This is a genomic window from Peribacillus sp. NPDC056705, from assembly GCF_043656335.1.
The window spans coordinates 206,845-256,814 of record NZ_JBHTYI010000006.1 but is presented as its reverse complement, the minus strand read 5'-3'; the positions used below and the strand labels follow the sequence as shown (position 1 = coordinate 256,814).

The 49,970-nt window shown below is 41.8% G+C and carries 52 protein-coding genes, 1 rRNA gene and 1 riboswitch (1 of these 54 running past the window's edge); of the genes, 40 read left to right on the top strand and 13 right to left on the bottom strand.

Features of this window, described 5'->3' with window-relative positions; genetic code table 11:
• The 14 genes from rrf to purD form a co-directional block, all read left to right on the top strand.
• Window positions 1–104: ribosomal RNA gene (rrf, locus tag ACFRAK_RS11155) — 5S ribosomal RNA — on the top strand; the annotation flags it as partial.
• Window positions 105–638: 534 nt separating this feature from the next.
• On the top strand, window positions 639–839 hold the full coding sequence (locus ACFRAK_RS11150) for an NETI motif-containing protein (RefSeq protein WP_260288214.1): 201 nt from the start codon (window positions 639–641) through the stop codon (window positions 837–839).
• A gap of 74 nt (window positions 840–913) precedes the next feature.
• A riboswitch (purine riboswitch) is annotated at window positions 914–1,015 on the top strand.
• A gap of 168 nt (window positions 1,016–1,183) precedes the next feature.
• Window positions 1,184–1,672 (top strand): 5-(carboxyamino)imidazole ribonucleotide mutase, encoded by a 489-nt coding sequence (gene purE / locus ACFRAK_RS11145; protein ID WP_098370632.1) that lies wholly within the window; start codon window positions 1,184–1,186, stop codon window positions 1,670–1,672.
• On the top strand, window positions 1,656–2,816 hold the full coding sequence (purK, locus tag ACFRAK_RS11140) for a 5-(carboxyamino)imidazole ribonucleotide synthase (protein ID WP_387601606.1): 1,161 nt from the start codon (window positions 1,656–1,658) through the stop codon (window positions 2,814–2,816). Before purE ends, purK begins: the two co-directional genes overlap by 17 nt.
• Window positions 2,813–4,105, top strand: coding sequence for an adenylosuccinate lyase (gene purB / locus ACFRAK_RS11135; RefSeq protein WP_076372692.1), 1,293 nt, complete (start codon window positions 2,813–2,815; stop codon window positions 4,103–4,105). The genes purK and purB overlap by 4 nt, the downstream gene beginning before the upstream one ends.
• A 104-nt stretch (window positions 4,106–4,209) precedes the next feature.
• On the top strand, window positions 4,210–4,929 hold the full coding sequence (gene purC / locus ACFRAK_RS11130) for a phosphoribosylaminoimidazolesuccinocarboxamide synthase (RefSeq protein WP_394571742.1): 720 nt from the start codon (window positions 4,210–4,212) through the stop codon (window positions 4,927–4,929).
• Window positions 4,922–5,176 carry a phosphoribosylformylglycinamidine synthase subunit PurS gene (gene purS, locus ACFRAK_RS11125; RefSeq protein WP_034306118.1) on the top strand — a complete coding sequence of 85 codons (255 nt, stop codon included), beginning with the start codon at window positions 4,922–4,924 and terminating at the stop codon, window positions 5,174–5,176. Before purC ends, purS begins: the two co-directional genes overlap by 8 nt.
• Window positions 5,173–5,859: a phosphoribosylformylglycinamidine synthase subunit PurQ gene (gene purQ / locus ACFRAK_RS11120; protein WP_289323477.1), complete on the top strand. Its 687-nt coding sequence runs from the start codon at window positions 5,173–5,175 to the stop codon at window positions 5,857–5,859. Before purS ends, purQ begins: the two co-directional genes overlap by 4 nt.
• Window positions 5,843–8,065: a phosphoribosylformylglycinamidine synthase subunit PurL gene (purL, locus tag ACFRAK_RS11115; protein WP_387704875.1), complete on the top strand. Its 2,223-nt coding sequence runs from the start codon at window positions 5,843–5,845 to the stop codon at window positions 8,063–8,065. Before purQ ends, purL begins: the two co-directional genes overlap by 17 nt.
• Window positions 8,050–9,465: an amidophosphoribosyltransferase gene (gene purF, locus ACFRAK_RS11110; protein ID WP_192207627.1), complete on the top strand. Its 1,416-nt coding sequence runs from the start codon at window positions 8,050–8,052 to the stop codon at window positions 9,463–9,465. The genes purL and purF overlap by 16 nt, the downstream gene beginning before the upstream one ends.
• 42 nt (window positions 9,466–9,507) lie before the next feature.
• Window positions 9,508–10,533 (top strand): phosphoribosylformylglycinamidine cyclo-ligase, encoded by a 1,026-nt coding sequence (gene purM, locus ACFRAK_RS11105; protein ID WP_394571741.1) that lies wholly within the window; start codon window positions 9,508–9,510, stop codon window positions 10,531–10,533.
• Complete coding sequence (gene purN, locus ACFRAK_RS11100) at window positions 10,533–11,108, top strand: phosphoribosylglycinamide formyltransferase (protein WP_387601619.1); 576 nt, start codon at window positions 10,533–10,535, stop codon at window positions 11,106–11,108. Before purM ends, purN begins: the two co-directional genes overlap by 1 nt.
• A gap of 18 nt (window positions 11,109–11,126) precedes the next feature.
• On the top strand, window positions 11,127–12,662 hold the full coding sequence (purH, locus tag ACFRAK_RS11095; RefSeq protein WP_387601622.1) for a bifunctional phosphoribosylaminoimidazolecarboxamide formyltransferase/IMP cyclohydrolase: 1,536 nt from the start codon (window positions 11,127–11,129) through the stop codon (window positions 12,660–12,662).
• Window positions 12,663–12,681: 19 nt separating this feature from the next.
• A complete protein-coding gene (gene purD / locus ACFRAK_RS11090) occupies window positions 12,682–13,956 on the top strand; it encodes a phosphoribosylamine--glycine ligase (RefSeq protein WP_394571740.1) in 1,275 nt (424 codons plus the stop codon).
• A 49-nt stretch (window positions 13,957–14,005) separates the two neighbouring features.
• Here purD and ACFRAK_RS11085 read toward each other — a convergent pair whose 3' ends face one another.
• Window positions 14,006–14,272, bottom strand: coding sequence for a YgaP-like transmembrane domain (locus tag ACFRAK_RS11085; protein WP_260288220.1), 267 nt, complete (start codon window positions 14,270–14,272; stop codon window positions 14,006–14,008).
• Window positions 14,273–14,419: 147 nt separating this feature from the next.
• Here ACFRAK_RS11085 and ACFRAK_RS11080 point away from each other — a divergent pair, with 147 nt between their 5' ends.
• From ACFRAK_RS11080 to ACFRAK_RS11005, 16 genes are all read left to right on the top strand, one after another.
• On the top strand, window positions 14,420–16,165 hold the full coding sequence (locus ACFRAK_RS11080) for an adenine deaminase C-terminal domain-containing protein (RefSeq protein WP_394571739.1): 1,746 nt from the start codon (window positions 14,420–14,422) through the stop codon (window positions 16,163–16,165).
• Between the two features lie 43 nt (window positions 16,166–16,208).
• The gene (locus tag ACFRAK_RS11075; RefSeq protein WP_394571738.1) at window positions 16,209–17,246 is read left to right on the top strand and encodes a DUF3048 domain-containing protein; all 1,038 of its coding nucleotides are present in this window, start codon (window positions 16,209–16,211) and stop codon (window positions 17,244–17,246) included.
• A 26-nt stretch (window positions 17,247–17,272) separates the two neighbouring features.
• Entirely contained in the window at window positions 17,273–17,587 is a 315-nt protein-coding gene (locus ACFRAK_RS11070) for a YerC/YecD family TrpR-related protein (RefSeq protein WP_034306094.1), read from the top strand.
• 219 nt (window positions 17,588–17,806) lie between these two features.
• The gene (pcrB, locus tag ACFRAK_RS11065; protein ID WP_394571737.1) at window positions 17,807–18,490 is read left to right on the top strand and encodes a heptaprenylglyceryl phosphate synthase; all 684 of its coding nucleotides are present in this window, start codon (window positions 17,807–17,809) and stop codon (window positions 18,488–18,490) included.
• Between the two features lie 61 nt (window positions 18,491–18,551).
• The gene (gene pcrA, locus ACFRAK_RS11060; RefSeq protein ID WP_387704873.1) at window positions 18,552–20,798 is read left to right on the top strand and encodes a DNA helicase PcrA; all 2,247 of its coding nucleotides are present in this window, start codon (window positions 18,552–18,554) and stop codon (window positions 20,796–20,798) included.
• Window positions 20,799–20,901: 103 nt separating this feature from the next.
• Window positions 20,902–22,908: an NAD-dependent DNA ligase LigA gene (gene ligA / locus ACFRAK_RS11055; RefSeq protein WP_394571736.1), complete on the top strand. Its 2,007-nt coding sequence runs from the start codon at window positions 20,902–20,904 to the stop codon at window positions 22,906–22,908.
• 11 nt (window positions 22,909–22,919) lie between these two features.
• Window positions 22,920–24,089 carry a CamS family sex pheromone protein gene (locus ACFRAK_RS11050; protein WP_387601640.1) on the top strand — a complete coding sequence of 390 codons (1,170 nt, stop codon included), beginning with the start codon at window positions 22,920–22,922 and terminating at the stop codon, window positions 24,087–24,089.
• A 375-nt stretch (window positions 24,090–24,464) separates the two neighbouring features.
• A complete protein-coding gene (gene gatC / locus ACFRAK_RS11045) occupies window positions 24,465–24,755 on the top strand; it encodes an Asp-tRNA(Asn)/Glu-tRNA(Gln) amidotransferase subunit GatC (protein WP_076372748.1) in 291 nt (96 codons plus the stop codon).
• Window positions 24,756–24,767: 12 nt separating this feature from the next.
• Complete coding sequence (gene gatA / locus ACFRAK_RS11040; RefSeq protein ID WP_230301323.1) at window positions 24,768–26,228, top strand: Asp-tRNA(Asn)/Glu-tRNA(Gln) amidotransferase subunit GatA; 1,461 nt, start codon at window positions 24,768–24,770, stop codon at window positions 26,226–26,228.
• A gap of 12 nt (window positions 26,229–26,240) precedes the next feature.
• The gene (gatB, locus tag ACFRAK_RS11035) at window positions 26,241–27,668 is read left to right on the top strand and encodes an Asp-tRNA(Asn)/Glu-tRNA(Gln) amidotransferase subunit GatB (RefSeq protein WP_076372752.1); all 1,428 of its coding nucleotides are present in this window, start codon (window positions 26,241–26,243) and stop codon (window positions 27,666–27,668) included.
• Between the two features lie 166 nt (window positions 27,669–27,834).
• On the top strand, window positions 27,835–28,377 hold the full coding sequence (locus ACFRAK_RS11030) for an RNA polymerase sigma factor (protein ID WP_387601645.1): 543 nt from the start codon (window positions 27,835–27,837) through the stop codon (window positions 28,375–28,377).
• Window positions 28,374–28,847, top strand: coding sequence for a hypothetical protein (locus tag ACFRAK_RS11025; RefSeq protein WP_387601647.1), 474 nt, complete (start codon window positions 28,374–28,376; stop codon window positions 28,845–28,847). Before ACFRAK_RS11030 ends, ACFRAK_RS11025 begins: the two co-directional genes overlap by 4 nt.
• Window positions 28,840–29,910 carry a hypothetical protein gene (locus tag ACFRAK_RS11020; protein WP_387704869.1) on the top strand — a complete coding sequence of 357 codons (1,071 nt, stop codon included), beginning with the start codon at window positions 28,840–28,842 and terminating at the stop codon, window positions 29,908–29,910. The genes ACFRAK_RS11025 and ACFRAK_RS11020 overlap by 8 nt, the downstream gene beginning before the upstream one ends.
• Window positions 29,907–30,830 (top strand): hypothetical protein, encoded by a 924-nt coding sequence (locus ACFRAK_RS11015; RefSeq protein WP_387704867.1) that lies wholly within the window; start codon window positions 29,907–29,909, stop codon window positions 30,828–30,830. The genes ACFRAK_RS11020 and ACFRAK_RS11015 overlap by 4 nt, the downstream gene beginning before the upstream one ends.
• Before the next feature lie 175 nt (window positions 30,831–31,005).
• On the top strand, window positions 31,006–31,920 hold the full coding sequence (locus ACFRAK_RS11010) for a diacylglycerol kinase (protein WP_260288233.1): 915 nt from the start codon (window positions 31,006–31,008) through the stop codon (window positions 31,918–31,920).
• A gap of 62 nt (window positions 31,921–31,982) precedes the next feature.
• Window positions 31,983–32,558 (top strand): GNAT family N-acetyltransferase, encoded by a 576-nt coding sequence (locus ACFRAK_RS11005; RefSeq protein WP_387601655.1) that lies wholly within the window; start codon window positions 31,983–31,985, stop codon window positions 32,556–32,558.
• 44 nt (window positions 32,559–32,602) lie between these two features.
• On the opposite strand, the gene ACFRAK_RS11000 is transcribed toward ACFRAK_RS11005, so the two are convergent.
• The gene (locus ACFRAK_RS11000) at window positions 32,603–32,821 is read right to left on the bottom strand and encodes a hypothetical protein (protein WP_076372766.1); all 219 of its coding nucleotides are present in this window, start codon (window positions 32,819–32,821) and stop codon (window positions 32,603–32,605) included.
• A gap of 189 nt (window positions 32,822–33,010) precedes the next feature.
• On the opposite strand from ACFRAK_RS11000, the gene rlmD reads away from it, so the two are divergent.
• Together rlmD and ACFRAK_RS10990 are read left to right on the top strand one after the other, a co-directional pair.
• On the top strand, window positions 33,011–34,381 hold the full coding sequence (gene rlmD / locus ACFRAK_RS10995; protein WP_387601658.1) for a 23S rRNA (uracil(1939)-C(5))-methyltransferase RlmD: 1,371 nt from the start codon (window positions 33,011–33,013) through the stop codon (window positions 34,379–34,381).
• A 399-nt stretch (window positions 34,382–34,780) separates the two neighbouring features.
• Window positions 34,781–35,356: a YitT family protein gene (locus ACFRAK_RS10990; protein ID WP_387704883.1), complete on the top strand. Its 576-nt coding sequence runs from the start codon at window positions 34,781–34,783 to the stop codon at window positions 35,354–35,356.
• Here ACFRAK_RS10990 and ACFRAK_RS10985 read toward each other — a convergent pair whose 3' ends face one another.
• From ACFRAK_RS10985 to ACFRAK_RS10955, 7 genes are all read right to left on the bottom strand, one after another.
• Window positions 35,357–36,217 (bottom strand): DUF421 domain-containing protein, encoded by an 861-nt coding sequence (locus tag ACFRAK_RS10985; RefSeq protein WP_387601661.1) that lies wholly within the window; start codon window positions 36,215–36,217, stop codon window positions 35,357–35,359.
• A gap of 29 nt (window positions 36,218–36,246) precedes the next feature.
• Window positions 36,247–36,453 carry a DUF1657 domain-containing protein gene (locus ACFRAK_RS10980; RefSeq protein ID WP_260288238.1) on the bottom strand — a complete coding sequence of 69 codons (207 nt, stop codon included), beginning with the start codon at window positions 36,451–36,453 and terminating at the stop codon, window positions 36,247–36,249.
• A gap of 12 nt (window positions 36,454–36,465) precedes the next feature.
• Complete coding sequence (spoVAE, locus tag ACFRAK_RS10975; protein ID WP_260288239.1) at window positions 36,466–36,816, bottom strand: stage V sporulation protein AE; 351 nt, start codon at window positions 36,814–36,816, stop codon at window positions 36,466–36,468.
• Window positions 36,813–37,832, bottom strand: coding sequence for a stage V sporulation protein AD (gene spoVAD, locus ACFRAK_RS10970; protein WP_387704865.1), 1,020 nt, complete (start codon window positions 37,830–37,832; stop codon window positions 36,813–36,815). The genes spoVAE and spoVAD overlap by 4 nt, the downstream gene beginning before the upstream one ends.
• On the bottom strand, window positions 37,832–38,311 hold the full coding sequence (spoVAC, locus tag ACFRAK_RS10965) for a stage V sporulation protein AC (protein WP_260288241.1): 480 nt from the start codon (window positions 38,309–38,311) through the stop codon (window positions 37,832–37,834). Before spoVAC ends, spoVAD begins: the two co-directional genes overlap by 1 nt.
• A gap of 23 nt (window positions 38,312–38,334) precedes the next feature.
• Window positions 38,335–38,799, bottom strand: coding sequence for a YhcN/YlaJ family sporulation lipoprotein (locus ACFRAK_RS10960; RefSeq protein ID WP_387704881.1), 465 nt, complete (start codon window positions 38,797–38,799; stop codon window positions 38,335–38,337).
• Between the two features lie 84 nt (window positions 38,800–38,883).
• Window positions 38,884–39,087, bottom strand: a complete 204-nt coding sequence (locus ACFRAK_RS10955; protein WP_053344237.1) for a DUF1657 domain-containing protein — start codon at window positions 39,085–39,087, stop codon at window positions 38,884–38,886.
• Window positions 39,088–39,206: 119 nt separating this feature from the next.
• On the opposite strand from ACFRAK_RS10955, the gene ACFRAK_RS10950 reads away from it, so the two are divergent.
• Complete coding sequence (locus ACFRAK_RS10950; RefSeq protein WP_387704863.1) at window positions 39,207–39,335, top strand: hypothetical protein; 129 nt, start codon at window positions 39,207–39,209, stop codon at window positions 39,333–39,335.
• A gap of 40 nt (window positions 39,336–39,375) precedes the next feature.
• Complete coding sequence (locus ACFRAK_RS10945; protein WP_394571735.1) at window positions 39,376–39,489, top strand: hypothetical protein; 114 nt, start codon at window positions 39,376–39,378, stop codon at window positions 39,487–39,489.
• Between the two features lie 127 nt (window positions 39,490–39,616).
• Here ACFRAK_RS10945 and ACFRAK_RS10940 read toward each other — a convergent pair whose 3' ends face one another.
• Entirely contained in the window at window positions 39,617–39,949 is a 333-nt protein-coding gene (locus tag ACFRAK_RS10940; RefSeq protein WP_387602104.1) for a hypothetical protein, read from the bottom strand.
• Between the two features lie 354 nt (window positions 39,950–40,303).
• Between ACFRAK_RS10940 and ACFRAK_RS10935 the strand changes: the two genes are divergently transcribed.
• The 5 genes from ACFRAK_RS10935 to ACFRAK_RS10915 all read left to right on the top strand — a co-directional run bounded on the left by ACFRAK_RS10935 (window position 40,304) and on the right by ACFRAK_RS10915 (window position 44,726).
• Window positions 40,304–40,960 (top strand): 5-bromo-4-chloroindolyl phosphate hydrolysis family protein, encoded by a 657-nt coding sequence (locus ACFRAK_RS10935; protein ID WP_387704861.1) that lies wholly within the window; start codon window positions 40,304–40,306, stop codon window positions 40,958–40,960.
• The gene (locus tag ACFRAK_RS10930; RefSeq protein WP_260288244.1) at window positions 40,957–42,129 is read left to right on the top strand and encodes a toxic anion resistance protein; all 1,173 of its coding nucleotides are present in this window, start codon (window positions 40,957–40,959) and stop codon (window positions 42,127–42,129) included. Before ACFRAK_RS10935 ends, ACFRAK_RS10930 begins: the two co-directional genes overlap by 4 nt.
• Window positions 42,130–42,140: 11 nt before the next feature.
• The gene (locus ACFRAK_RS10925; protein WP_394571734.1) at window positions 42,141–42,710 is read left to right on the top strand and encodes a nitroreductase family protein; all 570 of its coding nucleotides are present in this window, start codon (window positions 42,141–42,143) and stop codon (window positions 42,708–42,710) included.
• Between the two features lie 193 nt (window positions 42,711–42,903).
• Window positions 42,904–43,410: an SEC-C metal-binding domain-containing protein gene (locus ACFRAK_RS10920; RefSeq protein ID WP_387704857.1), complete on the top strand. Its 507-nt coding sequence runs from the start codon at window positions 42,904–42,906 to the stop codon at window positions 43,408–43,410.
• A gap of 320 nt (window positions 43,411–43,730) precedes the next feature.
• Window positions 43,731–44,726: a S8 family peptidase gene (locus tag ACFRAK_RS10915; protein ID WP_387601678.1), complete on the top strand. Its 996-nt coding sequence runs from the start codon at window positions 43,731–43,733 to the stop codon at window positions 44,724–44,726.
• A 51-nt stretch (window positions 44,727–44,777) separates the two neighbouring features.
• On the opposite strand, the gene ACFRAK_RS10910 is transcribed toward ACFRAK_RS10915, so the two are convergent.
• Window positions 44,778–45,440 carry a YcnI family copper-binding membrane protein gene (locus ACFRAK_RS10910; protein ID WP_387601681.1) on the bottom strand — a complete coding sequence of 221 codons (663 nt, stop codon included), beginning with the start codon at window positions 45,438–45,440 and terminating at the stop codon, window positions 44,778–44,780.
• Between the two features lie 16 nt (window positions 45,441–45,456).
• On the bottom strand, window positions 45,457–47,091 hold the full coding sequence (locus ACFRAK_RS10905; RefSeq protein ID WP_394571733.1) for a copper resistance protein CopC: 1,635 nt from the start codon (window positions 47,089–47,091) through the stop codon (window positions 45,457–45,459).
• 300 nt (window positions 47,092–47,391) lie between these two features.
• Here ACFRAK_RS10905 and ACFRAK_RS10900 point away from each other — a divergent pair, with 300 nt between their 5' ends.
• Window positions 47,392–48,705 (top strand): cadherin-like beta sandwich domain-containing protein, encoded by a 1,314-nt coding sequence (locus tag ACFRAK_RS10900; protein WP_387601686.1) that lies wholly within the window; start codon window positions 47,392–47,394, stop codon window positions 48,703–48,705.
• A 181-nt stretch (window positions 48,706–48,886) separates the two neighbouring features.
• Here ACFRAK_RS10900 and ACFRAK_RS10895 read toward each other — a convergent pair whose 3' ends face one another.
• Window positions 48,887–49,970, bottom strand: partial view of a PAS domain S-box protein gene (locus ACFRAK_RS10895; RefSeq protein WP_387601688.1) — the 3' portion only. Its footprint extends 548 nt past the window's final position; 1,084 of the gene's 1,632 nt are visible here — the last part of the coding sequence; its start codon lies off the right edge, out of view; the stop codon is at window positions 48,887–48,889.

Genomic DNA, 49,970 nt, shown 5'->3' with positions numbered 1-49,970 from the left:
AGCGAAGAGGTCACACCCGTTCCCATTCCGAACACGGCAGTTAAGCTCTTCAGCGCCGATGGTAGTTGGGGGTTTCCCCCTGTGAGAGTAGGACGCCGCCAAGCCATTTAAAAGATCAGCCATCCGGCTGGTCTTTTTTTGTATAGATATACTTTCAGCTATCAGGGAGAAGTGAGGTGGTTTAACATCTAGTCAGACGTGTAGAGTAATCTAGAGGGCCTGAAACGAGATATCGTTAAACCCGCAGACTATTAATTTCGACCTATCGTTAACACTTGAATTGAAATAATTCATGAGAGCAAGTTACGAATATGTACCGATCATGGAGCAATGGTTAATTTCATGAATCAGGCTATAGTAATTCAGAGGGAGAGAAGGGTAGGATAAATAAAGGGGATGCATAATTTATAAGCGAAGGGCTTTAACGGAAGACAGGGATATCATAATCCGAGGCAATAGTGAATTTCTATTATGATGAAATCGGTTTTATTGAGATGCATTCTTGTCTTTACTTGTTCCTTTCATTATACTAGGAAGAATTTGTTGTTGATGAAGAACTTACTTAATATTGATAATAATGCAAGTTGATTGCTAAGGAAGAAGACAGACAAAATAGAATTATGGAAGGGGTCGGTATTGTGAGTAAAAAGAGTAAGGAAAGGTTTGAAGTCATCGAGGGCGAGTCGATCGATGCATGTTTAGATCGGATTAAAGCGGCAGGATACTTTCCTGTAAGGCGAACCGAGGAGCCTATCTTTGCCGAAAGAATTGAGAATGGCAAAGTCCAATATGTGCCAGTTGATCGGAAAATTGTATTCGAAGCAAAATTAATTGAGTAAAACACGAACGTTTAATTAATATGATGTGAAAATATTCGATTTTAACTTGACATTAAAATGGCCGGAAGGTAATATGAAGTTACATTAATACATCTCATATAATCATGGGGATATGGCCCAAAAGTTTCTACCTGATGACCGTAAATCATCGGACTATGAGAAAAGCATCTGACTATTTCGGAAACTAGCCAAGTCTTTTTGCACTTTTTCAAAAAGGCTTTCTTTTCCGGACAGGTTGCTTTCTCGATGAGGAAGCAACCTGTCCGGTTTTTTTATTAGATAATGATAAGCGTCCGTCTACATACTCGGGACGCCATAATATGAGTGTTGGAGGGAAAGATGATATGAAACCGCAAGTTGGGGTTATTATGGGAAGTGTCTCGGATTGGGAAACGATGAAATACGCTTGTGAATCATTGGAACAGCTTGAGATTCCCTATGAAAAAAGAGTCGTTTCCGCCCACCGGACGCCGGATTTACTATTTGAATATGCAGAGAGTGCAAAAGAGAGAGATATTAAAGTGATTATTGCCGGAGCAGGCGGGGCTGCACATCTTCCAGGTATGACCGCAGCTAAAACGATTGTCCCTGTGATAGGCGTTCCAATACAGTCGAAGGCATTAAATGGGATGGATTCGTTATTATCGATTGTTCAAATGCCTGGTGGCGTACCGGTTGCAACGGTCGCGATCGGAAAAGCGGGCGCAGTCAATGCCGGTTTGTTTGCGGCTCAAATATTAGCAGCTTTTGATTCTGACATTGCTGATAGGTTAGAGGCTTTACGAAACGAAACCAGAGAAAAGGTGTTACAGAGCAGTGAACAACTTAAATAATACAGTCATTTTACCGGGACAGACCATAGGAATAATCGGCGGTGGGCAATTGGGCAGGATGATGGCCTTATCGGCTAAGGCATCTGGCTTTAAAATTGCGGTCCTTGAGCCGACTGCAGAAGGTCCATGTGCTCAAGTGGCGGATATAGAAATCACTGGTGCTTATGATGATATCGAAGCATTGAAAAGATTAGCTGAGGTCAGTGATGTCATAACTTACGAGTTTGAAAATATCAGTTCAGCAGCCTTGGATTGGTTAAAGCAACATGCATATCTTCCACAGGGCTCAGAATTATTGAAGCTGACACAGGATAGATTGACAGAAAAAAAAGCCATATCTGATGCAGGTGCCTCCGTTGCTCCATATCAGGAAATACAGGATATTTCAGAAATTTACCTTCATATAGAGAAAATAGGGTACCCTAGTGTGTTAAAAACGACGCGGGGCGGTTATGATGGAAAAGGGCAGTTGGTCATTAAGGAAGAAGCCGATATCAAAAAGGCTGAATCCCTGCTCAAAACAGGTAAATGTGTGCTGGAAGCCTGGATTCCTTTCGTAAAAGAAATCTCCATTATCGTGACGCGCAAGGCAAATGGCGGGGTAAGTCATTTTCCGATTGCGGAAAACATTCATATTGAAAACATTCTTCATAAAAGTATTGTTCCCGCCCGTATTAGTCAACAAGCTGAACGGAAAGCTATTAATGAAGCTTTGCAGCTTGCAGAGAAACTTGATTTGGTGGGGACATTGGCAGTCGAGATGTTTTTAACCGCTCAGGATGAGATCATCATTAATGAATTAGCGCCAAGACCTCATAACTCAGGCCATTATACAATGGAAGCATGTGAGACTTCACAGTTCGAACAGCATATTAGGGCTGTCTGCAATTGGCCGCTCGGAAATACGGCGTTATTGAAGCCTGTGGTAATGATAAACATCCTTGGTGAGCATATCGGACCCTTAATGGATGAAATTCCGACGCTTTCAGATTGGAAGGTCCATCTATACGGTAAGAAAGAAGCCAAGCTTAAGCGGAAAATGGGTCATGTGAATATTTTACGTCCAACGATCGAGGAAGCTCTTTTGGAAAGTGATCGAAGCAAAATATGGAATCAACAGGTTGAAACGGAGGAAGTAAAATGATTGAACGTTATACCCGCCCAGAGATGGGAAACATTTGGACAGAAAAGAACCGCTTTAATGCGTGGTTGGAAGTTGAAATCTTAGCTTGTGAAGCATGGTCTGAGCTAGGTGTCATTCCAAAAGAAGATGTGAAGCTTCTTCGTGAAAAGGCCACATTCGATGTGGACCGTATCAATGAAATCGAAAAAGATACACGCCATGATGTTGTTGCTTTTACACGTGCGGTTTCTGAAACGTTGGGTGAAGAACGGAAATGGGTCCATTACGGACTGACTTCCACTGATGTGGTGGATACAGCTCTTTCATATGTGATTAAGCAAGCGAATGAGATCCTTGCCAAGGATTTAAATAACTTCGTGGAGATCCTGAAAAATAAAGCGAAAGAACATAAATACACGGTTCAAATGGGACGTACACATGGAGTTCATGCTGAGCCGACCACTTTTGGGTTGAAACTGGCTCTTTGGTATCAAGAAATGAAACGCAATGTCGAACGTTTTGAAGAAGCAAGAAAGAACATAGAAGTTGGGAAAATCTCTGGAGCTGTCGGAACTTACGCAAACATCGACCCGTTCGTTGAAAAATTTGTTTGTGAAAAGCTTGGTCTTGAAGCAGCGCCAATTTCAACACAAACATTGCAGCGCGATCGCCACGCACATTATATGAGCACATTGGCTTTAATAGCGACATCAATTGAAAAGTTCGCAGTGGAAATTCGCGGCCTGCAAAAAAGTGAAACACGCGAAGTGGAAGAATTCTTTGCAAAAGGACAAAAAGGTTCTTCGGCAATGCCTCATAAACGGAATCCAATCGGTTCTGAAAATATGACGGGCATGGCTCGTGTAATCCGCGGTTACATGATGACAGCATATGAGAATGTGCCATTATGGCATGAACGTGACATTTCACATTCTTCTGCTGAGCGCATCATCTTGCCGGATGCAACGATCGCATTAAACTACATGCTGAACCGATTCAGCAACATAGTGAAGAACTTGACTGTATATCCAGAAAATATGAAACGCAATATGGACCGTACGCTTGGATTGATTTTCTCACAACGTGTACTGCTTTCCCTTATCGATAAAGGACTTGTCCGCGAAGAAGCCTATGATACGGTTCAGCCGAAAGCGATGGAGGCATGGGAGCTTCAAGTTCCATTCCGAAGCCTGATCGAAAAGGATGATAAAATCACAAGCTTGCTTACGAAAGAAGAACTTGATGATTGTTTCGATCCTACACATCACCTGAAAAATGTTGATGTAATCTTTGATCGTTTAGGTTTATAAAAAGTGAAGGCGGCAAACATGGCACCTCTAAACGGTGATATGTTTGCCAAGCCTGAACAATGGCAGGAAAATTCATAATATTCACAATGTGGGGGTCTGGACAGATGGAAAAACGAGAATTGTTGTATGAAGGAAAAGCGAAACAGATTTTTGCAACGGACAACAGTGAAATAGTATGGGTGGAATACAAGGATTCGGCAACAGCGTTCAATGGTGAGAAGAAGTCAGAGATTGCCGGAAAAGGTAAGTTGAATAATCAAATTACTAGCTTACTATTTTCAAAGCTTGCCCAAGAAAATATCCCGTCCCATTTTATTGAAATGCTTTCCGACCGGGAGCAGCTAGTAAAGAGGGTATCCATCATTCCGCTTGAAGTCGTTGTCAGAAATACGGCTGCCGGCAGTTTTTCTAAAAGGACTGGCATTGAAGAAGGCCAGCCGCTAAAGAAAACGCTGATTGAGTTTTACTATAAAGACGATGAACTCGGCGATCCTCTGTTAACGGAAGACCATATTGAAGAATTGGAACTTGCAAGCGAGGAAGATGTAGCGATTTTAAAAGAAAAAGCACAAGAAATCAGTATTGTCTTAACTTCCTTCTTTAAAGAGTTGGACATTAAATTGATTGATTTTAAATTAGAGTTCGGTAAAACCCAGAATGGAGACATTTTGCTGGCAGACGAAATTTCACCTGATACTTGCCGATTATGGGATATTAACACGAACGAAAAGTTAGACAAAGATGTATTCCGCCGTGATTTAGGAAGTTTAACAGATGCTTACGAAAAAATACTAGCAAAGTTGGAGGGCACTCAACATGTATAAGGTTAAGGTATATATCACACTACGCGAAAGTGTACTAGATCCACAGGGAGCAGCAGTGCAACAATCACTTCATAGTTTAACGTATAACGAAGTTAGCGATGTTCGTGTGGGGAAATACATTGAACTTACAATTAAAGATACGGATCGTGATTTAGATCAACTTGTGAAGGAAATGTGTGAAAAACTTTTGGCCAATACGGTAATTGAAGCTTACCGTTATGATGTTGAGGAGGTTATCACCCAATGAAATTTGCTGTCATAGTTTTCCCTGGTTCCAATTGTGATGTCGATATGTACCATGCGATAAAGGATGCACTGGGGGAAGAAGTGGAGTATGTTTGGCACTCTACAGACAATCTAGATCAGTATGATGGGATTCTCCTTCCAGGAGGTTTCTCTTATGGAGACTATTTACGCTCTGGAGCAATTGCACGATTTTCGAATGTAATGGCCGAAGTCGTAAAAGCGGCACAAGCAGGAAAGCCTGTCTTGGGTGTCTGCAATGGATTTCAGATTTTACTTGAAGCAGGGCTTTTACCTGGAGCGATGCGCCGTAATGAAGGCTTGAAATTCATTTGCCGCAATGTAGGACTGAAGGTTGAAAATAATCAATCGATGTTCACGACAGGATATGAAGTAAATGAAACGATTACGATCCCGGTTGCCCATGGTGAAGGGAATTACTACTGCGATAATGAGACATTGGCTGAATTAAAACGAAATAACCGCATCCTGTTCACGTATGATGGTGAAAATCCAAACGGAAGCTTGGAACAGATAGCGGGAATTACAAATGAACAAGGAAATGTCCTCGGAATGATGCCTCATCCCGAACGTGCTGTTGATTCGCTGCTTGGCAGTAAAGACGGCTTAAAGATTTTTCAATCCATCGTGAAAAACTGGAGGGAATCACATGTTATTACAGCTTGAACCAAGTCCGGAAAAAATTAAATCGGATCGTTTGTACGCAACTATGGGACTATCCGATGATGAATTTGCAATGGTGGAGAAAATCTTAGGCAGACTGCCGAATTATACGGAAACTGGATTGTTTTCAGTAATGTGGTCAGAGCATTGTTCCTACAAAAATTCGAAACCCATCTTAAGGAAGTTCCCGATTACAGGGGAGAAAGTGCTGCAAGGTCCTGGTGAAGGAGCAGGTATCGTTGATATCGGTGACGATCAGGCTGTCGTTTTTAAAATTGAAAGTCATAACCACCCTTCGGCAATAGAACCTTATCAAGGTGCTGCTACTGGTGTCGGCGGAATTATCCGTGATGTCTTCTCCATGGGTGCCCGTCCAATTGCGATGCTGAACTCGCTTCGCTTTGGTGAGTTAGATAATGATCGCGTGAAATATTTATTTAAAGAAGTGGTTGCCGGGATTGCAGGATACGGGAATTGTATCGGAATTCCGACTGTCGGAGGAGAAATTCAATTTGATCCATCGTATGAAGGGAATCCTCTAGTCAATGCCATGTGTGTAGGTTTGATCGATCATAAGGACATTAAAAAGGGCCAAGCGCATGGAGTGGGCAACACAGTGATGTATGTGGGTGCCAAAACTGGACGTGATGGAATCCATGGAGCAACATTTGCATCTGAAGAGCTTTCAGAGTCTTCAGAAGAAAAACGGCCTGCCGTACAAGTAGGCGATCCTTTCATGGAGAAACTGCTTCTAGAAGCCTGCCTTGAATTAATTCAAAATGATGCCCTTGTCGGTATTCAGGATATGGGAGCAGCGGGTCTTACAAGCTCATCTGCCGAGATGGCGAGTAAAGCTGGATCAGGAATAAAAATGAATCTTGATTTGGTACCGCAGCGTGAAACGGGAATGACAGCATATGAAATGATGCTTTCTGAATCACAAGAGCGGATGCTGATCGTTGTAACTAAAGGACGCGAACAGGAAATAGTTGACTTGTTTACAAAGTATGACCTAGAAGCGGTTGCTGTTGGAGAAGTAACGGATGACAAAAATCTAACACTTTCCCATCAAGGTGAAATCGTTGCGGAGGTTCCGGTTGATGCATTGGCTGAAGAAGCTCCAATCTATCACAAGCCATCTGCAGAACCGCAATATTTCCGTGACTTCCAAAGCATGAAGGCTGAAGTTCCAGCAATTGGAGATTACAAAGAAACATTGGTTTCACTATTGAAGCAACCGACAATTTCGAGTAAGGAATGGGTCTACGACCAATATGATTACATGGTCCGCACGAATACAGTCGTCTCACCTGGATCGGATGCGGCCGTAGTACGTGTACGGGGTACGAATAAGGCCCTTGCCATGACGACGGATTGCAACTCCCGCTTTATTTATTTAGATCCTGAAACAGGTGGCAAAATCGCAGTGGCTGAAGCTGCACGTAACATCATTTGCTCGGGTGCAGAGCCTTTGGCGATTACGGATTGCTTGAATTTTGGGAATCCAGAAAAACCTGAGATATTTTGGCAATTGGAAAAAGCGGCAGACGGTATGAGTGAAGCTTGCAGAAGCTTAAGTACTCCTGTAATTGGCGGAAATGTCTCCCTTTACAATGAAACGAATGGTGAAGCGATTTATCCGACACCTGTAGTTGGGATGGTTGGTCTTGTCAGTGACCTTCAGCACATCACTACACAAACATTTAAAAATGAATCCGATTTGATTTACGTGGTCGGCGAAGCGAAGGTTGAATTTGGAGGCAGTGAATTACAGAAAATGCTTGAGGGTAAAATCTTTGGGTGCGCTCCAGAACTTGATTTGGCCATTGAACAAAAACGTCAGCAGCAAATTCTAACTGCAATCCAAAAAGGACTTGTTGCATCAGCCCATGACCTTTCGGAAGGCGGTTTGGCAGTGGCTTTAGCTGAATCTTTATTCGGGGCTAGCAAACTTGGGGCAAAAGTGAATATATCCGGCGAACCGGTATCCGAATTATTCAGTGAAACGCAATCACGATTCTTACTGTCCATCAAACCTGAAAACCAAGCGGCATTTGAAGCACTTGTTGAAGATGCGATATGCATAGGTTCGGTAACGGCTGATAATAAATTAGTCGTGGAGACAAGCAGTGATAGCAAAGTATTGGAAGCGGACGTTGAAGATTTACAAACAGCTTGGAAGGGAGCCATACCATGCTTGCTGAAATAAGAAGCTTAAACGAAGAGTGTGGTGTTGTAGGAGTCTGGGGACATCCCGATGCTGCACAGCTTGCTTACTACGGTTTGCATAGCTTGCAACATCGTGGTCAAGAGGGAGCAGGCATCGTCGTGACGGATGGTGAGCAGATGTCCATCTCTAAGGGCGAAGGACTTGTCACAGAGATATTCACTGCTGAAAAAATGCAGGCACTTTCCGGTACCGGAAAAGCGGCAATCGGCCATGTCCGTTATACTACGGCAGGCGGCGGCGGGTATCAAAATGTTCAGCCTTTCCTGTTCAATTCGCATACAGGAGGGCTGGCACTTGCCCATAATGGGAATATCGTCAATGCCCATCAGTTAAAAGCACAGCTTGAAGGACAGGGAAGCATTTTTCAAACGACATCCGATACGGAAGTTCTGGCACATCTGATTAAACGCTCCGGCTACTCGGATGTTAGAGATTCCGTGAAGAACAGCTTAAGCATGCTGAAAGGGGCCTATGCCTTTGTCATCATGACCGAAAACCAAATGATCATGGCAAGAGATCCGCATGGCTTCCGTCCACTTTCCTTGGGGAAAATAGGCGATGCATATTTCGCTGCATCAGAAACATGTGCACTCGATATTGTAGGTGCAGAATTCATCCGCGATATTGAGCCGGGTGAACTTGTTGTCATTAATGATGAGGGAATCACATCCGAGTACTTTTCGCTTTCCAGTCAACAGGCAATGTGTACGATGGAGTACGTGTATTTTTCCCGTCCGGATAGCAATATTGATGGGATCAATGTCCATACGGCACGAAAAAATCTTGGCAAGCAAATGGCACTGGAAACCAAAATTGAAGCAGATGTAGTTACAGGTGTACCTGATTCCAGCATTTCGGCAGCGATTGGCTATGCTGAAGCTGCAGGCATTCCCTATGAAATGGGTTTAATAAAAAATCGGTATGTTGGACGGACGTTCATTCAGCCATCACAAAGTCTGCGTGAACAAGGCGTGAAGATGAAACTATCACCTGTAAGAGGGGTAGTGGAAGGTAAGCGGGTCATAATGGTTGATGATTCAATTGTCCGTGGGACAACGAGCAGAAGGATTGTCCGCATGTTAAAAGATGCCGGGGCGAAAGAAGTGCATGTAGTAATCAGCTCACCACCGATCAAGAATCCATGTTTTTATGGCATAGACACGTCTAAAAAGGAAGAACTGATTGCGAGTTCTAAATCGGTGGAGGAAATAAGGGAAATCATCGGTGCCGATTCCTTAACTTTTTTAAGTGTCGAAGGTATGGTCGAAGCAATTGGAAGACCGTTTCCTGGAGAAACGCGCGGTTCATGCCTAGCTTGTTTCACCGGAAATTATCCGACTGAAATTTTTGAATACGAACGAGAAAAAACAAAATGTTAATCAAGTCGGCAATGATGATTGATTTTCGGAGGAGGATTTCAAATGGCTAATGCATATAAACAGGCTGGTGTGGATATTGAGGCTGGTTATGAAGCGGTAAATCGAATGAAAAAACATGTAAAGCGCACATTTCGTCCAGAAGTAATGAATGGTCTGGGCGGTTTCGGCGGCATGTTTGATTTATCTTCCTTGAACCTTAAAGAACCTGTGCTCATTTCAGGTACGGATGGAGTGGGTACAAAACTTTTGCTGGCGTTCATGATGGATAAACACGATACAATTGGAGTGGATTGTGTAGCTATGTGCGTCAATGATGTTGTCGTACAAGGTGCTGCACCTTTATACTTTTTAGATTATATTGCCTGCGGTAAAGCAGATCCCGAACGAATTGAAATGATCGTCAAAGGAATTGCAGATGGCTGTGAGCAGGCGGGCTGTGCTTTAATCGGCGGAGAAACGGCTGAAATGCCTGGCATGTACGAGACGGAAGAATACGATGTTGCAGGTTTCACTGTTGGTGCCGTTGAAAAATCACGTCTAATTACTGGTGAAGAAATCTCGGCGGGTGACGTCGTTATTGGACTCGCTTCAAGCGGCATCCACAGTAATGGATATTCCCTTGTTCGTAAAATCCTTCTTGAAGACTCAGGCATGGGGCTTCATGACTTCGTACCGGAACTGGATTGCAAGTTGGGAGAGGAATTATTAAAACCGACAAAAATATATGTGAAGTCCATTTTATCGACGTTGGAACAATTTGAGGTCAATGGTCTTGCCCATATCACTGGTGGGGGATTCATCGAGAATATTCCGCGTATTCTTCCTGAAGGATGCGGTGTTGAAATCGAGCTCGGAAGCTGGGAAATTCCAACTATATTCTCATTCCTTGAAGAAAAAGGGAACCTTGTACAAGGGGAAATGTTCAATATCTTCAATATGGGAATCGGAATGACGGCAGTCGTGAAAAAAGAAGTGGCATCCGGTGTGCTAGCTCACCTACGTTCTTGCGGTGAAGAAGCCTCGGTTATTGGAACGGTAGTGGATGGAAATGGAGTGTCGTTCAAATAATGAAACGCCTTGCTGTCTTTGCATCAGGTAACGGTAGTAATTTTCAATCAATTGCTGAAGCAATAAAAAGTGGAAAGTTAGAGGCGGAAATCTGTCTTGTCGTTTGCGATCGTGAAGACGCATATGTGCTTGAGAGAGCTATGCTTGAGAATATTGATTCTTTCTCCTTTTCAGCGAAGAATTACTCGAATAAGATTGAGTATGAATCGGAAATCCTCGAAAGACTTCGCCAGTATGAGATAGAATTCATCATTCTGGCTGGTTATATGCGTTTGATCGGTCCGACTTTATTACAAAAGTATTCACAGAGGATTGTGAACATCCACCCTTCACTTCTGCCTAATTTTCCAGGCAAGGATGCAATTGGCCAGGCTTTTGATGCCGGAGTGAAGGAAACGGGGGTAACTGTTCATTATGTCGATGATGGAATGGACACAGGACCGGTCATTGCCCAAAAGGCAGTGCCAATTCTTGAGGGGGATACGAAAGATATCCTTCAAAAAAGGATTCAGGAAATGGAGCATGACTTGTATCCGTCAGTTTTGCGGGAGCTATGCCACAAGAAACTTACTTAATGGAGGGACCAACATAACATGAAGAAACGTGCATTAATTAGTGTATCGGATAAAACAGGTATCGTAGAATTTGCTCAAGGTTTAATTGAAGCAGGTTTTGAAGTCATTTCTACAGGCGGTACCAAAAAAACGCTGCAGGATAATGGTATTGAGGTAATTGGAATCAGTGACGTCACCGGTTTCCCGGAAATTTTGGATGGACGTGTTAAAACACTCCACCCGAATGTCCATGGAGCAGTGTTGGCAAAACATGATGACAAAAATCACGCAGCACAGCTTGCAGAGCATAATATTGAACCCATTCAACTTGTCTGTGTGAACCTATATCCATTCCAAGCGACTATTTCCAAACCGGAAGTCACTGTGGAAGATGCTATTGAAAACATCGATATCGGTGGACCGACAATGCTCCGTTCTTCTGCTAAAAACCACGAATATGTGACTGTTATCGTTGATTCCAATGATTATCCTAACGTATTGGCTGAGCTGAAACAAAATGGCGGAGTATCAAAAACCACGAATCGCCGCCTGGCTGCAAAAGTTTTCCGCCATACAGCAGCATATGATGCCGTTATTTCAGAGTATATGACAGAGCTTGCCGATGAAGAAAATCCTGAATCATTGACTGTTACCTTTGAATTGAAACAGTCGCTTCGTTATGGGGAAAATCCACATCAAAAAGCCGCATTCTATAAAAAACCGCTTGGTTCCGTTTTCTCAATTGCAGAAGCGAATCAACTACATGGAAAAGAACTTTCATACAACAACATTAATGATGCTGATGCAGCACTTCAAATCGTTAAAGAATTCAATGAGCCGGCTGCAGTTGCAGTCAAACATATGAATCCTTGCGGCGTCGGTGTCGGTGCGACCATTTTGGAAGCATTTGAAAAAGCTTATGAGGCAGATGCCACTTCCATTTTCGGTGGGATCATCGCATTGAACCGTGAAGTTGACAGGGCGACTGCTGAAAAACTTCATGAAATTTTCCTTGAAATCATCATTGCCCCTGGGTTTACACAAGAGGCAGTGGAAGTATTGACAAGCAAGAAAAACCTTCGTTTATTAACGATCGATTTCGATGCGGTTAAAAAGCCTGAGCGTAAATTGACATCCATTGAAGGCGGATTACTTATTCAAGATCGGGATGCACATAGCTTAAAGGATGCAGAGATAAAGGTGGCAACGAAACGTGAGCCTACCCCTGAAGAGTGGAAAGCCATGGAACTTGGCTGGAAAATCGTGAAACATGTCAAGTCGAATGCAATAGTGGTTTGTAACGATCAAATGACATTAGGTGTTGGTGCAGGTCAAATGAACCGTGTGGGAGCTGCAAAAATTGCCCTGGAACAAGCTGGGGAAAGAGCGACAGGAAGTGCATTGGCATCAGATGCTTTCTTCCCAATGGATGATACCGTAGAAGCGGCAGCGAAAGCGGGCGTCACGGCAATCATTCAGCCTGGTGGATCTGTTAAAGATGAGGATTCAATCAAGAAAGCTGATGAATATGGGATTACGATGGTGTTTACAGGAATTCGTCACTTTAAACATTAATCAAAAATGAGGTGCGATAATGAATGTACTAGTAATTGGCCGGGGCGGCAGGGAGCATGCCATAGCCCGCAAACTATTTGAAAGTAAACGGGTCGGGACAGTTTTTGCAGCACCGGGAAATCCAGGGATGACTGATATAGCGACTCTTGTTCCGATTGATGAAAACAATCACGGAGATTTGGTTGCCTTTGCCAAGCAGAATGCAGTTTCATTAACTGTGATCGGGCCCGAAACCCCATTGTTGAATGGACTTGCCGATGATTTTACGGAGGCAGGATTACAGGTATTTGGCCCTAATGGCCGTGCTGCAGTCATCGAGGGAAGTAAATCCTTTGCTAAAGATTTAATGAAGAACTACAGCATTCCGACAGCAGAATATGAAACATTTTCCGATTATGATTCAGCAAAGGCATATATCGAAAAAGTTGGTGCCCCCATCGTCATAAAAGCGGACGGTTTGGCTGCAGGAAAAGGTGTCGTAGTTGCCATGACGATGGAAGAGGCGTTAGACGCCATCCATGATATGCTAGTCGGGGCAAAGTTCGGGGAAGCATCTGCTAAAGTCGTTATTGAAGAATTCCTTGATGGCGAGGAATTTTCATTGATGGCATTCGTTAATGGGGAAAAAGTGTATCCGATGGTCATTGCTCAAGATCATAAGCGGGTTTTTGATGGTGATCAGGGTCCGAACACAGGTGGAATGGGTGCATATTCACCAGTGCCGCAAATTTCCGATGAAATGATTCAGACCGCAGTCGAAACAATTCTTAAGCCCACGGTAAATGCGATGATTTCGGAGAATCGGAGTTTTACAGGTATATTATATGCCGGGTTGATTGCTACCGATAAAGGCACGAAAGTCATTGAGTTCAATGCCCGTTTTGGCGATCCGGAAACGCAAGTTGTTTTACCGCGCCTAAAAACAGATTTCGTAGATGCGCTTGAAGCTGTTCTTTCTGGAGAGGATTTAGAACTTGAGTGGCATGAAGAAGCTGTTCTTGGGGTGGTCGTCGCAGCTGATGGATATCCAGGGGAATATAAAAAGGGTTCTATTATTAATGGCTTGGAAAAGATTGATCAGAATGCCCATGTTTATCATGCTGGAACGGCCCTCGATAGTGAGGGGAATTTCATCACGAATGGCGGACGTGTACTTCTGGTTGCTGCAAAAGGGAAAGATTTGGCCTCTGCCCAAGCTGAAGTATATAAAGAGTTGGGACATATTGAGAAAGACGGCTTATTCTGGCGAATGGATATTGGCTACCGTGCAATAAAATACAATTTTTCATCATAATATAAAGAAGCTGACTCTAAGCGGAGTCAGCTTCTTCTTTAGAAAAAACTTAATAGTGATCAGATTGATTAGATTCATGTCCCTGTTTTGGTTCATTTGTCGTTAAGTTTTGTCTGTTTTCCATCGCATCGACGACAGGGCAATAGCGGAGTATGCCTTCGCCTATTTTCATGGCAGAAAGCATGACCACGAATATATAAGATTGGTTTTTCCATGGTTTTTTCACCATTTTAGCCATAGCCCATGTTAGCAATGTAAAACCACAGGTAATTCGCATTAACGCATTTATTATACTGATATTTTGTTTAAACTTCACTTTAAGTCCATCCCTTCACAAAAATTTAACAATAATCTGGTTAACATTACTGTTCTAATGAGGCAAGTATGTTACTATGAAATAAAATTGGATTGAAAATGGTTTTTTTTCATACATCTGTTTCTATAAAATTATGGGGGAATGTTTATGCTTGAACAGCGCTATAGATGGAAAAATAAACATCTAAGAGAACATATAGATGTGCTGGATGGCAATAGGGCACCACACATTCTGCTTAAAAATACGACTTATTTAAATCAGGCTTTACGAAAATGGGTAAAAGCGAATATATGGATATATGATGACCGCATCGTATATGTTGGCGATAAGCTTCCTGATAATATAGACCGCTGTGAAACGGTAGACTGTACAAACCAGTACTTAGTCCCGGGTTATATTGAGCCGCATTCACACCCTTCTCAATTATATAATCCCCTTTCTTTTTCACGTTATGCATCTCATTTCGGCACAACGACATTGATCAATGATAACTTGCCGTTTTTATTGCAGTTGGATAAAAAGAAAGCGTTTTCTCTTTTGAAAGAATTGCGTAACATTCCTGTAACAATGTATTGGTGGAGCCGTTTTGACGGACAAACGGAATTGATCGATGAAGACATGGTCTTTTCCCATGGGGCCGTTAAATCATGGCTGGAGCATGATGCCGTATTACAGGGCGGGGAACTGACTGGATGGCCGAAGCTTCTCGATGGGGATGACATGATGTTGCACTGGATTCAGGAAGCAAAGCGAATGAGGAAGAAAATAGAAGGACACTTTCCAGGTGCTTCAGAGAAGACTTTAGCAAAAATGACCTTGTTCGGCGCCGATTGTGATCATGAGGCAATGACAGGTGATGAAGTCATGTCGCGCTTGCTGCAGGGCTATTATGTATCGTTAAGACATTCTTCGATCCGGCCGGATTTACCGAAGATGATACAGGAAATCCATGAGCTGGGCATCGATCAATATGACAAATTCTTTTATACGACAGATGGATCGCCGCCATCCTTTTATGAAGGTGGTTTCATAGACTGCTTGATCAAAATAGCAATAGAAAATGGCGTTCCGGTCATCGATGCATACAATATGGCAACAATCAACATCGCACGATATTATAACATTGAATACCTTCATGGCAATATTGCCACAGGAAGGGTAGCGAATATCAACTTCCTGACCGATGTAAAGGAACCTGCACCGGTTTCGGTAATGGCAAAAGGGAAATGGGTTAAAAGGGATGGTGAGATCATTCCGGATCAACAGGAAATCCAATGGAGTGATTTCGATTTTAAACCACTTGATCTTGATTGGGATCTTAGTTTAAAGGAAGATTTTGAATTTTCCATGCCATTTGGGATTGAATTGGTCAATAATGTAATTACGAAACCGTACTCCCTTGCAAATGATGTTGGGTATGAAGAACTGAACTTTGAGGATGATGAATGCTTTTTCATGCTTATCGATCGTGAAGGGAAATGGCGCATCAATACGATATTAAAAGGGTTTGCAGACAAATTGTGTGGCTTTGCTGGCTCTTATACAAATACAGGTGATATCATACTAATCGGTAAAAGGAAAAAGGATATGCATTTGGCATTTAACCGGCTGAAGGAAATCGGCGGTGGAATCATTTTAACCGAACAAGGCAAGGTGATTCATGAACTTCCTCTGAAATTAAAGGGAGTCATGTCCACCAAGGAGGTTCCTGAACTGATAGATGAAGAAAATGAATTGAAGCATTTGCTGCGAGAGAGAGGTTATCGCTTCGCCGATCCTGTGTACACCCTTTCATTCTTTTCGACAACCCATCTGCCATATATAAGGCTAACCCAGCGAGGAGTATATGATGTAATGAATAAAACTATACTCTTTCCCACTATAATGCGTTAAAATATAAGAGAAGAAATGGCTAATAAATCAGAGGAGTGGAAAGATGAATTTTAAGAGAGTTCTTTTCATGGTTATTGCTATTTTACTGCTGGCAGGCTGTTCTACGAAAGAAGATCCTGCATCGGATGACAGTAAGCCGAAAGACCAAGCTGTCATCAAAAATACAGATGTGAAAAATGAACCTTCCAATGAGTTTCCACTTACAGGTATAGCCACCGATACAGGCAGTGATCGAAGGGCTGCAGCAGTGATGATTAATAATCATCCGGAAGCACGCCCACAATCGGGCCTCTCAGAAGCCGATATGGTCTACGAAATGCTTGCAGAAGGTGACATAACCAGATTTTTAGCTATCTTCCAAAGTGAAATGCCAAGCCAAATCGGTCCGATTCGGAGTGCAAGGGACTATTATATCGAATTGGCTAAAGGCCTTGATTGCATCTATGTCTGTCATGGGAATAGCCCCGAGGCAAAAACCATGCTGGACAAAGGGTATATTGATAACTTGAACGGATTATATTATGATGGTACTTTGTTTCAACGTTCGGCAGATAGAAAAGCACCGCATAATTCCTACACCACCTTTGAAGATATCCAAAAAGGTGCGAAGGAAAAGGGGTATGAGTTGAATGGTGCACCGGAGCCTTATGCCTTCCTTACAAAGGAAGAGGCGGCTGGCCTTCAAGGGGAACCGGCATTGAAAACCGAGGTTTCCTACGGATCAGACGAGTATGATGTTCAGTATGAATACGAAGTCACGGAAGAGAAATATAAACGTTATTCGAATGGAGAGCAAACAGTCGAACATAAATCGAGTGAACCTATTTTACTGGATAATATATTGATCATTGAGGCTGCTCATCAAGTGATCGACGATAAAGGGCGTCGTAAAATCGACTTGAAAAGTGGCGGAAAAGGTTATTTACTTCAAAAAGGAAAAGCGAATGAAGTAGAATGGGTTAATAAGGATGGTCGGATTATACCAGTGAAAAACGATAAAGAGGTAGGGTTGATTCCAGGGAAAACTTGGGTCAATATTATTCCGGATGAACCTGGTTTAGTAGGAGACGTCTCATTTTGATACCCATGAAATTGAGGGGGAGTAACATGCAAATTGATAAGTTGAGAGGAAAAGAAACGGATCAGCTGTTTAAGTCGATCCTTTCCTTGCGTGATTTGGACGAATGCTATCGATTTTTTGATGATTTATGCACGGTTAATGAAATTTCATCACTGGCACAGCGTCTTGAAGTAGCCCGCATGCTTGAAGAAGGGAAAACCTATCATAAAATCGAAACGGAAACGGGTGCAAGCACGGCTACGATTTCCAGGGTCAAACGCTGCTTGAATTACGGAAATGACGCTTATTCCATGGCTCTTAACCGTATTAAGGATAACGTCGAGGAAACAACTGAATCTTAATTCTTTCGATTATAATAAAAAGCCGGGAATTCATTTCCCGGCTTTTTACTTTGAGTCCAGCACTTTCTTTGCCGGCTGTCTTTCAGCCGTATCCATGTTATATTGGATTTTAGATTCAGAGGTTCCATTTGGTAATAACATTTTATCGATACTTCTCTTTTTTAATGAAAAATCTTAATGCTATAATGGTGTAATGGGAAGTGTGAATGGAGGATTATAATGTACGATTTTCGCGAGTGGAAACATGTTTTTAAACTCGATCCAAATAAAGAAATAAGTGATGAAGCCCTTGAAAAAGTTTGTGAATCCGGTACCGATGCAATAATGGTCGGGGGAACGGATGGAATCACGCTTGAGAATGTGCTTCATTTAATGGCACGTGTGAGACGATATACCGTCCCATGTGTGATGGAAATTTCTTCTGTTGAAACGGTGACGCCAGGTTTTGATTTATATTTCATTCCGAGTGTCCTGAATAGTACCAACCCGGATTGGACGATGAAACTGCATCAGCAAGCAGTCAAGGAATACGGATACCTTTTGAATTGGGATGAAATTTTCGTTGAAGGGTACTGTATCCTGAATCCTGAGTGCAAGGCGGCCCAATTGACGAAAGCCAATACCGATTTGGATATGGATGATGTGGGTGCATACGCGATGATGGCGGAAAAAATGTTTAACCTGCCGATTTTTTATTTGGAATACAGCGGTGATTACGGCGATGTCCAGATGGTGGAAGCGGCCAAAGAGAGTTTGGAGGATACCGTACTATTCTATGGCGGCGGTATAAAATCGGTTGAACAAGCCAAAGAGATGTCTAAGATTGCGGATGTCATCGTTGTCGGCAATGTGATTTATGAAGATTTGAAAGTGGCACTTGCAACAGTTTCGGCAGTTAAATGAAAACATGTAAAAAATATAGTATACTAAAACAGAAACGAATGTTCGTATAGGTGGTGTGATAATGCAATATTTAGCGGAAAAATTACTAATAGGTTTGAATGAACAGCAACAAAAAGCAGTGAAATCAACTGATGGCCCACTTTTAATCATGGCTGGGGCAGGAAGTGGAAAGACGCGTGTGCTGACTCACCGAATAGCTTACTTGATGGTCGAGAAGGAAATAGCGCCTTGGAACATCCTTGCAATCACGTTCACCAACAAGGCGGCACGTGAGATGAAGGAGAGGATCCGTGCCATACTAGGCGGTGCATCCGAAGATATCTGGATTTCGACTTTCCACTCGATGTGTGTCCGAATTTTACGAAGAGATATTGACCGTATCGGATTTAATAGGAACTTCTCGATATTGGATACGACGGATCAGCAATCGGTCATAAAACAAATCATGAAAGATCGTAATATGGATACAAAGAAATATGATTACCGTGCCATTTTGGGCAGCATCAGTTCAGCGAAAAATGAATTGGTCGGGCCGGAAGAGTACCTGAAGACGGCGTCTGATTACTTCACTAAAGTAACTGCCGATGTATATACGGAATATCAAAAACGGCTGCGTAAAAATTCAGCGCTCGATTTCGATGATTTGATCATGATGACGATTCAATTGTTCCAGCTCGTACCTGAGGTGCTTGAATATTATCAGCGTAAATTTCAATACATTCATGTTGATGAGTACCAAGATACGAATAGGGCTCAATACATGCTTGTTAAACTATTGGCTTCACGCTTCCGTAATCTCTGTGTTGTCGGGGATTCCGATCAATCGATCTATCGTTGGCGCGGTGCGGATATTGCGAATATCCTTTCATTTGAAAAAGATTACCCGAATGCCAACATGATTTTCCTTGAACAGAATTACCGCTCGACGAAAAAGATTCTTGAAGCGGCGAATAAGGTCATCGATAACAATCAAAACCGGAAGCCGAAAAATCTTTGGACCGAGAATGCTGATGGCAATAAGATATTCTATTACCGTGCGGACAATGAACAAGGGGAAGCGCAATTTGTAGCCGGTAAGATAAATGAGTTAGTGCAGGCCGGCAGCAGGAAATATTCAGATATAGCAATACTTTACAGGACAAATGCACAATCACGTGTCATGGAGGAAGTTCTGCTTAAATCCAATATAAATTATGCAATAGTCGGGGGCACCAAGTTCTATGACCGTAAAGAGATTAAGGATTTACTTGCCTATCTTCGCCTTATTGCGAATCCTGATGATGACATCAGTCTCCGCCGTGTAATCAATGTACCAAAACGCGGAATTGGTGCAACTTCAATGGACAAAGTGGCAGATTATGCAGATCAATATGATGTTTCCATCTATAAAGCACTCGAATCCGTTGAAATGGCAGGGATAAGCGGGAAGGCTACCAAAGCGGCAAGGGAATTCCATACGCTGATCACTAACTATACAAATCAGCAGGAATATTTATCCGTAACGGAACTTGTGGAGGAAGTCATTAAGAAAACCGGTTACCGTGAGATGCTGCAGGCAGAAAAAACGATTGAATCACAAAGCCGGCTTGAAAATATAGATGAGTTTTTATCTGTTACGAAAGCATTCGAAGATAACAGCGAGGACAAATCATTGGTGGGCTTTTTGACTGACCTGGCGTTGGTTGCCGACATAGACCAACTTGATGAGAATTCCGAAGAAGCTACAAATACGGTAACGTTGATGACACTGCATTCAGCGAAGGGACTTGAATATCCGGTGGTCTTCCTATTGGGCCTTGAAGAAGGGGTTTTCCCTCACAGCCGCTCGCTTATGGATGAAGAGGAGATGGAAGAAGAACGCCGTCTGGCTTATGTGGGAATTACAAGGGCTGAAAATGAGCTATTCATAAGCAATGCCCAAATGCGGACATTGTATGGACGGACGAGCATGAATCCTGTTTCACGTTTCATTAATGAAATACCAGAGGAACTACTTGAAGACTTAAAACCGAAACCGGCTCCTAGAGCAAGGCAAACACCTTTCAGTTCTTCAAGAACCGGATCTCCTTCAACAGCTTCAACAAGAAAAGTGCCTGCCTTTGGAAGAGCTGTTTCTGCACCATCCGCAACGGGCGGTGAAGAAATCGGCTGGGCTGTCGGCGACCGTGCATCCCATAAAAAATGGGGTATAGGAACCGTGGTGAGCGTAAAAGGGGAAGGCGAAGGCAAGGAACTGGATATAGCCTTCCCAAGTCCAATTGGCATCAAACGCCTATTGGCGAAATTTGCACCAGTTGAAAAAGCATAAGCTATTAATATGCTTATACTGGTAAAGAATAGGGATATCTGACTTTAGACACCGCTCTTCTAAAAGAAGTGCGGTGGAGTCTTCTTTAGAAAGGATTGAACGTATGGACTTACAAGCTGCAGAGAAGAAAGTTCTAGAACTGCAAACGTTATTGAACCAATACAGCTATGAATATTATGTAATGGACCAGCCATCAGTACCTGATGCTGAATATGATCGGCTACTCCGTGAACTTATTGAGTATGAGGAGAAATTTCCGGAACTGCAAACGGCGGACTCACCGACACAACGGGTCGGTGGCGCCATTTTGGATATGTTTGAAAAAGTAGAGCATACCACACCGATGCTTAGTTTAGGCAATGCCTTCAATGAAAGTGACTTACGGGATTTTGACAGAAAGGTCAGACAATCCGTAGGTGACGATTTTTCCTATGTATGTGAATTGAAAATTGATGGACTTGCCGTCACTCTTCAATATGAGAATGGATTTTTCGTAAGAGGGGCAACTCGTGGAGATGGAACGATCGGTGAAGATATTACCGCTAATTTGAAAACGATCAAGTCGATTCCATTGAAGTTGCGGGAGCCGGTTGCCATAGAAGTGCGCGGTGAGGCCTTCATGCCAAAAAAATCATTCGAATCATTGAACAAGGCCAAAGAAGAACGCGGTGAGGAACCATTTGCAAACCCACGAAATGCGGCTGCCGGTTCGTTAAGGCAGCTTGACCCAAAACTCGCTGCAAAACGGAACTTGGATATTTTCCTTTATGCGATTGCCAATTTTGGGGAAACAGGGGTCCGTTCCCACAGTGAGGGTCTGGATTTATTGGATCGCCTCGGGTTTAAGACGAATCGGGAAAGAAAAACATGCTCCAATATAGAGGAAGTAATAGCTTATATAGTAGAATGGACGGAGCAACGTCCAAACTTAGCCTATGATATTGATGGAATTGTCGTTAAGGTGAATTCCCTTGAACAGCAGGATGAATTAGGTTTTACTGCAAAAAGTCCGCGATGGGCCATTGCTTATAAATTCCCAGCTGAAGAAGTCATTACAACCCTAAGGGATATCGAGCTGAATGTGGGCCGTACGGGTGTATTGACTCCGACCGCAGTTTTGGATCCCGTTCGGGTAGCAGGTACGACTGTGCAGCGAGCTTCACTTCATAACGAAGACTTAATCCGTGAAAAGGACATCAGAATCGGAGATCAAGTGGTCGTGAAAAAAGCGGGCGATATCATTCCAGAGGTGGTCAATGTACTGGTAGAGCGCCGTACAGGGGAAGAAGTCGAGTTTAAGATGCCGGCTGAGTGCCCGGAATGCAGCAGTGAACTTGTCCGGCTGGAGGGAGAGGTTGCTTTACGCTGCATCAACCCGAAGTGTCCTGCACAAATAAGGGAAGGCTTGATTCACTTTGTTTCCCGTACAGCAATGAATATAGACAGTCTTGGTGAAAAAGTGATTAGCTTGTTGTTTAAAGAACAACTCATACAAGATGTGGCTGATATTTATAAGCTTACATACGATCAACTGATTGCTTTGGAAAGGATGGGGGAGAAATCCGTCAATAAACTTCTTCAAGCAATCGAAGCTTCGAAAACCAATTCGTTGGAAAAATTACTATTCGGGCTGGGCATTCGCCATGTTGGTTCAAAAGCGGCCAAGACACTGGCACGGGAGTTCGGGACGATGGAAGCCTTAAGCAAGGCGAGCCGTGAAGACCTAACGTCCATTAATGAAATTGGTGATAAGATGGCCGATTCCATCGTAGCCTATTTTGAATTGGAAGAAGTCCATGCGTTACTCAATGAATTGGAAGCAGCCGGTGTGAACCTTACGTTTAAGGGGCCAAGAGCTGTTGTCATTGAAGAAATCGATTCCATTTTTGCCGGTAAAACAGTCGTTTTAACGGGTAAATTGCATCAGTTAACACGTAACGAAGTAAAAGAGAAATTAGAGGCGCTAGGAGCTAACGTTGCTGGAAGTGTCAGCAAGAAAACCGATTTGGTAATAGCTGGCGAAGATGCCGGTTCCAAACTGGAAAAAGCGGAAAGCCTAGGCGTCATGGTATGGGATGAAGAGAGACTGATTGAGGAACTAAATAAATAAGAGGTGTAGCTATGAGGAAACACTCTATTTTGGGGATGATTCTTATACTGCTTCTTGCTGGATGTGCGCCTAGTTTTGAGGATAAGCAAGAGGTAGTTCAAGACTCCAAAGACAAAAAAGAAACGGCAATTATTCCGAAGTATAAAATTTCGGATGAATACTATCAAACAATCCTACCGTTTGAACCATCAAAAGCACGCGGTTTGGTCGTATCCAATCTAAATACCCGATATGACATTGAAGAATTCGAAAATGGATTGATGCGGTTGGCCCAAACCCAATTCGACCCGGAAGATTACCTGTTTCAAGAGGGGCAAATGCTGGATAGTTCCACGATATCTTCTTGGTTGAACAGAAAATATACCGATAGTCAGTTGAAAGAAAAGAAGATGAAGGCCTCAGAGAACCTTGGCTTGAATCCGGTTGATCCAGGTAAAGGAGACATTGATAAGCGGAATGAAGATAATCCAATTTATCTTGCTCATATTTTAGAACATAATTACTTGGTCAAAACAAAGGATAATTCAGTGAGCCTAGGCGGGGTTGTAATAGGTCTTGCGTTGAATTCAGTGCATTACTATCAAAAAGAGGCATTCGGTGCCACCTATGAAAATAAAATCGATAGTAAAGAGCTAAAGCAAGAAGGGGAGAAAATTGCTGCAGAAGTATTAAAAAGGCTGCGTAAAATGGACAAGCTGAAAAATGTTCCGATTACGATTGCCCTATTCGAGCAAAATGAAAAATCCTCAGTAGTCCCTGGGAATTTCATTTCCTATACAAATATCGATAAAAACTCTGACAATATTGGAAAATGGACGAACTTGAATGAAGAGTATTTCCTATTTCCTTCTGCTAGTGCTGAAAAAAAATACCGCGATGACGTCAATACTTTCACGAACTTTAAAGAAGATGTCGAAGAATACTTCCCTAACTTTAATGGAGTCATCGGCAGGGCGTTCTATATGGATGATCAATTGCAAAGTCTGAACATCGATATCCCGATTCAATTTTATGGGAACTCGGAAGCGATTGGCTTTACCCAATATGTTGCGGGGCTTGTAATGGAACGTTTCCCGAACTACATTGCCGTACAGGTATCCATTACCTCTGTAAATGGACCTGAAGCGCTCATAGTCCGTGAAGCAAATCAAGACGAACCAACCGTGCATATATACGAATGAAAAAAGATGAAGCTTAACGGCTTCATCTTTTTTGTGAATAAAATTTGGAGCTATTTTTTGCGAATTTGAAAATATCTCTTAACTTAGAACAAAAATATATAATAGGAAGTAAACCCTTCCATCTTAGGAAGCAAATGCATGATAAAGGGAACATTTGTCGAATTTCACAGGCCTTATTGTCATTTCCCCGGAAATTCCGGCAACTTCCCCATATTTCCCGGAAAATATCTCTTTTTCCTTATGAAATAATTGATTTTCGACATTGTATCTCTTGTTGCTTTACTGTGCAATAGTTTGATATGATTTAAACGATGATTATATGGAGAAAAGCGACGAAATTCAGTCGATTTGGATATTTTTTCGGAGGTGAAGAGAATGTCACGTATTTCTATGGAACAAGTTAAACACGTTGCCCATTTGGCTCGTTTGGCCATTACGGAAGAAGAAGCACAACAGTTTCAGCATCAGCTTGACCAAATGATTTCATTCGCGGAGCAGTTGAATGAGCTTGATACGGATCAAGTAAACCCGACTTCTCACGTTTTGGATATGAAGAATGTTATGCGCGAAGATGTCGCAAAACCAGGATTGCCAGTAGAAGAAGTAGTTAAAAATGCACCGGATAGCAAAGAAGGGTATATCCGTGTACCATCTATAATTGAATAAGGAGGGACAATGATGTCGTTGTTCGAACAAAAGGTTTCTGAGCTTCATGAACGCTTACATAAGAAAGAGATAAGTGTCACTGATCTTGTTAACGAATCGTATAAGCGGATCGGACAGGTAGAGGACAAGGTGAAGGCATTTTTGACACTTGATGAAGAAAATGCCCGCAGTCAAGCAAAACGATTGGATGATCAATTGGTAAAAGGCGAGAACGAAGGCGCTTTATTTGGTATGCCAATCGGAGTGAAGGATAATATTGTCACTAAAAATTTGCGTACGACTTGTGCGAGCAAAATTTTGGAGAACTTTGATCCAATCTATGATGCAACCGTTGTTCAAAAACTGCAAAAAGCAGAAACGGTTACGATCGGAAAATTGAATATGGATGAGTTTGCGATGGGTTCCTCTAATGAGAACTCCGCATTTCAAGCAACACGCAACCCATGGAACACGGAATATGTGCCAGGAGGTTCTTCGGGTGGTTCAGCTGCATCTGTCGCTTCCGGTGAAGTCCTATTCTCTTTAGGTTCCGATACGGGTGGTTCAATCCGCCAACCAGCTGCATATTGTGGAGTTGTCGGCTTAAAACCTACATATGGACGGGTTTCCCGCTTCGGACTTGTAGCTTTTGCGTCCTCATTGGACCAAATTGGGCCGGTCACAAGAACGGTTGAAGATAACGCTTATTTGCTTGAAGCGATTTCAGGTGTAGATCCAATGGATTCGACCTCTGCTAATGTTGACGTGCCGAGTTTTGTGAATTCATTAACAGGCGATGTTAGAGGATTGAAAATAGCCGTGCCTAAAGAATATCTTGGTGAAGGCGTTGGCGAAGAGGCACGTAATTCCGTACTTGAAGCGTTAAAAGTATTAGAGGGGCTTGGAGCTGAGTGGGAAGAGGTATCCTTGCCGCATTCCAAATATGCCTTAGCTGCCTATTATCTGCTTTCTTCATCTGAAGCTTCGGCTAACCTTTCACGTTTTGACGGAGTGCGTTACGGGCATCGTACAGATAATGCAGAAACTCTTATAGAAATGTATAAGCAAACCCGTGCAGAAGGATTCGGTGACGAAGTGAAACGCCGTATCATGCTTGGAACATTCTCCTTAAGTTCCGGTTATTATGATGCTTATTATAAAAAGGCTCAAAAAGTGCGTACGTTAATCAAAAAAGACTTTGAAGATGTTTTTGAAAAATACGATGTCATCGTTGGGCCGACTACACCTACGCCTGCATTTAAAATTGGTGAGAAAGTCGACGATCCACTAACGATGTATGCCAATGATATCTTGACGATTCCAGTCAACCTTGCTGGTGTACCGGGTATATCCGTGCCATGTGGATTCGCAGCGAATGGGCTTCCGCTTGGACTGCAAATGATTGGAAAGCATTTTGATGAAAGTACGATTTACCGCGCGGCTCACGCATTTGAGCAAGCAACAGATTTTCATAAACAATTTCCTAAGCTGTAAGGGGTGAAAAAAATGGACTTTGAAACGGTGATTGGTCTAGAAGTACACGTAGAATTAAAAACGGATTCTAAAATTTTCTCGGCGAGCCCAAACCATTTTGGTGCCGCTCCAAATAGTAACACGACTGTAATCGACCTAGGTTACCCAGGTGTATTGCCTGTCGTCAATAAAAAGGCTGTTGATTTTGCAATGAAGGCTGCAATTGCCCTGAATTGCGAAGTGGCGGAAATTACGAAATTCGACCGGAAAAACTATTTTTACCCGGACAATCCTAAAGCATACCAAATTTCACAGTTCGATCAGCCGATCGGTGAGCATGGTTGGATTGAAATCGAAGTGGGCGGCAAGAAAAAGAAAATTGGCATTACCCGCATTCATATGGAAGAGGATGCTGGAAAGCTGACACATAAAGGGAATTATTCACTTTGTGATTATAACCGCCAAGGTACGCCACTTGTTGAAATCGTATCTGAACCGGATATCACTTCCCCGGAAGAGGCTTATGCTTATCTGGAAAAGTTGAAATCGATCATTCAATACACCGGCGTTTCCGATTGTAAAATGGAAGAAGGCTCACTTCGCTGTGATGCAAACATTTCCTTGAAACCTGTCGGGCAAAAGGAATTCGGTACGAAAACCGAATTGAAAAACTTGAACTCATTCAACTTCGTTCGAAAAGGATTGGAGCATGAGGAAATCCGACAAGCGGAAATCTTGAATGAAGGCGGCATAATCGAACAGGAAACTCGCCGGTTCGACGAAGCTACAGGCAGAACGGTATTAATGCGAATTAAGGAAGGCTCCGATGATTACCGTTACTTCCCGGAACCGGACTTATTGACAATCCATATCGATGAAGAATGGAAAGCACGTATCGCTGCCGAGATCCCGGAACTTCCGGATGCCCGGAAAAAACGTTATGTCGAAGAGTTCGGCTTACCTGAATATGATGCAGCCGTTTTAACGGTAACGAAAGAAAGTGCCGATTTCTTTGAAGCGACAGTCGCTTCAGGCGCGGATGCGAAACTAGCATCCAACTGGATCATGGGTGAGGTTTCCGCTTTCTTGAATGCAGAAGGTAAAGAGCTGCATGATGTCAAATTGACTGCTGAATCGTTGGCTGGAATGATCAAGCTGATTGAAGATGGCACGATTTCTTCTAAAATCGCTAAAAAAGTTTTCAAAGAATTGATTGAAAACGGCGGAGATGCTGAAACGATCGTCAAGGAGAAGGGACTAGTCCAAATTTCCGATGAAGGCGCATTGCGTACAGCCGTTGAAGAAGCATTGAATAATAACCCGCAATCGATTGAAGACTTTAAGGCCGGTAAACAAAAAGCAATCGGCTTCCTAGTCGGGCAAATCATGAAAGCGACAAAAGGACAAGCCAATCCACAGCTTGTTAATAAAATTTTGGTGGAAGAAATCAATAAACGTTAATTATGACCGTATCACTTTTAAAGTGGTACGGTTTTCTCTTGGTTAAGAAAAGGGTTCACTGTGAAAGGCATAAAAAAAATTTTAATTTTTTTTTGAGTTATCTGTAGGGTGACTCCCTTTTGTGTCGTCTATTACATGAATGTTTAACAGGAAAGGAGGAAGAGAAGTGACGGATGAGTTAGTTGAGAAGGTTAGGGCTGGGAATGAGCATGCATTCCGAATATTGATCGAAACTTATAAACAGACGGTTTATAGAACCGTTTATTCTGTCTTGCGGAATCAAAAGGATGCAGAAGATGTTACTCAGGAAGTCTTTATCAAAATCTACACTTCTCTTTCTCAATATAAGAACCAAGGTTTCAAAACTTGGATTACCCGAATTGCGGTCAATCATGCAATCGATCTAAAAAGAAAGAGGGAACGCCAAAAGGAAGAATTGCAGGACGAACATTCATCGGAAGCAAATATGGGCTTAACTGATGATGTCGAGGCAGTATTTTTTCGGAATGAAAGGCGAAAGCAAGTATTACGGAAGCTGAATGACCTTCCAGAGGGATATCGGGATGTTGTATATGGCTATTACATAAAGGAAAAGACATTCAAGCAAATTGCAGAAGAACAGCAGATTCAGGTGAAATCTGTGGAGGTAAAGCTATATCGGGCAAGAAATTGGATGAGAAAACATTGGAAAGAGGAGGATTTTTCATGAATCATGTTCCTGAAGCAGAATGGGTTGCATATTTGGCAGATAAAATACCAGAGGCTCTAAAAATTGAATATGAAAATCATCTATACTCCTGTGACAAGTGTTTGTCCGCCTATATGGAAGCGATGGAAATAGAAGAAATCAGTCAGGGCATTGAAGGATTTGATATTGATATTGCAGGTCCTGTCATGGACTCGATTAGCCGATTAAAAGTTGGTACTGTTGAAGGGGAAAAGCAACACCGAAAAGAGAAATCACTTCGGACGATAACAAGACATTATCTGATTGCTGCCGGGTTTACGATCTTATTGATGGCAGGCGGAGTATTTCAATCATTGACAGAATACATGGATTCTGTGGAATCAAGCAGTGAAAAGGAAACACAGTCCTTAACCGATGGACTTATTGATAAAACATTTAATTGGATGGAAACTATCGAAAAGAAAAATAAGGAGGGGTTTAGTAATGAATAAAAGTCCGGTTTTAGCTTTTTTATTATCTTTTCTGCCAGGTTTCGGACATTTTTACCTAGGAAAGAAATATAAAGGGTTATTTTATTTTCTTGCCACGGCTGGATTGGGGCTTGGTGGTCTTCTTCTTTCGTTAATCAGTCATTCGGATGCGTTTCTGGCTTTTTCCATTATTGGAATGGTGTTTTATTTCATCAGTATATTTGATCTGGTGGTCACCTCACTGAGGAACCCTAAAAGTGAAGAGGATGTAGGGGGAATGGCAGATCAGCCGGAAACGGAAAGATTTTATGTAATCATCCTATCATTCGTTCCTGGATTAGGGCATTTTCAGCTGGGCCTCATGAATCGTGGGCTTATTTTTCTCATAGGCTTTTTAGGCCTTGGCATCATGGTGATATTCATCAGTGTGATGACACAAATGGAAGGTCTGTTAATTTTCATGGCACTATTGCCTGTTATCTGGATTTACAGCTTTTTTGATTCTGTTCAACAGCTGAATAAAAAGCAAAGGGGCGAGGAGCTTATCGATCGGACCGTTTTGGAAGATTTCGAGGAGAGGCGGGAATCCGGGAAGAAGAGTAAATCGGTCGCGACTTTATTCGCTATTTTCCCTGGTGCAGGTCACTTATATTTGGGGCTGCAAAAACGTGGGATACAATTGATGGCCGGCTTTTTATTCGCCATTTATATACTGGATTTACTCAGGTTAGGCTTCTTCTTTTTCCTTATTCCGATTATCTGGTTTTATAGTTTTTTTGATGGATTGCAAAAAGCCTCAAAAATGGAAGAGGGTCCAGTAGAAGATACGCCCATCATTTCTGGAATGGTCAATCATCAAAAATGGGTAGGATTTGGGTTGGTGGGACTTGGAATTTACTTCTTGGCCAGTAATATTATTGTCCCGGCCATTGCTCCTCATTTAGATGAATGGATTGGAAGCAACTTGGAATACTGGTTTAGAGATTATTTTCAAAAAGGTCTTGTATGTATCCTTCTTATAGGCGGGGGAATCAAATTGCTGTCGGGAAGTAAAAAAGGGAGAGCCAAGGAGGAGACAAAATGAGAACATGGAGAGTCGGAACGATTTCAATGGGGATCTCCCTGCTTGGTTTGGGTTTGGTTTTACTGGTTTCTCAAATTGCGGATATGAATTTGACGACGATTCTGCTATCATGGTGGCCGTTGCTGTTCATTATCTTGGGTGGAGAGATTCTACTTTATATTTATTTTTCGAGAAAAGAAAGTTCTTTTGTAAAGTATGATATTCTTAGCATTCTTTTCGTGGGATTGCTTGGAACGACGGGAATAGTTTTAATTCTGCTAACATCAAGCGGATTGATGGATCAAGTCAGGGCTGCCGTGAATAGTGAAGAGAAAACGGTCAATTTGCCTGGTTTCAATCAAAACGCAGGGAAAGGCATACAGAGAGTTGTCCTGGACTCTGGTACATACCCATTGACTATTGAAAGTGGTAATGACGGGAAAGTTTCCGTTTTTGGAACATATGGTGAGCGGGTAATGAAAGATGCTGATACGTTGTTGAAGAAGTCGGAAGATTATTTACTCGTTGAGAGAAGTGGTGATACGCTTTATATTAGCTTCAAGGATTTGCCGATTCAAAATGGACTTTTGGACAGTGGTGCAAAGAATCTTAAAGCAACTCTTATAATCCCTGCTGAGTTGGCAGTGGAGATAGACGGACAAAGTACCGATCTTGTCTTGAAGCCTAGAAAACTCTTGAATGACTGGAGTGTGAAGGATAGCGGAAATCTAAGTGTATTCCTTCAGGATAATAGTGATATCAAGATAGATGCTAGAGGGGTCGAGGAACTTGAAGGTCCAAAGAATGGCTGGAAGATGACTGAAGTGAAAGAAACAAGTGAAGAAGGCATTGTAAAAAAGAATGGGATACTCAATATGGGTAAAGGGAAACATACTTTAACGGTTACCGATACATTTAACGTGAATGTTCAATATCCATGAAATCATTTACTAGAATAAAATTGTAAAAAGCATTATAATTTCCCTGATACGATTTCTAGTAAAATGCAAAAGATATGGACCGAAATACGGTCCTCTTTTTTTCGAATATTGCTTTTCATGTAACGAAGGATTAAGATGTAAATTATGGAATCAATATATATAAGGATGATGGGAAATGAAAAGAGCAAGGTTGATTTACAACCCGACTTCGGGCCGGGAAGCCATTAAGAGGAGCCTGCCAGGTGTGCTAGCAAAACTTGAAGAAGCTGGTTATGAAGCTTCTGCACATGCGACGACCGGCGCTGGGGATGCGACGAAAGCGGCTAAGATAGCGATTGAACGCGGCTATGATATAGTTATTGCAGCAGGGGGCGACGGTACGATTTATGAGGTTGTTAATGGACTGGCCACTGCAGAGAAACGTCCAAAACTAGGAATCATTCCGACGGGAACGACTAATGATTTCGCGCGGGCGCTGCATTTACCGAAGACGATCGAAGGGGCGGCGGAAATTATTGCCAGTGGGCATACGATGCCAGTCGATATTGGAAAAATGAATGATAGGTATTTCATCAATATTGCTGGCGGAGGCAGATTGACCGAATTGACCTACGACGTGCCGATCAAGCTGAAAACCATGCTTGGTCAGCTAGCGTACTATATTAAAGGAATTGAAATGCTTCCTTCAATTAAGCCGACGGAAGTTTCTATTGAATATGATGGAAAGATTTTTGAAGGAGAGATCATGCTTTTCTTGGTGGCTAACACAAATTCGGTCGGCGGCTTCGAGAAACTGGCTCCTGATGCCTCTTTGAATGATGGGATGTTCACGTTGCTTATTTTGAAAAAGGCAAACCTCGCTGATATTGTCCGTGTCGCGACATTGGCAATGCGCGGTGAGCATATCCATGATAAGAATGTCATTTATGAAAAAGCCAACCGAATTAAAGTACATGCCAAAAAGGACATGATGCTTAATTTGGATGGGGAATTTGGCGGGATGGCCCCAGCTGAATTTGTAAATCAGTACCGCCATTTTGATGTATTCATCCCGCAAGGAATATTGCCGGACGATCCGGCTAATAAATAGGGTGAAAGGGCCACTGAATCTGGTGGCCTTTTCAGTTTAATAAAGCAAGGAGAATTGCAAACATGTATATCAGGAAAGCGACACCGGAAGATGCGGACAAGGCAGCCGTATTGACCCGGTTAGCGATTAAGGAAATTGCAGAGGTTTTGACAGGCGAAAAGGAAGAAGAAAGAATACTTTCCGTTCTTGCCGATTTGTTCAGGAAAAGTGGGAATCGGATCAGTTATGAAAATACGCTTGTCAGTGAACATGATGGACAAGTATCAGGATTGATCATTGCTTACCATGGCAAGGATGCCGAAAGCTTGGATGAACCGATAGTGAAACAATTAAGGATGAAAATGAAAGACCCTAGCGTTACGCTCGATAAGGAAGCGGAAATGAGGGACTTTTATTTGGATACTGTGTCCGTTGACCCGAATTTTCAAGGAAAAGGAATTGGTAGTGCGCTGATTCAATATGTAGAGGGATACGCTAAACAGAAGGGATATCCAAGAATTTCTTTAGTCGTTGAAAATGAAAATGAAGCGGCGAATCGTCTCTATAGCAGATTAGGATATAGGGAAATGAAGACCATTTCGATTAGCGGCCATGAATTTCGCTATATGGTGAAGAAAATAGAAGAACCCCCTGTTTAACAGGGGGTCCTTTTTAGTCATTTGGAATTTGGCACTGAATGCGATTACATTTGCTGCCCGTTCATGGCTGCCCAATCAGAGTAAACTCCGGTGCCATTACAGCCGGGACAGTCGTGTATATCGGAAAAATGATATTCCGTAGGTACGAAGGAGCTGTATCCACGTCCGTAACAATCCGGACAGAGGCCTTTTTCCTCCATACTTGCTCGGTGTTTTTCTAGCCTTGTAGCATTCCAGGCTGATATAGAGTTAAATAATCCCATTTCCTCACCTCATCTGTTTTTCCTTATTTTTCATTTTTTAATGAACTTTTATTCATGGAACTATGAAAAATCCGTAATTCCTTCCACTATATTTTTATGAAAACCAGGGCGAATTGGTGAGTGGTTTTGTGGCAAGGCCTCAATTGTGGTAAAATACAGGCTAGCATAAAAAAGAAAAGAGAAGATGATATGAAAAAAACAGCACCGGTTGCTAAAAATGATATTATAGAGGTTTTATTTGAAGATTTAACACATGAAGGAGCTGGCGTCGCTAAAGTCGATGGCTACCCGATCTTTGTTCAGAGCGCCCTTCCAGGTGAAAAAGCAAAAATTAAAGTGATGAAGGCCAATAAAGGTTATGGCTTCGGACGCTTGATGGAGATTATCGAAAACAGTCCTTACCGGGTTGAGGTCACGACTGAAGATTACCATAAATACGGTGGTTGTCAGCTGCAGCATATGAGCTATGAAGGACAGTTGAAATTCAAGGAAAGGCAAGTGCGTGAAGTGATGACACGCATCGGGAAACTTGAGGATGTGAAGGTTCACCCGATCATCGGGATGGAGAACCCGACCCATTATCGTAATAAGGCGCAAGTGCCTGTTGGTGAAAAGGATGGCAAGCTAATAGCAGGGTTCTTCAAACCGCGGACACATGAAATTGTTGAAACGAAAGAAAGCATTATCCAAAATGAAGTGATCAATGAAGCCGTTCAAGTTGTTAAAGAGATTTTCAGTAAACTTGGTATCCCTGCTTACAATGAAGAGGCACATAAAGGTGTATTGCGGCACATCATGGCCCGTTATGGCAAGCAAACAGGTGAATTAATGATCGTTCTCGTTACAAGAACGAAAAGTATTCCTTTCATCGAAACAATTGTAAAGGAAATCGTTGAACGTCTTCCTCAAGTGAAATCCATCGTTCAAAACGTGAATTCCAAGAAAACGAATGTTATTTTAGGCGATAAAATGACTGTACTATGGGGCGATGAAGTGATCCATGATATGATCGGTGATGTGAAATTTGCGATATCAGCAAAATCATTCTATCAAATCAATCCGGACCAAACGAAAGTCCTTTATGATAAAGCTCTTGACTATGCAGGGCTGACTGGTGAAGAAACGGTGATTGATGCCTATTGCGGCATTGGAACCATCTCTTTATTTTTAGCTAAAAAAGCGAAAAAAGTAATCGGTGTCGAAGTGGTCGAAGAAGCGATAGAAGACGCACGCCGCAACGCTGAATTGAATGATATCTCAAATGCAGAATTCATGGTTGGCGATGCAGGTAACGTTATTGCTGAATGGTATCAAAAGGGCAACACTGCAGATGTCATCGTTGTGGATCCTCCTCGCAAAGGCTGTGAAGAGTCCCTACTGAATACGATCATCGAGATGAAGCCAAATAAAGTCGTATACGTATCATGCAACCCAGGCACTCTGGCGCGTGATCTTCATATCTTGGAAGAGGGCGGATATAAAGCAGTTGATATCCAGCCTGTCGATATGTTCCCAATGACGACACATGTTGAAAATGTAGTGTTATTAGAATTGAAGTGATGGAATGGGGCCCGGTCTAAATGACCGGGCCCTACAGTTTTTTTTGCTTGTACAATTTGAACGTTGATTTCAGCTCAAGAAACTCGTTTTCCGCGGGCAATCAGGGAGCCTCCTGGGGTCTCTCCCTGACGCGTTTTCTAAGCAGGAGTCTCTCATACCCGCTCCAATCCACTTTGTTATAACATTTATAGATAGAAACCATACCCTGAGAAGTTGAAGGTGTTGTTTTGGGGCAGATGGTTCGGGAACATCATGTGATGAAAGATATGTGTTCCGAACCCCTCCGGACCCTTTTTTCGATTGAAATGAAAGGATGGGGATTTTTTTTTGAATGGATATTCTTGACGCTCTGACTTGGACATATAGTAAGGATATATATAATGTGAGGCAGGTGATTTTATTAATTTTCAAAAAGCGTTTGCTGTAATTGTTGGTAGCTTTTTGGTGGGTATGGGAATCAATGGCTTTTTAGTTCCGCACCATTTAATAGATGGCGGCGTTATCGGGATTGCACTCATCCTTCATTATTTTTTTGGGTTTAAAACAGGGCTATCCATGTTGATCCTCAGTATTCCCATATTTTTATATGCCTGGTCCTATGAAAGGTCTTTTTTCTATAGCAGTGTTCACGGATTGCTTCTGACATCCCTATTTATGGATTGGCTTAATCCATTGAAAAAAGTCTTTTCCATGTCGATACTAACAAGTTCTTTGATTGGCGGTGCCATCATAGGGATGGGGATAGGTCTCATGCTTCGATATGAGACAAGCAGCGGGGGAACGGATATGTTAGCCAAAATCATTTCCAAATCTACCTCTATAGACATTGCTTTGGCCATTATCCTCATAGATACGTTAATCATTTCCGCTGCCGCCTTCACCTTAGGTATAGAAATTTTCCTTTTTTCATGTGTGACGATCTTCACCATTGGGCTGATCACTTCTCTTATGAAAGTGAGGAAATCAATACGTTAATCAGTTTCTTAAGATATGGGCTACGTCATTTATTGCCTTTTGCAGTTTTTCGCTATTTTTGTTATACATCTCTTTAGCTTCGTTTGATTCAGTTCCAAGGGCAAATAATTCTAAGTCTGCCTGGCATTTTTTCAAGGTTGCGAGCATTAAAGGTTTTTCTTGAGGAGATGGCACTTTAATTTTATCATCAAAAAGGTCCACGAATAATTCTCCATTTGAGTTTGCTTGTCCAAGAAAGACATTTTCGATGGTTACGCCTAGCTTATCCAATTCGGTATTCAGCCAATTTCGGTTTAGGCCAATTGTGGAAAGTGGTTCATCAAGGACTTCTCCATCCATAATGACAGTCTGATTCTCCTTGACTGCAGCAACTGTCATTTTTAAATCTTTTGCTGTTAGAGGTTGGTCTTCTTTCTTTAACAGTACGGAAAAATCACCGTTAGCCTCTAATAAGGCAAACTCGACTGTTGATATATCAAAGACATCCTTACTTCGGAGTAACCACAATAATTCATCGGTTGTATACTTTTCCTTTTTTAAATTGGCCTCCATGACTTTTCCATCTTTAATAAAAATTGTTGCTTTCCCTTCGACTAAATCACGAACAATTTTGCTTTTCATGGAAAGTAATCCTGCAATGAAAGGAGCAAATGCAAAAACGAGAATGGAAAGTACACCATGAACAATATTACCTTCAACCTTTGTGGCTAACTCTGCGCCAACATTCCCGATGGTTATGCCAGTGACGTATTCAAAAAAGGAAAGCTGAGATATTTGTTTTTTGCCTAACCATTTTGTGATTAAAAAAAGAACAATTAAGAAAAATACTGACCGTAAAACGATTTCTAACCATTCAGGCATAACTTGGCCCCCCTGCAATTCCTAGGTATTTAAAACCCTTTATATTGTGGTTCTTCCCGTTCTAACTCACCCACTCGTTTTTGTACATCCTTCATTATTTCATTCACCACCAGCATCGTTTCATGCAAGGTGCGTTTAGATTCATCATCTTGAGTCCGGAGTGCTAAGCTGGATAAGCCTGCCTCAACTCCTTTTAGGCTAGAGACACATTGTTTTACATCAGAAGCTATCGTCATAGAGCATCCTCCTTATCCTTTAGGTCTAAAAATAATGGCGCCTATCATACCAAAAATGATGGCAGCTGATACCCCGGCACTGGTTACTTCGAACATGCCAGAAACGACACCGATCAAGCCATGTTTTTCAGCTTCGGCTAATGCTCCGTGTACAAGGGAATTTCCAAAACTGGTAATGGGCACTGTCGCTCCTGCACCCGCAAAATCGATGAAAGGTTCATATAATCCAAAACCATCCAAAATTGCTCCCGTAACAACGAAAGTACATAAAGTATGGGCAGGCGTGAGTTTAAATACATCAAACATTATCTGTCCAATTACACAAATAGAGCCCCCGACGACAAAAGCCCAAAAGTAAATCATAGTCGTGGTTCACCGCCATATTCAATTGATACGGCATGGGCAATGCATGGAATCGTCTCATTTTGTTGAAAGGAAAGGGGAGATAACAAGGCACCGGTAGCCACGACGAGCATTCGTTTTATTTCACCCTTTTTCATGCGATTTAATAAATGACCATAAACAACGGTCGCGGAACATCCAGGTCCGCTTGCCCCAGATAGGACCGGTTGATCATCCTTGTAAATCATTAAACCGCAATCTTTATATTGCTCTTTCTTAATGGGAGTCCCATGTTTTTTAAATAATTCCAATGAAACTTCATGACCAATCTTTCCTAAATCTCCGGTTACTATTAAGTCATAATAGGAGGGGTCGATGTTTCGTTCTCTTAAATGGGTCTCAATTGTATCGACAGCTGCTGGGGCCATAGCCCCTCCCATATTAAAAGGATCGGTCAATCCCATGTCAACTATCCTCCCGATTGTGGCTGAAGTGACTCTTGGGCCATCCCCGGCACTGCTTAATAATGCGACGCCTGCCCCCGTAACGGTCCATTGGGCTGTTGGAGGCTTTTGCCCACCGTATTCAGTTGGGTAGCGAAATTGCTTTTCAACTGCGGCGTTATGACTTGATGCTCCTGTCAATAAGTAATCTGCCCCTTTGGTATTGACAAGGTATGCTCCGAGAGCCAGTCCTTCCATCGAGGTTGAGCAAGCTCCAAATAAGCCGAGATAAGGTGTTCCCAATGTTCGACAGGCAAAACTCGTAGGGGTTATTTGATTGATAAGGTCGCCTCCAAGGAAAAATTGGATTTGTTCCTTCTGAAGACCCGCCTTTTCTATTGCTTTTGTACTCGCTTCTTCTATGAGGATTTTGTGAGCCTTTTCATAGGAATCTTGATTTAGCCATAAATCGGAATGAAGTAGATCGAAATCATCAGCAAGCAAACCGTTTGCTTCAAATGGACCACCAACGGTTCCGGTGGAGATGATGACAGGCTTTTGATCAAACACCCATGTGCGATGCCCCGTAAGCATTATAAACCACCCCATTGTATGAGTATTGTTTTTATCATTGCTACGATAAAAGCGGAAAATACACCGAATAAGATAACGGATCCAGCCAATTTGAACATATTGCCGCCCACTCCTAACACGAAACCTTCCGTCCGGTGTTCAATTGCCGCCGATATAATGGCATTCCCGAATCCCGTAAGCGGCACAGCAGAACCAGCACCGCTAAATTGGGCGATTCTGTCATACACCCCAAATCCGGTGAGAAGCATGGCGATGAAAATTAATGTGCCTGCAGTTGGGTTTCCAGCTGTCTGGTCCGTGAAGTCAAAGTAATGGATATAAAAGTTTGAAATGACCTGTCCGATCAGGCAAATTATACCGCCGGTCATAAATGCTTTTACGCAGTTTAGCAGTATTGGCCTTTTGGTTTCCAGTTGGTGTTGGAGTTGCTGATATTCCTGTTGGACAGGAGTCAGTTTTTTCTTTTTATTATTTGACATTTTCGTATCACTTCTTTCATTTGTTACGTTTTTTCATTCAATAAGGATTTGATCCTTTTGAAATCCCTATTTAAGGAGTCCAGCTTAGTATGGTCTTTCTCAAGTTTCTGCTCCAGGTGCTCCAGTTCTATAAACAACTTTTGATCTGTTGAGACCAGGATTTTATAATCAGGAAACATGTCTTCCAGTTCTGTTTGCGATTTCTTTTTAATCTTTTTTAAGCGTAGTCGATCGAAGTTTTCCACTTTAATGGCAACTAGCAGTTCCTTATTGGAATTCACGGCTTTTGCATCCGAGACTTCGTCCTGATTCACTAGCTTATCTTTAGCTTGATTGGCAACCGTTTGGTCAATTGGATTGCTAGTATGTACTTTGGATATATTCAAGCCCCGGTCCTTATTAATATCTGTTTGACTGGAATTTGCCGAACATCCTGTCATAAGCAAAATGATTAATATGGAAAAAAAAGGAGTGGAGCGGTTTAGCATGTATGGCAAGGGATCGTCTCCTTATAGATGGATTAAAGATATAAAAAAGGTTGGTTGCCTCAACCAACCTTTTTTTATGATTTCTTATTGCTTATATTGTGGTTCTTCTTGCTCAATCTGATCAATACGAGGTGAAACACTGTCAACAATCGATTGTGTTTGTTGAGCAGCTTGTTGGTAAAGTTGTTTTGCTTGCTCGTTGTCTGTTGAAAGGGCAAAGGTTTCGAAGCTTGCTTGAGCACTTTTTAGTCCAGCTAAAGTCGTCTTAACATCACTAATTACTGTCATGGTGTTACCTCCTTGTTTTTTAACTGCCCTATTAGATTAAGGAAAAGATGATTTAATATACCTTCCAAATTTCTCTAGGTAATTTAATATCCTCTTTCCATTAATCAAACTTTCGATTAATGGAAAGGGCCTTATTGGAAGAAGGGTTAGTTCGTACGAAGAGTAATGTGAACATTCTCATGAAGGTTTTCGATGATATTACAATCGGAACGCTTTGTTATTTCGTCGTTGACTTTGGATTAATGTAAGGAACGGATTAAATTTCGGGCGTATCTTATTTTTGTTGTAATGATGATGGCACTCATCTATCCGATTGCCGGCCACTGGGGGATAGGGTGGCGGCTGATTAAGCGAGATGGACATGCAGGAGACTTCGCAGTTCGGCGGTCATTCATGCACTAAGGGTTTAGTGGTCCTTTAAAATTAATCAATCGTTTGATTAAATTCATTTATTGGAATTACTGATTACCGAGTCCTTCCGATAAAAGTTAGAATAAGCAGGGCCCATAATGAGCTCCTGCTTTTTGTATTAAAAGCCATCCTCTGTTGCGTTGAATGGAATGTTTAAGTTTCTTTCAACGGCACGAAGTCTTTGGTTTAGTCGGTTTAGCCTATTCGTATGGCGTTGATCATTTCGACTTATCCTGGTTACTTCCTGGATAACACGGCCCACTTCTCGATTCATCCGTGTGATTTCTTGGTTTTGCCGAGTGAGTTCCCTCGTTTGCCTCTCATTTTGCCGCTCAAGTTCCCGGACTCTTCTTTCAAGTTGTTGAGGTTCCCTTTCAACATCGAACTGTTCGGGCACTTGGCTATATGAATTATCTTGAACCTGCTGAAGGTTCCAATCTTGCTGTGGCATGTAATCAAATCGTTCAGGCTGTTGGAAATATGGGTTATAATTAGGCTCAAAGTACTGGTGATTTCCATTTTGTTGTGAATAAGGGTAAAATCCGTATGAATTCATCGTCAACTCTCCTTTTTAAAATTCAGGATGGATACTTTATAACTTATGTAAGTTCCGATGAGGTGACTAGGCGTTAGCCCATACTGGGGAGAAGAGTTAATTCACAGAAAAAATTTCAATAAATTTGCAGAAACCATCCGGTTCCTATATCGTTTAGGATAGGGGAAATTCTTTTAATCCTTCTTGAAACCAATCCATGGGATAATCCGTATATAATAGAAAAGAGTGTAAGTCAGGAGTGTAATGATTATGAATCGATTTCTTGCCGATTTTGTTCCGATATTGATTGCATTTCCAATGGTTTTGCCGATATGGATGATTAGCTATTTTGCATTGAATCAACCGTTTGCCTTATCCGTTGTCATTTCTTTAGCAGGAGGGGCGCTTGCATACTGGCTAAGTTCTGTATATTTTTCATCAAGATTCCTCAAAAAACATGAATTGACGAGAAAAGAATATCAATATATTAAGAAAAATTTATTGGAAGCAAAATCGAAGATATGGCGGGTTCAAAAAGCATTAATCTCGGTCAGGCATATCTCTTCTTTTAAACAGAGGAAGGATATGATTAAAATGATCAGAAAAATATATAGTCTGACAAAGAAAGAACCGAAGCGATTTTACCAGGCGGAACAATTTTATTACTCGCATCTGGATTCCGCCATGGAGCTTGCGGAGAAATATGTTTTTTTAGCACAGCAGCCAAAAAAGAATAGGGAGCTCGAACTTTCCTTAACAGAGACTCGCAAAACTTTAAAGGAACTCACTAATACGATAGAAAAGGATTTATATAAAGTGATTGCCGATGATATCGATCACCTTAACTTCGAATTGGATGTTGCTAAGCAATCCATTGAAACTAGAAAAGAGTCACAAGTAATTGATGAAAGCAGGAGGTTAAAATGAATAACAATGATCCAAACCTGTTGAATAAAACGAATAATGCCAGTTTGATCGATGATCTTTTAGCCAATCCATTTGATGGGGTGCAGGAGCTGGAGAAAGTATCTTCCCAGGAAGCGAAACCGGTTAAACTGATTGATGTCATTCCTGAAGAGAACAGGGCAAAGGCATATCAGCTTGCCGAACAAATCGATCCAACGAATCATCAGGCGATGATATCCTATGGTACACCCGCCCAATCAAAGCTTCTGACCTTTTCTAATTCCATGCTTGAGCATGTCCAGAAAAAAGATGTGGGTGAAGTGGGCAACATTATCAGTGATTTAATGAAAAAGTTAAACGAGCTGAGCCCGGATGAGCTAAAACCGGATAAGCCCTCTTTCTTTGCTCGTATGTTCGGGAAGCTCTCGGGATCTGTACAGGAAGTGCTATCCAAATATCAAAAAACCGGTGCCCAAATTGATCGAATCAGTGTGAAACTCGAGCGGAGCAAGAATATCCTGCTATCGGATATCGTAATCCTTGAAAAGCTATATGAAACGAATAAGGATTATTTCCAGGCATTGAATGTCTATATTGCAGCCGGGGAAATTAAACTCGAAGAAATCCATGGGAAAACGATTCCGGAGTTAAGGAAGTCCGCTGAATCGAGCAATGATCAAATGAAGTTCCAGGAAGTCAATGATATGCTGCAATTTGCTGAACGGTTGGATAAAAGGCTTCATGATTTGAAATTGAGTCGCGAAATTACGATTCAAAGCGCACCGCAAATCAGGCTGATCCAAAACACGAATCAGGCGCTGGTCGAGAAAATACAATCTTCGATCATGACAGCCATCCCCCTTTGGAAAAATCAGGTTGCGATTGCATTGACCTTAATCAGGCAAAGGCATGCAGTAGAAGCACAAAAGCAGGTTTCCAAAACTACAAATGACTTGTTATTGAAGAACTCTGAGATGCTGAAAACGAATACCATTGAAACGGCAAAAGAAAATGAGCGCGGACTTGTCGATATCGAAACATTAAAGAATACCCAAGCTAACTTGATTTCCACGCTTGAGGAAACCATGCGGATTCAAGAAGAAGGAAGGCATAAACGCCGACAAGCCGAACGGGAATTGGCTTCAATGGAAAATGAACTGAAACAGAAACTATTGGAAATAAAGGGATAAGGGGAGATAACATGGAAACCATCGAGGCTATAAAAACGAGAAGAAGCATTGGAATCGTCAAGCAAGATCCGGTACCTAAGGAAATGATCGAGCAAATCATTGAAGCTGGAACGTATGCCCCTAATCACCATCGAACGGAGCCTTGGCGCTTTTTTGTAATGACAGGAGAAGGAAGAAATAAACTTGGAGAGGTATTCGAAGAAATCACAAGAATTGAAAATGCTGATGATATCCCTGAAAGTTTAATCAGCAAGCTCGAAAGGCAAAAAAAGAATCCATTAAGGGCTCCAGTCATCATCGCAGTGGGCATAGAGCCTAGTGATAAGAATAATGTCCTCGTGGCAGAAGAATATGCAGCAGTGAACAGTGCCATTCAGAACATGCTTCTTGCGGCACATTCCCTAGGTCTGGGAGCGGTATGGAGAACGGGAAAAATAACTTATAATGAAAAGGTCCGTGAATTTTTCAATTTATCCTCAAAAGGAGAAGTATTGGCTTTCATATACTTGGGTTATCCTGATATGGAGCCGAAACCTGCCAAAAAAACACCGTTTGATGAATTGACCACATGGATCGGATGAAGGGTTGAGGGGCAGCTGCATCAGTGGATACACACTGATGCAGCTTTTTTTTGCCTTCAAAAAGGATTCCTTAAATCTGATTTTGATGAAAGGGATTTGGATTCGACAGGCTTCGTTTCAAGTGACGATTGGTGAATTAGGTTGTACAATACAGAGGAAGAATAAATTTTGATGAATTAGGATGTGTCTATAGATGAGAACGATTGATCCATTTGAGATACTTGATGGAAAAGCGATAAAATATTTGGATGTTTTTGGCGTGGAGGATGGAATTGCTTTAAAGAGTAAGTACGAAGATAAAACATATTGGATATATGATTATTATTGTATGCACCAGACTTGTGATTGCCAGGAAGTATATCTTGAATTCGTTGAGGAGCTTAAAGGAAATAAACAGGCAGGACAGCATTTTGGAGTGAGGGTTTCTTTCGGGGATAATCAATTTGTCCTTGAGGATTATAATATTTCCAAGCAAAAGGCGATGGATATTGCGGAAGATACGTTAAAATACAGTAAAGATGTTATGGAGTTATTTAAACAGCGGTATCAGCAAATGAAGGAAAAAGGCATGCAAATCATCATGGAAAGTGCAAAGGCAGCAAAAATGCCGCATGTTCATACAGAGCCGGTAATTGGCAGAAACGAACCATGCCCATGCGGAAGCGGGAAAAAATTCAAAAAATGCTGCGGCGCAGCTTAACATCTCATGGAAGCTGACTCGATTTGGGGTCGCTTCTTTTTTATTTGGGAAAAAATTGAGTAATGAATAAAAAAAAATATGGCGTTTTGCGAACATTTGTTCTATAATAAGAGTACCAGATAATAACACAAAAAGAAATAAAAAGTAGTTATTTAGACGGAATTTTCCAAAAACTTCTTTTTTCTTTTCATAAATCTGGTATATATAAGAGAGAAGAGTTTTTTGATCTCATCTCTTTCAACGGTAGACGGCAACCAGACGGGATGAATATCCCACACTGATGGCAGTTTAACTTATTGAACGAAGGAAGGGGTAATCAAATGACAAGAGAAAAAAGATTAATACCTTACAAAGTTCTTGAAGTAATGGAAACGGTGAAAGAGAAGATTCCTGAGGGAGTCGAGCTTGTGAAAGCCCCGGCAATTTGGGAGAAAAGCAATTATGGTGAGGGCGTGATAGTTGCCGTCATCGATACAGGCATTGACAAGGGACATCCAGACCTCAAGGAAAGAATCATTGGTGGGAAGGATTTTACCAATACCGGGGATTATCAAGATGATAATGGACATGGGACACATGTTAGCGGTACGATTGTGGCTGCCGTCAATAATGCTGGTGTAGTGGGAATGGCCCCGAAAGCGAGCATATTAGCGTTAAAGGCCTTAAATGGTCAAGGGCAAGGTGATATAGCTTGGATTAATGGAGCTCTGGAGTATGCAATCAATTGGCGGGGACCTAATGAAGAGAAGGTTTCGGTCATTTCACTTTCACTTGGCGGTCCTCCGGATGAGGCTGAACACAAACTCATTCAAAAAGCCCTTAAGAATGATATCCTAGTTGTTTGCGCAGCTGGAAATAGTGGTGATGGGCGTCATGAAACGGATGAATTGGATTATCCAGGAGCATATCCCGAGGTAGTGGAAGTCGGAGCCGTGGATTTAAGCAGAAATTTAGCGGATTTTTCGAATACAAATGATGAAATTGACTTGGTGGCGCCAGGTGTCGATATTCTTTCTACGTATCCAGGAAATAAATTTGCCCGGTTGAGCGGAACGTCAATGGCTACGCCCCATGTAAGCGGTGCAGCAGCCCTCTTGAAAGTGATTGCTGAAAAGGAATTTGACCGCAATTTAACTGAAGCGGAATTATATGCACAGCTGGTGAAAAGTACGGAAGATCTGGGAATAAGCAAAAAAGCACAGGGAAATGGATTGCTTAACCTAACGATAGCGGACCAAAGAGCTGAAAAATCGATTAAGATTACCATAGAATCAGAAAACCTTAAGTTACCGAGTAAATCGGTGGTCATGGAATAATAGAAGGGAAAAAAGGTGCCTCAAGAATTCTTGGGGCACCTTCCATAATGATTATTTTTTAGTTTTCCTTAGAGCTGCAAAAAGTGCTACAATCGACAGGATTAGTGAAATGACAGCCAGAGTGATGAACAGCGTTTGATTGCCATCACCTTCTGTTGTTGCCGAATCCTTTGAATTGTCAGTTGCCGTGGAATCATTAGTTTCAGCCTCATCTTTGTGACCATGGTCCGCTGGTTCTGCATCAGCCTTGGGCGCAACCGTAATCTCCGTTACAGAATGCGGTAGGTCTGAGCCTTCATCACCGCTCCATTCAACAATTTCACCATCTTCGTAATATTGAAATGCATCCCAGGCAACTTTTGTTTCTTCTTTTGGATTTTGTGCTACGAAAGAGAATTGCTGGAATTGTCCAGCAGCTATTCCTTCATCAGTTGCTGTCCAAGTTACCGTTTTTACATGCCCATCTTTGTCACCTTCTGTTGATACTTTCCACCCCGGTACAGGCTGATAGCTTTCAAAAGTAACCCCTTCAGGTACTTTTAAAGTCACCTTTGTAGTGGCAGTTTCTTTCTCTACTGGTACTTTGAGTGTATAAGTTTCCCATGCCTCAGGTGCAGATGAACTAGGCTTGACTGTAACGTGAGCATATGCTGAACCGGAAAAAATGAATAATGCAGCAAATGTGAAAATAAGTAGTTTTGAAATGTTTTTCATTAATATTAACCTCCTGTTATGAATTCCCTATGAAAATTATAAAATCAGCATCAATTGAATCCAGGCTTTCAGTTAATCCGTGAACATGGATATTCCACTTTCCTGGCATGGTTAATAAAGACTTTGATGTAAATGTACCTGTGTTTTTCTCCTTCATTTGCAGTTTTATTTCACCGCGTGGCGTATCTAATGGCTGCATAGTGATTGTAAGCTGCTCTATTTCAGCAATGGGCTTGCCTTCATTGAATAGGTTTACTTGAATCACGTTATCCCCGACTTCATTGGGAGTCACCATTAATGTAACCTCATTATTTTCTTCAGTCCGTAACGTCTTTTCAATGGGCCCGGGAGAAGACATGGCAGTTTGGACATTTGTCAGCAGAGCTGCAATGAGAAGTATGACGATTCCTAAACCAAACTCCATTCCTACACTATAACCAAGTTTTCTCGTTTGCTTTTTCCCTCTGAGAAAATGGAAGCCTCCTAAAACGATCATGACTAACATGAGAATGATTTTCGCCAGTAACAATTGTCCATATGTTGTGTAAAACAATGAATGGATAGTCGGAACATGCTGTAAACTGCTATATATCCCGCTAACAATCAGTATGATTACAAACAGAAATGTCCATCTGGAAAACCTTTGAATGATTGACCAGTAAAATGTTTTCTTATCTTCTTGGACTGCCTGCCGATCAGCAAGACCAGGTAAAATCACCAATATGGCCAAAAGGCCGCCGAGCCATAAAGCCATGGACAACAGATGAAGGAAATCCATCAAAACGGCCAGAACCTGATTAGGAACAGCAGCTGTATGTCCAGTTAAAGCCTTACAAATCATCAAGCTGGCCATTATGATGAAAGAAAAGAAAGGCAATGATTTATTCAGGGAGTTCTCGAGCATGAAATAAATCACTAAAAATAGAAGAAGCAATATTAGAACTTCAATGATCCAGACCGCTCCAAAGTTTGTGGCATTCAATACTTCTTTTATATAAGTCAATTTAAATGCATCCGTCCAACCTACGCCAGCGTCAATCGTAACTTTTAAGGGCAGATTTAAGAAGATGGAAAAGGCTAAACCTGCATATGAAAGCCAAAGGTATAGACGTGTTCTTCTGCTTGCTTCAAAAAGTCGAGGATCCTTCATTAACGATAATCTGAAAAAAAGGATTCCAGTAAGTGCAGCGAAGCATATGTATTGAAGACTTTGAAGGATAACATTGATGGAATTCGGAAAACTTGCATTCACTTCGGGATTTTCTTGGTCTGAAAGGCCCGCTGAATCTCCGAATTGAAAGGGAATTGTTCCTTCAATGGGATGTCCATCACTTGAAACCACTCTCCATTTAATGTAATAAATCCCTTCGTCGATAGTGCCCTTCCACTTAGCTTCCAGTATTTTTTCACTTTGTTCCGAGATTTTACTGTCATGAATTTGAACTTTGTCCCCGCCTTGGCTGAATACCTCAAGCGAATGGAAAGATGGTTGAATATTCTCGCTGAATTGAATGCTGATCTTTTCAGGAAGGGTATCCACCGCTTCATTCGGGCTAGGATTAGAGCTTATTACCGTAGCATGACCAAATGCCATTGCCGGGTATAAAAGCAAACTGAATAGGCTGACTACCAGCCATAAATATTTTTTCATCTTGGTGTGCCATCATCCTTTCATCAGATCATGTAAGCCCATTATAAAAGGAAAATGTGAAAAAACAGTGAAAATAAATTAGTTATCTAAAGGCAGTTTGAAAGGTTTGCTAGAAAAGTGATAACAATAAGTTTAGATTTGCCTTCCTACCTCCATTATTGCCATAAATATTGGTTTGGAATTCCTTTTTGCAAAACATTAATAGACATCCTGTTGGTATAAACTCCATTAAGAAATAATTAAGGTTCCTTTGATAACCTGACCCTATCATGTTTGCAGGAATTATAGGAGGGATAGGCTTTGCTAAAGAAGGGATTAAAAGAAAAAAGTGTGAAGGTGATCTTGGTTGGTTCCCTTGTGGGGATGGGCACATCCGCTTATATGCCCGTGGCAGGGGCTGCAGAAGACACTTCCGTCATTCAAAAAGAGGAACAAATGGTAAATAGTCTTTCAAAGCTGGAAATAGAGGGTATAGCACTGGAACAAAAATTTTCTGAAGATGTACACGAGTATAGTTCGGCAGTGGGAAATGATGTGGAAAAGATCAACTTACTTGCAGCAAGTCCTAACGAGAATGCAGCCATATACGTGAATGGTGTCAAAATGACAGAGGGGAAGGTGAAGGACTTACAGCTTCAAACTGGCATGAATACGTTTGAAATCACCGTCAGTGATGGGCAAAATGAAACGGTTGCCTATACGCTCAAGGTTGAAAGACTTGAAAGTGATGATAACCTTTTAACATCAATTGGATTATCAGAAGGCTTAATAACATTCGATTCTAAAGTGACAGCTTATAACGCTTCTGTCGAAAATGAAGTCCAGTCCATTACGGTAACTCCGACATTGAGTGACAGTACCGCAATTGTAAAGGTGAATGGAAAGGATGCAACCAATTCAGGTGTAAAGGTTACCCTTCCAATCGGTAAGACAAAGGTGAAGATTATCGTTACGGCAGAAAATGGAGATGAAAAAACCTATACGCTTACGATTACACGGGCGGCAGCCAAGGAAAAAGAAGAATCGAAAACTGCACCTAAAGCGGGTGAAGTTCAACAGGAGCCCTCAATAGGAACGGGTAAAACTCAACCATCCTCCGATAAGGGAAATAAATCATCTTTAACATCAACGGAATCCACCAATAATCTAAAACCAAGCAGTGGTGTCAGCCAAGCACAGCAACTTGAAAGCATTTCAACAGAAAAAGCGAAAACGGATTCTATAGAGAAGGGAACGTCAGCAGATGCCTTAGGTGATGAGGGCAATAATGCACCAGTGTTAACCAATCTGACTGTATCATCAGGAGTATGGAACAAAGCTTTTGAATCTAATGAGCATACCTATCATATCGAGGTCGATCATGATATTTCTTCAGTCGAAATGAATGCAACGACAAATGCCAGCGGAGCAACGATTGAATATGATGGTGAGAGCAGAAAAAAAGTGAAGATCAAGGATAAAGCGAAAACAGCCATTTCCGTTACCGTTTCAAAGGATGGGGAGCGCCGTACTTACGTCCTTGTTTTCGAAAAGGATATGGATGTGGAAATGGATGAGGAAGAAACCGTGGATGATGTCATAACAAAAGGGTGGGAGTTGAGGCAACGCAGATGAGTACAGCCGGCAAGTCGGAGGGAGATACATACAATAATACTGGAGGCCAAATTGATCGCAAACAACCTGGTGGGACCGGGTCATTCTTTGGGAATATTAAGGATTTCTTCACCTCCTTGATTAAATAGGGATGGGTCTGAATCCTGCAAAAAAAGGACAAGGTTTAGGCTTGTCCTCGGATTTATATTTTTATGGGCAAAATGATTTGGACCTCGGTTCCATGGTTTAGTTCGCTGTTAAAGTGGACCTTTCCCCGATGCGCCTCAATGATTCGGCAACTGACTGTCAGTCCTAATCCGGTTCCTTTTTCTTTAGAAGAATAGAAAGGTTCGCCAAGATGCTTTATCCGTTTTTTTTCAATTCCGCTTCCATTATCTTTGATGGTAATGGAAAGGTTATTGTCGATGCGTTCAAAATCAATCCAAATGTGATCAGCGGATGCCTCCATTGAATTCTTGAGCATGTTTATGAATACTTGTTTTAATTGGTTTCCCTCACATAATAGAAGCGGTATTTCGTTTTTAACAGATATTGATATTTGGGTGGGGTACGAGTCCGCCTCTGGTTTCAACAAGGTTTTGACATCATTCATCAGGTCGATGATTTGATGTTTGCTGAATGGAAGTTCCTGTGGTTTTGCCAGAACGAGTAACTCGCTTACAATAAGATTGATCCGGTCCAATTCACTTAACATGATCGTGTAGTATTGTTCATAGGGATGGTCGCTCTTTTTAAGCAGCTGGACGAAACCTTTTAAAGAAGTCAGCGGGTTTCGTACCTCGTGAGCCACACTTGCGGCAAGTTCGCCGACTATCGATAATTTTTCAGTTCTTCTTAAGCGTGCTTCGGTTTCCCGAATTTGAGTGACTTCTTTAGCATAAGTAATGATTCCTACTAAATCCTCTCCAACCATCATCGGGACAAACGAACAAGAAAGTAAGATGGACTTCCCGTACTTCGTCAGGAATTCTATATCTTTCCCTTTTTTTATCCCCTTTTGGTTTTCCAGGACATATTGGCAAGATGTACGGATCAATTCCGCGTCTTCTGCTGAGAAGTTCAAATTAATGAATGAGGCTCCATGTATTTCTTCCTGTTGAAAGCCTGTTACCGTTTCAAACCTTGGATTAACGGTCGTGATCATTCCGTTTAAATCAAGCATCAGCATCGGATAAGGGTTGTGTTCAAACAATGATTTATAGCGTTGTTCACTATCGAATAATTGATTCTCCGCGACTACTCTTTCAGAAATATCCCTGCCGATG

Excerpts from the sequence above, each read along its gene's own strand:
- purE (WP_098370632.1), top strand. The coding sequence starts at position 1,184 with ATGAAACCGCAAGTTGGGGTTATTATGGGAAGTGTCTCGGATTGGGAA.
- purB (WP_076372692.1), top strand. The coding sequence starts at position 2,813 with ATGATTGAACGTTATACCCGCCCAGAGATGGGAAACATTTGGACAGAA.
- purC (WP_394571742.1), top strand. The coding sequence starts at position 4,210 with ATGGAAAAACGAGAATTGTTGTATGAAGGAAAAGCGAAACAGATTTTT.
- purS (WP_034306118.1), top strand. The coding sequence starts at position 4,922 with ATGTATAAGGTTAAGGTATATATCACACTACGCGAAAGTGTACTAGAT.
- purQ (WP_289323477.1), top strand. The coding sequence starts at position 5,173 with ATGAAATTTGCTGTCATAGTTTTCCCTGGTTCCAATTGTGATGTCGAT.
- purL (WP_387704875.1), top strand. The coding sequence starts at position 5,843 with ATGTTATTACAGCTTGAACCAAGTCCGGAAAAAATTAAATCGGATCGT.
- purF (WP_192207627.1), top strand. The coding sequence starts at position 8,050 with ATGCTTGCTGAAATAAGAAGCTTAAACGAAGAGTGTGGTGTTGTAGGA.
- purM (WP_394571741.1), top strand. The coding sequence starts at position 9,508 with ATGGCTAATGCATATAAACAGGCTGGTGTGGATATTGAGGCTGGTTAT.
- purN (WP_387601619.1), top strand. The coding sequence starts at position 10,533 with ATGAAACGCCTTGCTGTCTTTGCATCAGGTAACGGTAGTAATTTTCAA.
- purH (WP_387601622.1), top strand. The coding sequence starts at position 11,127 with ATGAAGAAACGTGCATTAATTAGTGTATCGGATAAAACAGGTATCGTA.
- purD (WP_394571740.1), top strand. The coding sequence starts at position 12,682 with ATGAATGTACTAGTAATTGGCCGGGGCGGCAGGGAGCATGCCATAGCC.
- ACFRAK_RS11080 (WP_394571739.1), top strand. The coding sequence starts at position 14,420 with ATGCTTGAACAGCGCTATAGATGGAAAAATAAACATCTAAGAGAACAT.
- ACFRAK_RS11075 (WP_394571738.1), top strand. The coding sequence starts at position 16,209 with ATGAATTTTAAGAGAGTTCTTTTCATGGTTATTGCTATTTTACTGCTG.
- ACFRAK_RS11070 (WP_034306094.1), top strand. The coding sequence starts at position 17,273 with ATGCAAATTGATAAGTTGAGAGGAAAAGAAACGGATCAGCTGTTTAAG.
- pcrB (WP_394571737.1), top strand. The coding sequence starts at position 17,807 with ATGTACGATTTTCGCGAGTGGAAACATGTTTTTAAACTCGATCCAAAT.
- pcrA (WP_387704873.1), top strand. The coding sequence starts at position 18,552 with ATGCAATATTTAGCGGAAAAATTACTAATAGGTTTGAATGAACAGCAA.
- ligA (WP_394571736.1), top strand. The coding sequence starts at position 20,902 with ATGGACTTACAAGCTGCAGAGAAGAAAGTTCTAGAACTGCAAACGTTA.
- ACFRAK_RS11050 (WP_387601640.1), top strand. The coding sequence starts at position 22,920 with ATGAGGAAACACTCTATTTTGGGGATGATTCTTATACTGCTTCTTGCT.
- gatC (WP_076372748.1), top strand. The coding sequence starts at position 24,465 with ATGTCACGTATTTCTATGGAACAAGTTAAACACGTTGCCCATTTGGCT.
- gatA (WP_230301323.1), top strand. The coding sequence starts at position 24,768 with ATGTCGTTGTTCGAACAAAAGGTTTCTGAGCTTCATGAACGCTTACAT.
- gatB (WP_076372752.1), top strand. The coding sequence starts at position 26,241 with ATGGACTTTGAAACGGTGATTGGTCTAGAAGTACACGTAGAATTAAAA.
- ACFRAK_RS11025 (WP_387601647.1), top strand. The coding sequence starts at position 28,374 with ATGAATCATGTTCCTGAAGCAGAATGGGTTGCATATTTGGCAGATAAA.
- ACFRAK_RS11020 (WP_387704869.1), top strand. The coding sequence starts at position 28,840 with ATGAATAAAAGTCCGGTTTTAGCTTTTTTATTATCTTTTCTGCCAGGT.
- ACFRAK_RS11015 (WP_387704867.1), top strand. The coding sequence starts at position 29,907 with ATGAGAACATGGAGAGTCGGAACGATTTCAATGGGGATCTCCCTGCTT.
- ACFRAK_RS11010 (WP_260288233.1), top strand. The coding sequence starts at position 31,006 with ATGAAAAGAGCAAGGTTGATTTACAACCCGACTTCGGGCCGGGAAGCC.
- ACFRAK_RS11005 (WP_387601655.1), top strand. The coding sequence starts at position 31,983 with ATGTATATCAGGAAAGCGACACCGGAAGATGCGGACAAGGCAGCCGTA.
- ACFRAK_RS11000 (WP_076372766.1), bottom strand. The coding sequence starts at position 32,821 with ATGGGATTATTTAACTCTATATCAGCCTGGAATGCTACAAGGCTAGAA.
- rlmD (WP_387601658.1), top strand. The coding sequence starts at position 33,011 with ATGAAAAAAACAGCACCGGTTGCTAAAAATGATATTATAGAGGTTTTA.
- ACFRAK_RS10985 (WP_387601661.1), bottom strand. The coding sequence starts at position 36,217 with ATGCCTGAATGGTTAGAAATCGTTTTACGGTCAGTATTTTTCTTAATT.
- ACFRAK_RS10980 (WP_260288238.1), bottom strand. The coding sequence starts at position 36,453 with ATGACGATAGCTTCTGATGTAAAACAATGTGTCTCTAGCCTAAAAGGA.
- spoVAE (WP_260288239.1), bottom strand. The coding sequence starts at position 36,816 with ATGATTTACTTTTGGGCTTTTGTCGTCGGGGGCTCTATTTGTGTAATT.
- spoVAD (WP_387704865.1), bottom strand. The coding sequence starts at position 37,832 with ATGCTTACGGGGCATCGCACATGGGTGTTTGATCAAAAGCCTGTCATC.
- spoVAC (WP_260288241.1), bottom strand. The coding sequence starts at position 38,311 with ATGTCAAATAATAAAAAGAAAAAACTGACTCCTGTCCAACAGGAATAT.
- ACFRAK_RS10960 (WP_387704881.1), bottom strand. The coding sequence starts at position 38,799 with ATGCTAAACCGCTCCACTCCTTTTTTTTCCATATTAATCATTTTGCTT.
- ACFRAK_RS10955 (WP_053344237.1), bottom strand. The coding sequence starts at position 39,087 with ATGACAGTAATTAGTGATGTTAAGACGACTTTAGCTGGACTAAAAAGT.
- ACFRAK_RS10950 (WP_387704863.1), top strand. The coding sequence starts at position 39,207 with ATGGAAAGGGCCTTATTGGAAGAAGGGTTAGTTCGTACGAAGAGTAAT.
- ACFRAK_RS10945 (WP_394571735.1), top strand. The coding sequence starts at position 39,376 with ATGATGATGGCACTCATCTATCCGATTGCCGGCCACTGGGGGATAGGG.
- ACFRAK_RS10940 (WP_387602104.1), bottom strand. The coding sequence starts at position 39,949 with ATGCCACAGCAAGATTGGAACCTTCAGCAGGTTCAAGATAATTCATAT.
- ACFRAK_RS10935 (WP_387704861.1), top strand. The coding sequence starts at position 40,304 with ATGAATCGATTTCTTGCCGATTTTGTTCCGATATTGATTGCATTTCCA.
- ACFRAK_RS10930 (WP_260288244.1), top strand. The coding sequence starts at position 40,957 with ATGAATAACAATGATCCAAACCTGTTGAATAAAACGAATAATGCCAGT.
- ACFRAK_RS10925 (WP_394571734.1), top strand. The coding sequence starts at position 42,141 with ATGGAAACCATCGAGGCTATAAAAACGAGAAGAAGCATTGGAATCGTC.
- ACFRAK_RS10920 (WP_387704857.1), top strand. The coding sequence starts at position 42,904 with ATGAGAACGATTGATCCATTTGAGATACTTGATGGAAAAGCGATAAAA.
- ACFRAK_RS10915 (WP_387601678.1), top strand. The coding sequence starts at position 43,731 with ATGACAAGAGAAAAAAGATTAATACCTTACAAAGTTCTTGAAGTAATG.
- ACFRAK_RS10910 (WP_387601681.1), bottom strand. The coding sequence starts at position 45,440 with ATGAAAAACATTTCAAAACTACTTATTTTCACATTTGCTGCATTATTC.
- ACFRAK_RS10905 (WP_394571733.1), bottom strand. The coding sequence starts at position 47,091 with ATGAAAAAATATTTATGGCTGGTAGTCAGCCTATTCAGTTTGCTTTTA.